This window comes from Streptomyces sp. NPDC000348 (assembly GCF_042898795.1).
Lineage (GTDB): Bacteria > Actinomycetota > Actinomycetes > Streptomycetales > Streptomycetaceae > Streptomyces.
This window is the reverse complement of record NZ_JBIAZD010000020.1, coordinates 1-56937: the sequence shown is the minus strand read 5'-3', so window position 1 is coordinate 56937 and position 56937 is coordinate 1. Positions and strand designations below refer to the sequence as shown.

Annotated in this window: 51 protein-coding genes, 1 rRNA gene and 1 pseudogene (1 of these 53 only partly in view); 17 read left to right on the top strand and 36 right to left on the bottom strand. The window is 73.3% G+C overall.

Going from position 1 to position 56937, the window contains the following annotated elements; genetic code table 11:
• Window positions 1–34 carry the end of a lytic polysaccharide monooxygenase gene (locus ACFY3N_RS30315; RefSeq protein WP_390819974.1) on the top strand. The gene continues 1013 nt to the left of window position 1, outside the view, so the window shows 34 of its 1047 coding nt (coding positions 1014–1047); its start codon lies off the left edge, out of view; its stop codon occupies window positions 32–34.
• A 244-nt stretch (window positions 35–278) separates the two neighbouring features.
• On the opposite strand, the gene ACFY3N_RS30310 is transcribed toward ACFY3N_RS30315, so the two are convergent.
• Both ACFY3N_RS30310 and ACFY3N_RS30305 read right to left on the bottom strand, forming a co-directional pair.
• Window positions 279–1184, bottom strand: coding sequence for a S1 family peptidase (locus ACFY3N_RS30310; RefSeq protein ID WP_390819973.1), 906 nt, complete (start codon window positions 1182–1184; stop codon window positions 279–281).
• 294 nt (window positions 1185–1478) lie between these two features.
• Complete coding sequence (locus ACFY3N_RS30305) at window positions 1479–2639, bottom strand: DUF5685 family protein (RefSeq protein WP_390819972.1); 1161 nt, start codon at window positions 2637–2639, stop codon at window positions 1479–1481.
• Between the two features lie 292 nt (window positions 2640–2931).
• Between ACFY3N_RS30305 and ACFY3N_RS30300 the strand changes: the two genes are divergently transcribed.
• Window positions 2932–3369, top strand: a complete 438-nt coding sequence (locus ACFY3N_RS30300) for a cell division protein SepF (RefSeq protein ID WP_390819971.1) — start codon at window positions 2932–2934, stop codon at window positions 3367–3369.
• A 36-nt stretch (window positions 3370–3405) separates the two neighbouring features.
• Here the strand turns inward: ACFY3N_RS30300 and ACFY3N_RS30295 are convergent, their stop codons facing one another.
• Both ACFY3N_RS30295 and ACFY3N_RS30290 read right to left on the bottom strand, forming a co-directional pair.
• Window positions 3406–4596 carry an acyl-CoA dehydrogenase family protein gene (locus ACFY3N_RS30295; RefSeq protein ID WP_390819970.1) on the bottom strand — a complete coding sequence of 397 codons (1191 nt, stop codon included), beginning with the start codon at window positions 4594–4596 and terminating at the stop codon, window positions 3406–3408.
• Window positions 4597–4707: 111 nt separating this feature from the next.
• On the bottom strand, window positions 4708–6312 hold the full coding sequence (locus ACFY3N_RS30290; protein ID WP_390819969.1) for an MFS transporter: 1605 nt from the start codon (window positions 6310–6312) through the stop codon (window positions 4708–4710).
• A gap of 263 nt (window positions 6313–6575) precedes the next feature.
• On the opposite strand from ACFY3N_RS30290, the gene ACFY3N_RS30285 reads away from it, so the two are divergent.
• On the top strand, window positions 6576–7904 hold the full coding sequence (locus ACFY3N_RS30285; RefSeq protein WP_390819968.1) for a glycosyltransferase family 39 protein: 1329 nt from the start codon (window positions 6576–6578) through the stop codon (window positions 7902–7904).
• Window positions 7905–8143: 239 nt separating this feature from the next.
• Window positions 8144–9142 (top strand): phosphatase PAP2 family protein, encoded by a 999-nt coding sequence (locus ACFY3N_RS30280; RefSeq protein WP_390819967.1) that lies wholly within the window; start codon window positions 8144–8146, stop codon window positions 9140–9142.
• Window positions 9143–9214: 72 nt separating this feature from the next.
• Here ACFY3N_RS30280 and ACFY3N_RS30275 read toward each other — a convergent pair whose 3' ends face one another.
• Window positions 9215–9430, bottom strand: a complete 216-nt coding sequence (locus ACFY3N_RS30275; RefSeq protein ID WP_390819966.1) for an I78 family peptidase inhibitor — start codon at window positions 9428–9430, stop codon at window positions 9215–9217.
• A gap of 426 nt (window positions 9431–9856) precedes the next feature.
• Here ACFY3N_RS30275 and ctaD point away from each other — a divergent pair.
• Window positions 9857–11542: pseudogene (ctaD, locus tag ACFY3N_RS30270) on the top strand (cytochrome c oxidase subunit I); the annotation flags it as partial.
• Here ctaD and ACFY3N_RS30265 read toward each other — a convergent pair.
• The 3 genes from ACFY3N_RS30265 to ACFY3N_RS30255 are packed head-to-tail and all read right to left on the bottom strand — an operon-like array spanning window position 11427 to window position 14360.
• A complete protein-coding gene (locus tag ACFY3N_RS30265; RefSeq protein ID WP_390819965.1) occupies window positions 11427–12467 on the bottom strand; it encodes a helix-turn-helix transcriptional regulator in 1041 nt (346 codons plus the stop codon). The pseudogene ctaD and the gene ACFY3N_RS30265 overlap by 116 nt on opposite strands.
• Before the next feature lie 53 nt (window positions 12468–12520).
• Window positions 12521–13819 (bottom strand): ABC transporter substrate-binding protein, encoded by a 1299-nt coding sequence (locus ACFY3N_RS30260; RefSeq protein WP_390819964.1) that lies wholly within the window; start codon window positions 13817–13819, stop codon window positions 12521–12523.
• Window positions 13788–14360, bottom strand: coding sequence for a hypothetical protein (locus ACFY3N_RS30255; protein WP_390820059.1), 573 nt, complete (start codon window positions 14358–14360; stop codon window positions 13788–13790). The genes ACFY3N_RS30260 and ACFY3N_RS30255 overlap by 32 nt, the downstream gene beginning before the upstream one ends.
• An 82-nt stretch (window positions 14361–14442) precedes the next feature.
• Between ACFY3N_RS30255 and ACFY3N_RS30250 the strand changes: the two genes are divergently transcribed.
• The 5 genes from ACFY3N_RS30250 to ACFY3N_RS30230 all read left to right on the top strand — a co-directional run bounded on the left by ACFY3N_RS30250 (window position 14443) and on the right by ACFY3N_RS30230 (window position 20119).
• Complete coding sequence (locus ACFY3N_RS30250; RefSeq protein WP_390819963.1) at window positions 14443–14919, top strand: hypothetical protein; 477 nt, start codon at window positions 14443–14445, stop codon at window positions 14917–14919.
• Window positions 14920–14929: 10 nt separating this feature from the next.
• Window positions 14930–17797: an ATP-binding cassette domain-containing protein gene (locus tag ACFY3N_RS30245; protein ID WP_390819962.1), complete on the top strand. Its 2868-nt coding sequence runs from the start codon at window positions 14930–14932 to the stop codon at window positions 17795–17797.
• Window positions 17794–18456, top strand: a complete 663-nt coding sequence (locus tag ACFY3N_RS30240; RefSeq protein ID WP_390819961.1) for an ABC transporter ATP-binding protein — start codon at window positions 17794–17796, stop codon at window positions 18454–18456. The genes ACFY3N_RS30245 and ACFY3N_RS30240 overlap by 4 nt, the downstream gene beginning before the upstream one ends.
• Before the next feature lie 387 nt (window positions 18457–18843).
• Complete coding sequence (locus ACFY3N_RS30235) at window positions 18844–19626, top strand: hypothetical protein (RefSeq protein WP_390819960.1); 783 nt, start codon at window positions 18844–18846, stop codon at window positions 19624–19626.
• A gap of 88 nt (window positions 19627–19714) precedes the next feature.
• The gene (locus ACFY3N_RS30230; RefSeq protein ID WP_390819959.1) at window positions 19715–20119 is read left to right on the top strand and encodes a hypothetical protein; all 405 of its coding nucleotides are present in this window, start codon (window positions 19715–19717) and stop codon (window positions 20117–20119) included.
• A 61-nt stretch (window positions 20120–20180) separates the two neighbouring features.
• Here ACFY3N_RS30230 and der read toward each other — a convergent pair whose 3' ends face one another.
• The 5 genes from der to aroH all read right to left on the bottom strand — a co-directional run bounded on the left by der (window position 20181) and on the right by aroH (window position 24677).
• On the bottom strand, window positions 20181–21671 hold the full coding sequence (gene der / locus ACFY3N_RS30225; protein ID WP_390819958.1) for a ribosome biogenesis GTPase Der: 1491 nt from the start codon (window positions 21669–21671) through the stop codon (window positions 20181–20183).
• A gap of 77 nt (window positions 21672–21748) precedes the next feature.
• Window positions 21749–22396, bottom strand: coding sequence for a lysophospholipid acyltransferase family protein (locus tag ACFY3N_RS30220; protein WP_390819957.1), 648 nt, complete (start codon window positions 22394–22396; stop codon window positions 21749–21751).
• On the bottom strand, window positions 22393–23079 hold the full coding sequence (gene cmk / locus ACFY3N_RS30215) for a (d)CMP kinase (RefSeq protein WP_390819956.1): 687 nt from the start codon (window positions 23077–23079) through the stop codon (window positions 22393–22395). Before cmk ends, ACFY3N_RS30220 begins: the two co-directional genes overlap by 4 nt.
• Window positions 23080–23232: 153 nt before the next feature.
• Window positions 23233–24318 carry a prephenate dehydrogenase gene (locus ACFY3N_RS30210; RefSeq protein ID WP_390819955.1) on the bottom strand — a complete coding sequence of 362 codons (1086 nt, stop codon included), beginning with the start codon at window positions 24316–24318 and terminating at the stop codon, window positions 23233–23235.
• On the bottom strand, window positions 24315–24677 hold the full coding sequence (aroH, locus tag ACFY3N_RS30205; RefSeq protein WP_390819954.1) for a chorismate mutase: 363 nt from the start codon (window positions 24675–24677) through the stop codon (window positions 24315–24317). Before aroH ends, ACFY3N_RS30210 begins: the two co-directional genes overlap by 4 nt.
• A 191-nt stretch (window positions 24678–24868) precedes the next feature.
• On the opposite strand from aroH, the gene ACFY3N_RS30200 reads away from it, so the two are divergent.
• Window positions 24869–25300 (top strand): Rieske (2Fe-2S) protein, encoded by a 432-nt coding sequence (locus tag ACFY3N_RS30200; protein WP_390819952.1) that lies wholly within the window; start codon window positions 24869–24871, stop codon window positions 25298–25300.
• Between the two features lie 22 nt (window positions 25301–25322).
• Complete coding sequence (locus ACFY3N_RS30195) at window positions 25323–26066, top strand: DNA polymerase beta superfamily protein (protein WP_390819951.1); 744 nt, start codon at window positions 25323–25325, stop codon at window positions 26064–26066.
• Here ACFY3N_RS30195 and ACFY3N_RS30190 read toward each other — a convergent pair.
• From ACFY3N_RS30190 to ACFY3N_RS30135, 12 genes are all read right to left on the bottom strand, one after another.
• Window positions 25992–26744 carry a DNA polymerase beta superfamily protein gene (locus ACFY3N_RS30190; protein WP_390819950.1) on the bottom strand — a complete coding sequence of 251 codons (753 nt, stop codon included), beginning with the start codon at window positions 26742–26744 and terminating at the stop codon, window positions 25992–25994. The genes ACFY3N_RS30195 and ACFY3N_RS30190 overlap by 75 nt on opposite strands.
• A gap of 3 nt (window positions 26745–26747) precedes the next feature.
• Window positions 26748–27773 (bottom strand): ADP-ribosylglycohydrolase family protein, encoded by a 1026-nt coding sequence (locus ACFY3N_RS30185; protein WP_390819949.1) that lies wholly within the window; start codon window positions 27771–27773, stop codon window positions 26748–26750.
• Window positions 27770–28489: an NUDIX domain-containing protein gene (locus ACFY3N_RS30180; RefSeq protein ID WP_390819948.1), complete on the bottom strand. Its 720-nt coding sequence runs from the start codon at window positions 28487–28489 to the stop codon at window positions 27770–27772. The genes ACFY3N_RS30185 and ACFY3N_RS30180 overlap by 4 nt, the downstream gene beginning before the upstream one ends.
• Window positions 28490–28552: 63 nt before the next feature.
• Complete coding sequence (locus ACFY3N_RS30175) at window positions 28553–29659, bottom strand: pseudouridine synthase (RefSeq protein ID WP_390819947.1); 1107 nt, start codon at window positions 29657–29659, stop codon at window positions 28553–28555.
• Window positions 29659–30312, bottom strand: a complete 654-nt coding sequence (scpB, locus tag ACFY3N_RS30170) for an SMC-Scp complex subunit ScpB (RefSeq protein ID WP_390819946.1) — start codon at window positions 30310–30312, stop codon at window positions 29659–29661. The genes ACFY3N_RS30175 and scpB overlap by 1 nt, the downstream gene beginning before the upstream one ends.
• The gene (locus ACFY3N_RS30165; protein WP_390819945.1) at window positions 30309–31652 is read right to left on the bottom strand and encodes a segregation and condensation protein A; all 1344 of its coding nucleotides are present in this window, start codon (window positions 31650–31652) and stop codon (window positions 30309–30311) included. The genes scpB and ACFY3N_RS30165 overlap by 4 nt, the downstream gene beginning before the upstream one ends.
• A gap of 18 nt (window positions 31653–31670) precedes the next feature.
• On the bottom strand, window positions 31671–32225 hold the full coding sequence (locus ACFY3N_RS30160) for a hypothetical protein (protein ID WP_390819944.1): 555 nt from the start codon (window positions 32223–32225) through the stop codon (window positions 31671–31673).
• Entirely contained in the window at window positions 32210–33346 is a 1137-nt protein-coding gene (locus tag ACFY3N_RS30155; protein ID WP_390819943.1) for a ParA family protein, read from the bottom strand. The genes ACFY3N_RS30160 and ACFY3N_RS30155 overlap by 16 nt, the downstream gene beginning before the upstream one ends.
• 412 nt (window positions 33347–33758) lie before the next feature.
• Window positions 33759–34883, bottom strand: coding sequence for an alanine dehydrogenase (ald, locus tag ACFY3N_RS30150; RefSeq protein ID WP_390819942.1), 1125 nt, complete (start codon window positions 34881–34883; stop codon window positions 33759–33761).
• Between the two features lie 135 nt (window positions 34884–35018).
• The gene (locus ACFY3N_RS30145; protein ID WP_390819941.1) at window positions 35019–37076 is read right to left on the bottom strand and encodes a tetratricopeptide repeat protein; all 2058 of its coding nucleotides are present in this window, start codon (window positions 37074–37076) and stop codon (window positions 35019–35021) included.
• Window positions 37077–37239: 163 nt separating this feature from the next.
• Complete coding sequence (locus ACFY3N_RS30140; RefSeq protein WP_390819940.1) at window positions 37240–37866, bottom strand: NUDIX domain-containing protein; 627 nt, start codon at window positions 37864–37866, stop codon at window positions 37240–37242.
• Window positions 37867–37985: 119 nt separating this feature from the next.
• Complete coding sequence (locus tag ACFY3N_RS30135; protein ID WP_390819939.1) at window positions 37986–39635, bottom strand: CTP synthase; 1650 nt, start codon at window positions 39633–39635, stop codon at window positions 37986–37988.
• Between the two features lie 464 nt (window positions 39636–40099).
• Here ACFY3N_RS30135 and ACFY3N_RS30130 point away from each other — a divergent pair, with 464 nt between their 5' ends.
• Both ACFY3N_RS30130 and ACFY3N_RS30125 read left to right on the top strand, forming a co-directional pair.
• Window positions 40100–41902, top strand: coding sequence for a glycoside hydrolase family 15 protein (locus tag ACFY3N_RS30130; RefSeq protein WP_390820058.1), 1803 nt, complete (start codon window positions 40100–40102; stop codon window positions 41900–41902).
• Window positions 41903–42147: 245 nt separating this feature from the next.
• On the top strand, window positions 42148–43779 hold the full coding sequence (locus tag ACFY3N_RS30125) for a PucR family transcriptional regulator (RefSeq protein ID WP_390819938.1): 1632 nt from the start codon (window positions 42148–42150) through the stop codon (window positions 43777–43779).
• A 15-nt stretch (window positions 43780–43794) separates the two neighbouring features.
• On the opposite strand, the gene ACFY3N_RS30120 is transcribed toward ACFY3N_RS30125, so the two are convergent.
• The 5 genes from ACFY3N_RS30120 to ACFY3N_RS30100 all read right to left on the bottom strand — a co-directional run bounded on the left by ACFY3N_RS30120 (window position 43795) and on the right by ACFY3N_RS30100 (window position 49064).
• Complete coding sequence (locus ACFY3N_RS30120) at window positions 43795–44916, bottom strand: glycosyltransferase family 4 protein (RefSeq protein ID WP_390819937.1); 1122 nt, start codon at window positions 44914–44916, stop codon at window positions 43795–43797.
• A 201-nt stretch (window positions 44917–45117) separates the two neighbouring features.
• Window positions 45118–46836, bottom strand: a complete 1719-nt coding sequence (recN, locus tag ACFY3N_RS30115; protein ID WP_390820057.1) for a DNA repair protein RecN — start codon at window positions 46834–46836, stop codon at window positions 45118–45120.
• Between the two features lie 164 nt (window positions 46837–47000).
• The gene (locus ACFY3N_RS30110; RefSeq protein WP_030825524.1) at window positions 47001–47906 is read right to left on the bottom strand and encodes an NAD kinase; all 906 of its coding nucleotides are present in this window, start codon (window positions 47904–47906) and stop codon (window positions 47001–47003) included.
• Window positions 47903–48718: a TlyA family RNA methyltransferase gene (locus ACFY3N_RS30105; RefSeq protein ID WP_390819936.1), complete on the bottom strand. Its 816-nt coding sequence runs from the start codon at window positions 48716–48718 to the stop codon at window positions 47903–47905. The genes ACFY3N_RS30110 and ACFY3N_RS30105 overlap by 4 nt, the downstream gene beginning before the upstream one ends.
• Window positions 48719–48773: 55 nt before the next feature.
• Window positions 48774–49064: a hypothetical protein gene (locus tag ACFY3N_RS30100; protein WP_390819935.1), complete on the bottom strand. Its 291-nt coding sequence runs from the start codon at window positions 49062–49064 to the stop codon at window positions 48774–48776.
• Window positions 49065–49106: 42 nt separating this feature from the next.
• On the opposite strand from ACFY3N_RS30100, the gene ACFY3N_RS30095 reads away from it, so the two are divergent.
• Entirely contained in the window at window positions 49107–49454 is a 348-nt protein-coding gene (locus tag ACFY3N_RS30095) for a sterol-binding protein (protein WP_390819934.1), read from the top strand.
• Here ACFY3N_RS30095 and ACFY3N_RS30090 read toward each other — a convergent pair.
• The 4 genes from ACFY3N_RS30090 to ACFY3N_RS30075 all read right to left on the bottom strand — a co-directional run bounded on the left by ACFY3N_RS30090 (window position 49438) and on the right by ACFY3N_RS30075 (window position 53501).
• On the bottom strand, window positions 49438–50319 hold the full coding sequence (locus tag ACFY3N_RS30090) for an ABC transporter ATP-binding protein (RefSeq protein ID WP_390819933.1): 882 nt from the start codon (window positions 50317–50319) through the stop codon (window positions 49438–49440). The two genes, ACFY3N_RS30095 and ACFY3N_RS30090, sit on opposite strands and share 17 nt — an antisense overlap.
• Entirely contained in the window at window positions 50316–51353 is a 1038-nt protein-coding gene (locus tag ACFY3N_RS30085; protein ID WP_390819932.1) for a FecCD family ABC transporter permease, read from the bottom strand. Before ACFY3N_RS30085 ends, ACFY3N_RS30090 begins: the two co-directional genes overlap by 4 nt.
• Entirely contained in the window at window positions 51350–52393 is a 1044-nt protein-coding gene (locus tag ACFY3N_RS30080; protein ID WP_390819931.1) for a FecCD family ABC transporter permease, read from the bottom strand. The genes ACFY3N_RS30085 and ACFY3N_RS30080 overlap by 4 nt, the downstream gene beginning before the upstream one ends.
• Before the next feature lie 79 nt (window positions 52394–52472).
• Window positions 52473–53501, bottom strand: a complete 1029-nt coding sequence (locus ACFY3N_RS30075) for an HAD hydrolase-like protein (RefSeq protein WP_390819930.1) — start codon at window positions 53499–53501, stop codon at window positions 52473–52475.
• Window positions 53502–53573: 72 nt separating this feature from the next.
• Here ACFY3N_RS30075 and ACFY3N_RS30070 point away from each other — a divergent pair, with 72 nt between their 5' ends.
• On the top strand, window positions 53574–54863 hold the full coding sequence (locus ACFY3N_RS30070) for a DUF1015 domain-containing protein (RefSeq protein ID WP_390819929.1): 1290 nt from the start codon (window positions 53574–53576) through the stop codon (window positions 54861–54863).
• Between the two features lie 58 nt (window positions 54864–54921).
• Here the strand turns inward: ACFY3N_RS30070 and ACFY3N_RS30065 are convergent, their stop codons facing one another.
• Window positions 54922–55644 carry a hypothetical protein gene (locus ACFY3N_RS30065; RefSeq protein WP_390820056.1) on the bottom strand — a complete coding sequence of 241 codons (723 nt, stop codon included), beginning with the start codon at window positions 55642–55644 and terminating at the stop codon, window positions 54922–54924.
• Between the two features lie 54 nt (window positions 55645–55698).
• On the opposite strand from ACFY3N_RS30065, the gene ACFY3N_RS30060 reads away from it, so the two are divergent.
• Window positions 55699–56763: a hypothetical protein gene (locus ACFY3N_RS30060; protein ID WP_390820061.1), complete on the top strand. Its 1065-nt coding sequence runs from the start codon at window positions 55699–55701 to the stop codon at window positions 56761–56763.
• A gap of 86 nt (window positions 56764–56849) precedes the next feature.
• On the opposite strand, the gene rrf is transcribed toward ACFY3N_RS30060, so the two are convergent.
• Window positions 56850–56937: ribosomal RNA gene (gene rrf, locus ACFY3N_RS30055) — 5S ribosomal RNA — on the bottom strand; the annotation flags it as partial.

The window sequence follows — 56937 nt, the reverse complement described above, 5'->3', positions numbered from 1 at the left end:
GCGGCGCGCGGCGACCGGGCGGCACGGCCGCTGAACCGCTCGGGGCCCCGTCCGGCGGCTCAGGCCGGACGGGGCCCCGGTGCGCGCACGCGCGGGGAGACGTGTCGGCGGAGGGCCCGCAGGACCAGTCGTCAACCGGAACGATCATGGTGAATCCGGGGTCGCCCCCCGACAAGGACGAGCCCCCGCACGCGGTCGCGTGCGGGGGCTCGTCGTGCTGCCGGCTGCGCGGGGGACCCGTGGGACCGGTGGTGCCGGCCGGTCCCGGCGGGCCGCTCCTAGTAGACGCTGACGCCGTAGGCGCTCAGGGCCTCGGTCACCGGCTGGAAGAAGGTCGTACCGCCCGACGTGCAGTTGCCGCTGCCGCCGGAGGTCAGGCCGTAGGCGGTGCCGTTGCTGCCGTAGAGCGCGCCACCGGAGTCGCCGGGCTCGGCGCAGACCGTGGTCTGGATGAGGCCGGAGACGATGTCGCCGCTGCCGTAGTTGACGGTGGCGTTCAGGGCGGTGACCCGGCCGCTGTGGGTGCCGGTGGTGGAACCGTCGCGGATGACGGTGGTGCCCACGCTCGGGGTGGCCGCGCGGGTGATGTCCACACCGTTGGCGGTGCCGGGCCGGCTGACGGACCCGGAGTACCGGACGATGCCGTAGTCGTTGCCCGGGAAGCTGGAGCCGGTCGTCGAGCCGATGACCGTGGTGCGCGCGGAGTTGGAGTACCAGGTGCCCGCGCCGTCGGTGCAGTGACCGGCGGTCAGGAAGTACTGGGTGCCGCTGCTGTCCTGGACGTTGAAGCCGAGGGAGCAGCGCCAGCTGCTCGCATAGATGGCGTCGCCGCCCTGGATGAGCTTGTTGAACGTGCCCGGGGTGCGCTTGACGGTGATCGCGTCGGCGTCGTCCCCGGCCTGCTGCTTGATCTTGTTGATCTCGGCCTGGGAGACGGTGCTGTCGACGGTGAGGAGCACCCGGTTGGTCTTGCTGTCGACGGCCCAGGCGGTGCCCGGGACGTCGGCCTTCAGCACCGAGCCGCTCACGCTCTTGAGCTCGGCGGAGCTGAAGGTGGTGGGGGTGTCCGACGCGTTCGCGCTGGGGACCGCGATCGCGGCGGCGGCCACGAGGCCGGTGGATACGGCGATCAGCCGAGTCCGTCTCGAGATGCCGTCGCGGGGGGTGGTGCGCTTGATCCTCACTTCTCGTTCCTCCACAAAGGAAGTAGGGGGCCCGCGTGGGGTTTGTGGGCCCGTGAGGCGCAGCCAGGGAGCCGGGTGCCCGGATTCCGAACACGTCGTGCTCCTGACAAGCGCTGTGGGAAGCGAGTATTCGACCGACCGACCGTTCGGCGCAAGGGTGTCTTTTGGCCGTCAACCTTTGAGCCGTCTAGGAGATTTGACCCGTGTACGGGATCACGCCACCAGTGGCCACGCCCGTTTCACGGCCGGTCGAACAACCGCGTGCTGTCCGGAATTCGCCCCTCCGAATAGCCGTCAGCAGTCGCAGCCGCAGTTGCAGCCGTCGCAGCAACCGCCTTCGCCGCAGCAGTTGCAGCACTCACAGCAGTTGCAGCAGTCGCCGCACCCGCTGCAGTCGGCGTTGGCGCAGGGCCCCTGCTTGTGTTCGCGGGTCCAGGGGTCCTCGTAGGTGCCGCAGCACAGCTGGCACGTGCAGGCGAGCCCCAGCCACACGGCGCAGCCGGCCAGCAGCCCGCGCCGGTCGCGGCGCGGCGGCCCGGGGGGCAGCGGACCACCGGGGGTGCCGGGAGGCGCGTAGGGACCGCTTCCGTGGGCACAGGAGACCGTACCGAAGGCACGACGGACGGAGTTGGGCAATTCATGCACGAGCAGCCGGTGCGCGAGACCGCCGTCCTCGAACTCCACCTCACGCAGGGCGAGCCGGATGCCGTGCACCGCGTCGTCGGCGAGCCGCCGGGCCTCCTCGAGCGGGGTCCCGGTGGCGGTGAGCGGGTTCCAGGCGCCCGAGGCGGCGTCGGCCTCCCGGTCCTCCACGGCGTCCAGGAGGTGCGCGAGGCGCCCGAAGAGGCGTCCGGCCTCCGCGAGCGGTGCGGCGTTGCGCGGCCGGCCGGCCAGCACCGCGGTGTGCGCGAAGGCGGCGGCCGTCGCGGTCTCGGTCGGCTCGGTGACGGTGAGGACCGGGGTGCCGGGCCCGGCGAGGGTCTCGAGGCCGGTCTGCCGGTCCACGGCGTCGACGAGGACGGAGGTGTCGAACCCGACGTCCGAACCGGTCCGCGCTCCCGCCCGGTCCCAGCTCGCCGCGACCCGGCGCGCGGCGAGCGCGACCGGCCTGCGCGCCAGCAGCCCGTCGCCGTCGGCGACGTGGTCGCGCACCTTGGCGGAGGCGAGGACGAGGGAGACGGCCGCCGCGAGCCGCGCGCCCTCACCGTGCGCGACGGACGCGGTGCGCATCCCGCGCAGCGGGCACGGCCCCGCGGTGCGCCGCCCCGCGTCCGGGCGTTCCGCCTGAGCCTCCGTCAGGACGGATATGAGGAGCCCGTCGTAATTGGTGACGATCCGCGCGAGCTGCCCGTGGTCCCCGCGCAGTGCGAGGCAGAGCCCGCACAAATGGGCCGTCCACTGGGCGGTGAGCTTTTCCCCGAGCCGGTGCCGACACGGCCTGACCATTCCGAACACGACGTCCCCCCGTGCAGTTGTACGACATTGAGCGGCGGCATCGTATCGGTCCCGTCGTTCACCCGTACGCACCCTTCCTCACCCGTACGCCGGGAAGAATCATATTTCACTCACAGTCAGCAGCCGTTTACACCAAGACCCTTGGGAAACCCGGACTCTCGACGGATCAGCTGTGCACCAGTACCGTCACAAACCCCCCGCGCGGCGTCTATCCACTTGGCGCGACGTCCGCATCATGGACGACCATAGGGATGCGGAAAGACAAGAAAGACCGCTGTGAGAGGAGGCGTCCATGGGATCGGTACGCAAGGCGAGTGCCTGGCTTGGCCTCGTCGACGACAACGAAGACGAGCGTTACTACGACGACGACTACTCCGACGGGACCGGGCCCGGCGAGGCCTGGGTCACCGATCCGCGGGTCAAGGTGGCCGCGGACGTCGCGGAGGAGAGGGGCCGCCGGATCGGCACGGTCACCCCGGACGGCTTCCGGGACGCCCGCGCCATCGGCGAGCTGTTCCGCGAGGGCGTTCCCGTCATCGTGAACCTCACGGCCATGGACGCCGGTGACGCCAAGCGCGTCGTCGACTTCGCCGCGGGCCTGATCTTCGGTCTGCGCGGTTCCATCGAGCGGGTGTCGAACCGGGTGTTCCTGCTCAGCCCGGCCGACACCGAGATCGTCAGCGGCGAGCCGGCCGCGCACCGTTCGGACGGCTTCTTCAACCAGAGCTGAGGCGGGGCCGCGCACCGGCCCCGCCTCTTCGGAGGCTCACCGGAAGGCGTCGAGCCCGGTGAGCGCCTTGCCCAGCACGAGCTGGTGCATCTCGACGGTGCCCTCGTAGGTGAGCACCGATTCCAGGTTGGTCGCGTGCCGCATCACCGGGTACTCGAGCGAGATCCCGTTGGCACCGAGGACCGTCCGCGCGGTGCGGCAGATGTCGATGGCCTCGCGGACGTTGTTGAGCTTGCCGAAGCTGACCTGCTCGGGACGCAGGCGGCCGGCGTCCATGCGCCGCCCCAGATGGTGGGCGAGCAGAATCCCCTTGTGCAGTTCGACCGCCATGTCGGCGAGCTTGGCCTGGGTCAGCTGGAAACCCCCGATGGGCCGCCCGAACTGCTCCCGCGACTTCGCGTAGTCGACCGCCGCCTCGAAGCAGCTCCGCGCGGCGCCCATCGCGCCCCAGACGATCCCGTACCGGGCGTGCGAGAGGCAGCCGAGCGGGCCCTTGAGACCGGTCACCTCGGGCAGCACGGCGTCGGCGGGCAGCCGTACGTCGTCGAGGACCAGCTCGCTGGTGACGGAGGCGCGCAGCGACCACTTGTGCGTGATCTCGGGCGCCGAGAACCCGGCGCTGTCGGTGGGCACCACGAAACCGCGGATCCCCTCGTCGGTCCGCGCCCACACCACGGCGACACCGGCCACGGACCCGTTGGTGATCCACATCTTGCGCCCGCTGAGCACCCAGTCCCCGCCGTCGCGCTTGGCGTGGGTGCGCATCGAGGCCGGGTCGGAGCCGTGGTCGGGTTCGGTGAGCCCGAAGCAGCCGATGACCTCCCCGGACGCCATCCGGGGCAGCCAGCGCTGCTTCTGCTCCTCGCTGCCGAAGCGGTGGATGGCGTACATGGCGAGCGAGCCCTGCACGGAGACCAGCGACCGGATCCCGGAATCGGCCGCCTCCAGCTCCAGACAGGCGAGCCCGTACTGGACGGCACTCGCGCCCGCGCAGCCGTAGCCGTCGAGGGACATGCCGAGCGCGCCGATCCCGCCGAGCTCCCGGGCCAGCTCCCGGATGCCGGGCAGCTCGCCCTTCTCGTACCAGTCGGCCACGTACGGGAGCACCCGGTCGGCGGCCCAGGTGCGCATGGTGTCCCGGACGGCCAGGTCCTCCGGCTCCAGCAGGTCGTCGAGACCGAGGGGGTCGGCGGGGTCGAAGGGGGGCGACTTCGCGGACGCGGACATGGGGCACCCTCCGGGGCCGGTGCGGGGGCGACCAACACTGCTGGTCGCGGCTCGGGGCGACGTTACGACGCCGGTCTCCCGCACGTCCACCCGTCCGGTGCGGGGTACGGCTCACACCTTCAGCTCGGAGACGCGGCGCTCCGTGGCCCCCCGCTGCGCGGGCACCTCCACGGCCGGCGGCTCGCACTGCATCGCGCGCGGCAGGCGCAGCGCCATCGCCGCACCGAGCAGCAGCAGACCCGCGCTCACCAGCAGGGTCACGTGCAGTCCGTGCACGAAGGAGTGGCGCGCCGCATGGCGCAGGGCGGCCCCCGCGGGTCCGCCGAGCCGGTCGGCCACCTCGTAGGCCTCCCCCAGCGAGTGCGAGGCCGCCGAGGCCGCCGTCGCGGGCACCCCGGGTATGCCGGTGAGGCCGGGTGCGTAGGCCGCGTTCATCACGCTGCCGAGGAGCGCGATCCCCATGCCGGCGCCCAGCTGGTAGGAGGTCTCGCCGATCGCGGCCGCCCCGCCGGCCCGGTCCGGCGGGGCCTCGCTGAGCATCGACTCGTAGGCCCCGAACAGCGTGGTCTCCAGGCCGAAGCCGAGCAGGACGAAGCCGGTCAGCAGCAGCGGCCAGTCGTCCCGCCCGCCCATCGCGGTCAGGAGCACCACCGCGGCGGCCGTGAGGCAGAAGCCGGAGCAGACCATGCGGCGCGGGCCGAACCGGCGCAGCATCCGCGCGCCCGCCAGGCCCGCCGCCATCGCCGCGATCGTCAGCGGCAGCAGGCGCAGCCCGGTCTCCAGCGGGGAGAGCCCGAGCACGAGCTGGAGGTACTGGGCCGCGATCAGTTCCAGGCCCACCAGGGCGAGCATCGCCAGCACGATGCAGCCCACCGACGTGCTGAACGCCGGACGGGCGAACATCCGCAGGTCGACCAGCGGATGCGCGCGGCGCCGCTGCCGGCGCACGAAGGCGGTCAGCAGCCCCGCGCCCACGAGCAGCGGCAGCACGGTCCACACGCCGACGTCGAAGGCACCGCCGAGCCGCTTCACGCCGAGGACCACCGCGAACAGTCCGGCGGCGGCCATCAGTGCGCCGGCCACGTCCCAGGGACCGCTGTCGTCGCCCTTCGACTCGGGCAGCAGGAGCCGCCCGACCGGGAGGCTGACCAGCATCAGCGGGATGTTGACCAGGAACACCGATCCCCACCAGAAGTGCTCCAGCAGGAAGCCGCCGAGCAGGGGTCCGACCGCCGCGCCCACGGCGGCGACCGCACTCCAGACGCCGATGGCGAGGGCCCGCTCGCGCCGGTCCGGGAAGACCTGGCGCAGGATCGACAGCGTCGCCGGCATGATCATCGCGCCGCCGACACCGAGCAGCGCCCGCGCCACGATCAGCACCTGGGCGTTGTCCGCGAGGGCCGCCATGCCGGAGGCGACGCCGAACAGGGCGTAGCCGAGCAGCAGGACGCGTCTGCGGCCGATCCGGTCGCCGAGGGTGCCGAAGAGGATCAGCAGCGAGGCGCAGACCAAGGGGTAGGCGTCGACGATCCAGAGCAGCTCCATCGCGCCGGGCCTGAGGTCCTCCGTGACGGCGGGGACCGCGACGTGCAGCACGGTGGCGTCGACGGCGACCAGCAGCAGGCTGACGCAGAGGACGACGAGCACCACCCAGCGGTTGGCACCGGCCCCGGCCGCCCGACGGCGCAGCGCGGCGGCCGTGGTCGTCCCGGACATGTACGTACCTCCCAGAAGTTCCCTCGCGATCGGCGGACTCACGGGGTCGGGGACTCCCCCGTGACCCGGCCGGAGGGGAGCGGTGACCTCCGGCCCGCGCAGCGAACGGCGAGTGACACGTCAGAGTACGCGAGTGGGGGCCGGGGACGAGTGACGGGCATCTCACAGCTCCCGCAGATCGATGTGGCGTGCACCACTCCCCTCACCGGGCCGCACGCACCCGCCGGGCGGGCCGGTTCCGCGCCGGGTCGATAATCGGGCGCGTGAACGATCTCGACGCGCGCGTCGTCCCGGCCCGGCCCGGAGCACTGCGCCGGGCCGCGCCGGCGCTCCTCGGGTACGCCGCCGTGCGCGCCCTGGGCCTGGTCGTGCTGGCCCTGTGGAGCGGGGCGCGCGGCAAGGACGCGTACACCCTGCTGACCGCCCGCTGGGACTCGCTCTGGTACACGAGGGTCGCCGAGTCCGGATACGGCTACGAGGTGCGGCTGCCCCACGGCGACGTGCACTCCGATCTGGCGTTCTTCCCGTTGCTCCCGTGGCTGGAGCGGCTGGTGGCGGCGGTGTCCCCGCTCTCGTACGCCGACGGGGGCTTCGTGGTGAGCCTGCTCGCCTCGCTCGCGGCGGCCTGGGGGATCTTCGCGGTGGCCGACCACGTGCACGGGCGCCGGGCCGGGGTGTGCGCGGTGCTGCTGTGGGCGGTGCTGCCGGTCGGGATCGTGCAGTCGATGGCGTACAGCGAGTCCCTGTTCACCGCGCTCGCCGCGTGGTCGCTGTACGCCGTGCTGACGGGGCGCTGGGTGACGGCGGGCGTCCTGGCGGGCCTGGCCGGGCTGACCCGCCCGGTGGGGCTGGCGGTGGTCGCGGCGGTGTGGGCGGCGGGCATCGCCTCGTCCCTGCGGGAACGCGCCTCCGCCCGGGAACACACCTCTGTGCGGGAACACGCCTCCGCCCGGGACCGTCCCCCTTTCGCGCGGGATCGCAGCGCGGTGCCGGAGGAGGGCGCGCGGGCCGGGGAACGCGCCGGCGCTCCCGCGATCGCCCGGCGCGTCCGGGCACCGGAGGGCGCCCCGCACACGACGGACCCCTCCGGCGTGCGCCTGCGCCGGGTGCTCGGCATGCTCCTCGCGCCCCTCGGAGCCGCCGGTTACGTCCTGTGGGTCGGACACCGGACCGGCGACGGGCCGCTGGGGTATCTGGACGTGCAGGCCGGATGGCGGAACGGCTTCGACGGCGGCTACGCCTTCGCCCGCTTCGTCGCCGGCAAGTTCACGTCGCTCCCGTCCGCCCCGGCGGGCCTCGGACTGGTGATCGGCGTCGGCCTGGTGGTGTGGCTGTACGCCGTCTGCGTACGGCAGCGCCAGCCGCTCCCCCTGCTGGTGTACGCCGGGGCCGTCACCGTGCTCGCCCTGTGCGCGTCGAGCTACTTCGGTTCGAAACCGCGGCTGCTGCTGCCCGCCTTCCCGCTGCTGCTGCCCCTCGCCCTCGCCCTGGCCCGGCTGCGTACGCCCAGGTCGGCGCTGGTCGTGGGGGCGGTCGCGGCGGCCTCGGCGGCGTACGGGGCCTTCTGGCTGAACGGCTCCGGTCCGCCCTGACCCGTCCGGACCCGCCGATGAGCGGCAAGGAAATTCCGCACCAGCCCCCGGTGAACGAATTCAAAAGCGAGATAAAACCCTCCCCCGGAATGATCAAAGGAATTGAAGTCCGCAGCATCCCAGGGTTTGCGGATTCACCGGCAATAAAGCTCCTCCTGAGAGGAATGCCACATCACATCGTCATCACAAAGAGGCTGATTCGACGGGGTTCCGCGCTCACTCGCTGTAACGTCGATTGGGTGCGTACCGAACGGAAGCCCACCCGTCTGGACCGGGTGTTCGCAAGGCTGGATCGTGAGCCGGAACGACCGGCTCACATCGGCGTGCCGCGAATGAGCCGGCACCGGGTGGTGCTGTTCGGCGCCGCCCTGGCCTTCTATCTGGCGATCGTGTGGGCCGTGCTGATCACCTCCTGGCTGGTCCGGCTGGACTGGCAGGTGATGTTCTTCCGCCCCTACCAGCAGTGGTCCGAGCTCCACGCCTTCGTCGACTACTACGTGGTCCTCGGCCAGCGCGGCCCGACGGCGGTGATGGTGGCGGCCTGGCTGGGCTGGCGCTCCTGGCGGCAGCACACCCTGCGTCCGCTGCTCGCCCTCGGCGTCTCCCTGCTGCTGCTCAACGTCACCGTCGGTGCCGCGAAGTACGGCATGGGACGCCTCGGACCGCACTACGCGACCGAGATCGGCTCGAACGAGATGTGGCTCGGCGGCGATATATTTCCCAGCGGCCACACCGCCAACGCCGTGGTGACCTGGGGAATCCTGGCCTATCTGGCCTCCACCCCGAGGGCGCGCCGCTGGCTGTCCGCACTGTCGGCCGTGACCTCGCTCGGTGTGGGACTGTCCACCGTCTACATCGGGACCCACTGGCTGAGCGATGTCGTCCTGGGCTGGGTCGCGGGCCTGCTGATCCTGCTGGCGCTGCCCTGGTTCGAGCCGGTGATCGCCCGCGCGGAGGCGCGTCTGTTCGGTCTGCGCACCCGCTGGCGGGCACGGGGAGGCACGGCGGAGGACGGCCCGCTCGGGCGGCCCGTCGTGCTCGAGCCGCTCACCGACCGCGCGGACACGGCTCCCGAGCCGGTTCCCGCGGGCCGCCCGGCCTCCCGGTCGCCCGTCTATCTGGCGCCCGGGCCGCACACGACCCGCGCGGAGCGCTCCCCGGTCACCCCGGCGGGCAGTCGCCGCCCCCCGCACGCGGAGCGCCACCCGCGCGGTACGACGTCGGCGACCCGTCCCTGACGGACGGCGCGGCGCACGCCGCGCACGCCACGGCCCCGGTTCCGGCGAGGGAACCGGGGCCGTCGCCGTGGGTCAGCCCTTCCAGGCGCGCGCCACCAGGCCGTCCCTCACCTCGAAGTTCAGCCGGCCCGCGCGGTACTCCATGGTGATGATCGCCCCCGGGGGCAGCGCCCGCACCGTCGACCAGCCGCGCTCGCGCGCGAGGTGCTCGGCCCGGTCCGCCGCGAGGCCGACATAGGCGTCCGGACTGTCGTGGGGTTCCGCGGAGGGTGTCGGAATGGGTGCCATGCGGCCACGCTATGCCCTGGCCCGGGAGCGGGGAAGCCGGAAGCGGGAACACCGGGCCGGATCCCCCGGCGGTCACACTTCTGTCACAGGATCACGACAGGTGTTCGCGACGGTGGCCGTCACCCGAACGGGCGGTTCGGTACACCTTCCGCAGGCATTCGAACGAAATTCCCGCGTGTCACGCCACGGTCGCGATTAACTCCGACGGAAAGTGCCGGGGGAAGCGCTCCCGAGCCCTCATTCCTTTTCCGTCGCCCCGCACGACCGCACAGGCCGGTGCGCACAGAAAACACGCGTTTCCGCCACACAATCCGCCATGTCCCCTGTCGGAGACCGGCAGGGGCGAGCATCATGGCGTGGGCCCGGGGGTACATGGGGCGCGGGCTCCCGGCGGGACCCGGCGCGCGAGAGGCGAAGGGGCGAGCGATGGGGACGCAGACCGTTCGGGCGGCGGTGCCGCCGGCGCGCCGGCGGCGGCGCGGGCGGCTGGTGATCGACTGGCTGACCACCACCGACCACAAGAGGATCGGCCACCTCTATCTGATCACGTCGTTCGTGTTCTTCCTGATCGCCGGCGTGATGGCGCTGCTGATGCGCGCCGAACTGGCCCGGCCCGGGCTGCAGCTCGTCGACAACCAGCAGTTCAACCAGATGTTCACCCTGCACGGCACGATCATGCTGCTGCTGTTCGCGACGCCCAGCTTCGCGGGGTTCGCCAACGAGCTGATGCCGCTGCAGATCGGGGCGCCCGACGTGGCCTTCCCGCGGCTGAACATGTTCTCGTACTGGCTGTTCCTCTTCGGCGGGCTGATCGTGCTCGGTTCGCTGGTGGTCACCGGGGGCCCGGCCGCCTACGGCTGGTTCGCCTACGCGCCGCTGAACAGCATGGAGTACTCGCCCGGCCTCGGCCCGGACCTGTGGATCATGGGCCTCGCGCTGTCCGGCTTCGGGACCATCCTCGGCGCGGTCAACTTCATCGCCACCATCGTCGGGATGCGCGCCCCCGGGATGACGATGTTCCGGATGCCGTTGTTCACCTGGAACACTCTGTTCACGTCGATCCTGATCCTGCTGGCGTTCCCGGTGCTCGCGGCGGCGCTGCTGGTGCTGGAGGCGGACCGGCGGTTCGGCTCGCAGGTCTTCGAGGCCTCCCACGGCGGAGCGATCCTGTGGCAGCACCTGTTCTGGTTCTTCGGCCATCCCGAGGTCTACATCATCGCGCTGCCGTTCTTCGGCATCGTCACGGAGATCATCCCGGTCTTCAGCCGCAAGCCGCTGTTCGGCTATCTGACGCTGGTGGGCGCCACCATGGCCATCACGGGCCTGTCGGTCGTGGTGTGGGCGCACCACATGTTCGCCACCGGCGCGGTGCTGCTGCCGTTCTTCTCCTTCATGAGCTTCCTGATCGCGGTGCCGACCGGCGTGAAGTTCTTCAACTGGACCGGCACCATGATCAAGGGCTCGCTCTCCTTCGAGACGCCCATGCTGTGGGCGACCGGGTTCCTGGTGTCGTTCCTGTTCGGCGGGCTGACCGGGGTGCTGCTGGCGTCGCCGCCACTGGACTTCCACGTCACGGACTCGTACTTCGTGGTCGCCCACTTCCACTACGTGGTCTTCGGCACCGTGGTCTTCGCGACCTTCGCCGGGTTCTACTTCTGGTGGCCCAAGTTCACCGGCAGGATGCTCGACGAACGGCTCGGCAGGATCCAGTTCTGGGCGCTGTTCGTCGGCTTCCACACCACGTTCCTGGTGCAGCACTGGCTGGGCGCCGAGGGCATGCCGCGCCGCTACGCCGACTATCTGGCGGCGGACGGCTTCACCGCGCTGAACACCGTCTCCACCATCGGCGCCTTCCTGCTCGGCATGTCCACGCTGCCGTTCCTCTACAACGTCTGGAAGACGGCCAGGTACGGCGAGAGGGTCGAGGTCGACGATCCCTGGGGCTTCGGGCGCTCCCTGGAGTGGGCGACCTCGTGTCCGCCGCCCCGGCACAACTTCACGACGCTGCCCCGGATCCGTTCCGAGTCACCGGCGTTCGACCTGAACCATCCGGAGTACGCGGCCGTGACGTCCCAGCCCGAGCCAGAGAGCGAGCAAGCCGGTCATGAGCCGCTCTGACCGCGTCGATCAGCCCGGCCGGCTCCAGCACCTCGAACTCGAGGCCGAGCAGCACCACGTGCACCACCATGACGTCGAGGCTCGCGGCCCCGGTCCGCAGCAGGCAGCTGTCCGGGCCCTCCGCCTCCAGCGTGCCGACGGAGGGTGAGATCCGCTCGGCGGCCTCCTCCACGGACACCAGCAGCCGGATCACGGCGTGCGCGGCGTACGCGTGCGTGGAGACGCCGCGGGAGACATAGGCGGCGAGGTCCTCCGCGGGCGGCTCGCGCGGGGCGAAGCGCGGCCCGTGCGGCGGCCTGGGGGTGATGCGGTCCGCGCGGAAGGTGCGCCAGTCCGCACGGTCGAGGTCCCAGGCGACCAGGTACCAGCGGCGTTCGGAGCACACCAGGCGGTGCGGCTCGACGGTACGGCGGCTCGGCGTGCCGTCGTGCCCCCGGTACTCGAAGCGCAGCCGCTCCGCGTCCCGGCAGAGGTGGGCCAGTTCGGTCAGCACGGCCGGGTCGACCGCGTCCGCGCGGGGACCGCGCAGCATCGGCACGGTGAAGGCGTTCAGGGCGCCCACGCGGCGGCGCAGCCGGTCCGGCAGCACCTGCTCCAGCTTGGCGAGGGCCCGTACGGAGGTCTCGCCGATGCCCTCGACGCCCTGCCCGGCGGCGGTGCGCAGCCCGACGGCGACGGCCACGGCCTCCTCGTCGTCCAGCAGCAGCGGCGGCAGTTCGGCGCCCGCGCCCAGCCGGTAGCCGCCGCCGGTGCCCGGACTGGCGTTGACGGGGTAGCCGAGTTCGCGCAGCCGGTCCACGTCCCGGCGCACGGTGCGGGCGCTGACCCCGAGCCGGTCGGCGAGATCGGCGCCGGACCACTCTCGGTGGGCCTGGAGCAGCGACAGCAGGCGCAGCAGGCGCGCCGAGGTCTCCAACATGGAGACGAGTCTGCCGGTCGTCGCGGACAGCCGCTGTCCTGGAGGGAGGGGTGTCAGGGCTTGTAGGGCAGTTGCGGCACCGTGAAGCAGGTGCGGTTCATGTCGCCCTGCGTCACCCAGCCCGCGCCGTCCCGCCAGCGGGCCACGGACAGACAGGTCCGGCCGGTGGCCGGCGGCTCGGGCGACCGCCGGAAGGAGACGGGCAGCAGCAGTCCGCCCGCGGTGTAGTCCCGGGCGCGGCCGACGCGGGCGTCGACGCAGGCGCGCGTGATGCCCGTACGGGCGCAGGACTCCGCCGCGTCGGTGAACCAGCGGGCGGCGGCCCAGCCCTCCAGCTGCCACTGGGAGTGCGTCCTCAGGTCCTCGGTGGCGTCCCGGAACGCGCGTACGGCCGGATGGCCGGTGTCCTCGAAGTTGCGGCTGGAGCCGGTGGCCCACAGGGCGTTGCGGCAGTGCGGTGCCTCCTTGTAGTCCTCGGCGACGGTGGACGTCCAGTTCTGCACGTTGGTGACCTTGGCGGTGACCCGGGCGCCGACGTCGTCCATGGCCCGGCACAGACGGGCGTTGCCGTGGCCGTCGATGGCGTCGAAGACCAGGTCGGCGCCCTGCTGCTTGAGGTCGGCGGCCACCGCGCGGAAGTTGGGCAGCGCGAAGTCGACCTGCTCGGTGACCACCTTGTAGCCCTCGGCCCTCAGGCCGCGTTCGACGAGCCGGGCGTAGGCGGCGGACGCGGACTGGTTGTAGGAGACGACGGCGGCCGTGCGGGCGCCGTGCTCGCGCTTGAAGTAGCGGTACACCTCGGTGCCGCCGTACAGCGTGCCGCCCCAGCCGGGGGTGCCGTTCCTGGGCGCCTCGCTGCCGTAGATGCCGTAGAGGTGCGGATAGGTGTCGTAGGCGGAGCCTATGGGCTGGCCGCCGATGTCGGGCACGCCCGCGCGGGAGACCCGGGGGGCGCCCGCGTAGTCCAGGGCGGTGGTGGCGACCAGGGCGACCACCTTCTCCTCGTCGATCAGCCTGTGCACGCACTCGTTGTTGCCGACGCCGCTGCCGCCGTCGTCGCACAGCCGCACCTCGACGCGCCGGCCGTCGATGCCGCCGCGCGCGTTGAGCCGGTCGAACCAGGCCCTCGCGCCGTCGCGCGGGCCGGTGAAGGCGCTGCCGCCGACCGGGCTGGTGGCACTGGCGAGGATGCCGACGCGGATCGGCTCGCCGGCGCCCCGGGTGGCCGCGGGCGGTCGGTCGCCGTGCTCGAAGTCGCTCTCCGGCAGGCGGCTGCCGCAGGCCGCGGTCAGGGCGAGGAGCACCGCCGCGGCGAGTGCCTCAGCAGCCCGGAATGTCCGGTGGCGAGCCATCGCCGCTCAGCTGCACCAGCGCGCACAGGGACTTGACGGACACCTTCCACGTGCCGTCGTCCTCGACGGCGACGCCGGAGGCGTCCGGGAGGGCGGTGGCGCCCTTGAGGGTGACCACGAACGTCACGTCCGCCTCGGTCGGCGAGGTGAACGTGACGTCGGTGACCTTCGCCTGGACCTGCCCGACGCGCTCGTCACCGCTGAACGCCTCGAGCACGGGGCCCAGCAGCTCGCCGTTCTGCAGGAGCTTCTTCTTCTCGTCCAGGGGGGTCTGGGGGTCGAAGAACTTCTCCCAGTTCTGCCGGATCTCCTGCTCGGCCGCCGCCTGGTCCGCGGGCGCGCTGCCCGGTGCGCTCGTCGTCCGCCCGGCCGACGGCGTGGAGGGCGGGCTGCCGCCGCCACCGCCGTCGTCGCCGCACGCCGCGAGTCCCGGCGCCAGGACCAGGAACAGGGCGGCGGCCAGCGCCGTGCCCCGCCCCGCCGCCCGTGGGCCGCGCCCCGTCCTCGTGTCCCCCCGCCCGGTGCCACTGCCGAGAACCATCTGGCTCACCAATCGGGTGTCGGTCCGGACCCTGCGCGCCCGGTGCTTTCAGGGTCGGCCTCCAAGGGGCATAGTGCAAACCATGCGGACAGTCCGACAGCGGATCGCGCACCCCGTCCTCCGGGCCGGCTGGGCCGCGCTCGCCGTGGGCGCGGTGCTGTGCGTCATCGGCTGGTACGGCGTCTCGGGTGAGCGTTACGCCGAACGGCAGCTGCCCTACCTGGCCTCCTGCAGCATCCCCGGAGCCGCGCTGATCGTCGCCGGGGCGGTGCTGCTCGCCCACGGCCGGGACGCGGCCGCCGCCACGCGCGTGGAGGAGCTGTACGGCCTGCTGGTCGCCGCCGAGCCGGCCGGTGCCGAGGAACCGGGGCGGCCGGCCGGCGGACCGGTGGCCGTCGGCGGGGAGATGGTGAGGGTGCCGGGCGGGACGCTGTGGCACCGCGCGGACTGCCCGCTGGTCGCGGGCAGGGCGGAGGCGGTTCCGGTGGACGGGAGGCTGGTCGCGGACGGCGCGCTGGAACCCTGCCCGATCTGCGCACCCGCCGAAGAGACCGGCTGAAGCCTCGCCGATGTCCTCGCTGACGTACGACCTCGCACTGGCCGGGCTGTCGGTCGGCGCGGCGGCGGCGCTCACCGGGATCGGCCTGATCGTGACGTACCGGGCGACCGGGGTGCTGAACTTCGCGCACGGCGCGATCGCGATGGTGTGCGCCTATGTGCTGCGCGGCCTGGTGGTCGACCGGGGCTGGCCGCTGTGGTGGGCCGCCGCGCTGACGCTGCTGGTGGTGGCGCCGGGGATCGGGGTGGTGCTGGAGCGGTTCGTGTTCCGGCCGCTGTCGGTGCGGGGCGGCGATCCGGCGCGGACGCTGGTGGCGTCCATCGGGGTGTTCGTGCTGCTGGTGGGCGGGGCGGTGCTGGTGTGGGGGCAGGGGGCGCGGGACGACGCGCCGGTGCTGGTGCCGGCGGAGCCGTGGGGACAGCTGGCGGTGGTGGCGGTGCTGGCCGCGGGGGTCGGTGCGGTGATCCGCCGGACGCGGTTCGGGCGGGAGCTGCGGGCCGTCGTGGACGACCGGCGGCTGGCCGTGCTCACCGGTGTGGACGCGGACCGGGTGGCGGCGGTGGGCTGGGCGTTCGGCTCGTTCACGGCCGGTCTGACCGGCGTGCTGCTGGCCCCGTACGTGCGGCTCGACCCGTACGGGCTACCCCTGCTCGTGATGGAGGTGGTGGCGGTCGCGGTCGCCGCGCGGATGCGCGGTCTGACGGTGGCGGTGGCCGTCGCGCTCGGCATCGGGGTGGCGCAGAGCCAGCTGACGCGGCTGCACCCGTCCGGGTGGGGCGAGCCGTTGCTGCAGGCGGTCGGCGCCAACCTCTTCGTCGTGGCGCTGCTGGCCGCCGCCCTGGTGCTGCCCGGAGCCGGCACGCGCGACGCGCTTCCGCGTCCCGCCGCCGCGCGGGTGCCCGCTCCCCCGGGCGCGTGGATCGTGACCGGTGTGCTGTTCCTGCTGCCGCTGGGCTTCGCCGGGCGCGATCTGCACACGGCGGTGCAGGTGCCGGCGCTCGGGGTGGTGCTGCTGTCGCTGGTGGTCGTCACCGGCCGGGGCGGGCAGATCTCGCTCGGGCAGGCGGCGTACGCGGGGCTGGGGGCCCTCTTCACGGCGCTGCTGGCGGCCGGCCGCTTCCCCGGCCTGCCCCGGCTGCCGGAACTGGCCGCGCTCGCGGTGGCGGTCGTCCTGGTCGCTCCGCTGGGCGTGCTGACCGGCTGGCCGGCGATCGGCCGCCGGGGGCTCGCGCCGGCGCTGGCGACGTTCGCGGTGGGCGTCGGGGTGAGCCGTTTCGTCTTCGACCAGCCGTACGCCACGTCCGGACTGTCCCTGGGCCGCCCGGCGGGGTTCGACGGCGACCGGGCGTACTACCTCCTGGAACTGGCCCTCCTGGCGTGCGCGCTTCTCGCGGCCCGGGCCCTGCGCCGGGGCCGCACGGGCCGCGCCCTGGCGGCGACGCGGGACCACGAGGCGGGGGCACGGGCGGCGGGCGTGCGCGTGCCGTCGCTGAAGCTCCTCGCGTTCGTCTCCGGTGCCGCGCTGGCCGCGCTCGGCGGCGGCATGCTCGGCATGGGGCTGCGCGCCTTCGACCCGGCCGCGTACGACCCCGTACGGGGCCTGCTGTGGTTCGCCGCGGTGGTGGTCCTGGGCGCCGACAGCACCCTGGGCGCCCTTCTCGCCGCGGCACTCCTGGTCGGCCTGGACGCGGGTACGCGCGGGGGCGTGGCGGCGGCCGTGATCGGCGTCCTGGCGGTCCTGTCCGGCCGCTTCCCGGACGGCCCCCACGCGGCCCTGCGCGACGCGGCGAACCGGCTCCGCCTCCGGCCCCGCCCGGCACCGACCCCCTTGGCCGCACGCCTCCGCGCCCGCCTGCACCCCCCGGGGCCGCCACCGGAGCCGCCCGGGGTCCCGGCGGGTGCCACGGCGGCGGGCGCCGGACCGCGACCGGCCGGTCACGGGCCGCCCGACCGTGGGGCGCGGGGCCCGGCCACCGGCCCCGCGGCTTCGGGGAGACCGTCCACCGGGCGGGCCCGGGAGCTGCCCGGCCGGGGGGAGCCGCCCGGCCCGGCGCGCCGCTCGGCGGAGCCGTACGCGCCGCACCGGCCCTCGGCGCCGGGCGCCCCCGCGCCGGCGCGTGCCGACGGGGGCGCGGCCCCGGCCGGGCGTCGCCGCGCGGGGGTCCGCGCACCGGCCCTCGGCCCTCCCGTGCTCACCGCCCGCGGTCTGCGTGTCCGCTACGGCGGGTTCACCGCGCTGGACGGGGTGGACCTGGACGTCCCGGCCGGGCGGGTGACCGCTGTCGTCGGGCCCAACGGGGCCGGGAAGAGCACGCTGTTCCACTGCCTGGCGGGGACCCTGCGCCCCGCGCGGGGGTCGGTCTCGCTCGGCGGGCGGGACATCACGCGGCTGCCCGCGCACGCCCGTACCCGGCTCGGGATCGCGCGGACGTTCCAGCAACTGGCGGTCTTCCCGACGCTGACCGTCGCCGAGAACGTGCGCGTCGGCGCCGAGCAGGGCGGGCCGCGCGATCCCGGCGCGGTGGAGCGGACGCTGCGGCTCCTCGGGCTCGACGGGCCGATGAGGGCGCGGCCCGCCGCCGGGCTGCCCACCGGGACGCTGCGCCGGGTGGAGCTCGCGCGGGCCCTCGCCGCCGCCCCGCGCGTGCTGCTGCTCGACGAACCCGCCGCCGGTCTCGACACCGCCGAGGTCACCGCGCTGGCCCGGGTCCTGGGGGCACTGGCCGCCGACGGCACGGCGCTCCTGGTGGTGGAGCACGATCTCGACCTGGTCGCCGGCCTCGCCGACGTCGTGCACGTGATGGGGGCGGGCCGGATCGTCGCCTCCGGACCGCCCGGGGACGTCCTGGACACCCTCGGGGAGGCGACCGGCCCGTGACCGTCATCGCCCTGCGCCACGCGCGCGTGCGTCACGGCCCCCTGGAGGCCCTGCACGGCGTCACCCTCGCCGCACCCGGCCCCGGCCTCACCGTGCTGCTGGGCCGCAACGGATCCGGCCGTACGACCGCCCTGCGCGCGCTGGCCGGCGACGTGCCGCTGTCCGGCGGGGCCGTGGTGTGGGACGGGCGGGACGTGACCGGCGTACCGGCGTACGAGCGGGCCCGGCGCGGGCTGTGCCTGGTGCCGGAGCGGCGGGCGGTGTTCGGTTCCCTCACCGTGCGGGAGAACCTCGCCCTCGCCGGCCCCGACCCCGCTCGCGCCCTCGACGCCTACCCGCGGCTGCGACCGCTGCTGGAGCGCCGGGCCGGCACGCTCTCCGGAGGCGAGCAGCGGATGCTGGCCCTGTGCCGGGCGTTGTCGCCACGCGCGCGCGTGGTGCTCGTCGACGAGCCCGCCCAGGGCCTGTCGCCGGCGGTCGCGGCCCGCACGTACGCGCTGCTGGGCGCGCTCGACGCGTGCGTGGTCGTCGCCGAGCAGCGGCTGCCGCCCGCCCTGCACGGCCGGCCCGCCTTCGTGTACGTACTGCGCCGGGGCGCGGTGGTGTTCGCCGGGGAGGCGGGCGAACTCGGCCGGTCCGCCTCCGCGCGGCAGCCGTAGGGGGGCGACCCGGATCCCGCGAGGCCCCTGGTGCCGGGACCGGCCAACGCCCCGTCGTGCCAGGCCAGTTGCTCCTTACCTCGGGTAGCGGTGCTTTTCGGCCACCCACTTCATTCCCCGATTTCAGGATTTTTCGACCAGCGGACAGGGTGGTCAGTGCGCCACCCCGCCTCCTCAACGGCATTACAGCAAGGTGCAGTTGACGATGACTGGCCGATTCCGCGCCGCGCGCGACCGCGTGCGCTGGTTGGTTCGATTCCGTTCGCCCCGGGGCGTGACTACCGCCACGGATCGCCCGTTGTCTTCTTCATGAGCCGGGGACCCGCCCGGACCACGGGCCGGGAGCCAACCGGCCTCGCCACGCACCGCATCCCGAGGGAGCCACCCGTGCCGCGCATGCTCGACGTCAGCGACGAGGTACGCGCCGAGATCGGCGACGAAGAAGCAGCCCGCCTGCTCGCCGGAGAGTCCGCCCCGGGCAGTTACGACTGCACCTCCTGCCGCACCCCGGGCGACCCCGAGCAGGAGCGCACCAGCACCGTCCTGTTCGTCGGGGACGAGACCGCCGTCCTCGCCTTCGCCCACGCCGGCTGCCTGCCCTCGCAGGTCGTCCAGGTCACCGAGGAACAGCTCCAGGGGGCGGTGCGGGCCATCGGCGGCGACACCGGGGAACCGGCCTCCGCGAAGGGCGCCCCCGAACAGGCCGTGCTCGGGGTGACCAGCGGACTGGTCCTGATCTCCGGGGAGTTGCACCCGGCGCTGGTCGTGGAGCCGACCGCGCCGGTCGCGCGGCCCGGTTCGCCCGGGGCCGGCGACGACTTCCTGCCGCTCCTCATCGAGCAGGGCTTCATGCCCCTGACCGAGCTGTCGGCCGTACCGCCGGCGCTGCACGGCTGGTCGGTCCTGCTCGCCGCGGGGCAGCTGCACGCCGTGCTCCAGCCGAACCCGGGCGGCGGCCGTCCGGTGGCCTGGTGGCAGGCGCACCGGCCGCTCCAGGTCACCGACGGCTGGCGGTCGGCCGCCAACAAGCACCGGCAGGTGCTGATGTTCGCGGCCCCGGTCGGCTCGATCGGCCGCCAGCCGCGCGAGGACCTGCTGCGCGACGCGCTGGACAAGGCGGCGGCGAACGGCAAGCTCGTCGCCGCCGCGCTGCCCCTCGCCGGCCTCTGACCGACCCCGCCGGCACCCGGCCGGAGCGCCGTCGGCGAATGCCGCAAAAGGGCCGCATCCCATACGGCACGGGGTCGTTTGGACATACGTGCACGCATACGACGTTCCCCGCCGCCAGTCCCTCGCCTCGGTCCCCGCACCCGTGCGCCCGGCGCAGGTCTCCCGGAGCGGCCTCTCGGCCACGCCGATCTACGACGCCCTCTACACCGAGTACGTCAAGTCCTTCCGTTCGCTGCCGGGTGACCGCAGCGGCGAGGAGGAACTGGGCTTCACCGCCTTCGGGAACATCCCGCACAGTACGGGCTCGTACGGCGGCCACAGCCCGAGCACGTTCGGCGCCTCCCCCGTGGACGGCGCCCCCGGCGCGGGGGCGGGCGGCGGACGCCAGGGCGCCGGACCGCAGTGGCAGCGGGTCGGCGCGGTCGGCCGGACCGCCTCCGGGATGCACCACGTGCCGGCCGGACTGCCGCCGGCCCCGCGCCGGGGCGCCTGACCCGGGGCACGGCGAAGGGGCGGCCCCGGTGGGGCCGCCCCTTCGCCGTGCCTGCCGTCGGCTACTTCTTCTTCCCGCGCTTCTCGCGCACCCGCACGGAGATGTGGATCGGCGTCCCCTCGAAGCCGAACTCCTCCCGCAGCCGACGCTCGATGAACCGCCGGTAGCCGGCCTCGATGAAGCCGGAGGCGAACAGCACGAACCGCGGCGGCTTGGTACCCGCCTGGGTGCCGAACAGGATGCGCGGCTGCTTGCCGCCCCGCACGGGGTGCGGGTGAGCGGCGACCAGCTCGCCGAGGAAGGCGTTCAGCCTGCCCGTCGGGACCCGGGTCTCCCAGCCCTCCAGGGCCGTCTCGATGGCGGGGACCAGCTTCTCCATGTGCCGGCCGGTGCGCGCCGAGACGTTGACCCGCGGCGCCCACGCCACCTGGCCGAGCTCGGTCTCGATCTCCCGCTCCAGGTAGTAGCGGCGCTCCTCGTCGAGGGTGTCCCACTTGTTGTACGCGAGGACGAGGGCGCGGCCCGCCTCCACGGCCATGGTGACGATCCGCTGGTCCTGCACCGAGATGGAGTCGGCGGCGTCGATGAGGACGACGGCCACCTCCGCCTTCTCGACGGCGGCGGCGGTGCGCAGCGAGGCGTAGTAGTCGGCGCCCTGCTGGAGGTGGACGCGCTTGCGGATGCCCGCCGTGTCGACGAACTTCCAGGTCTTGCCGCCGAGTTCGATCATCTCGTCGACCGGGTCACGGGTGGTGCCGGCGAGTTCGTTGACCACGACCCGGTCCTCGCCCGCGACCTTGTTCAGCAGCGAGGACTTGCCGACGTTGGGCCTGCCGATCAGGGCGACCCGGCGCGGGCCGCCGACGGCGGTGCCGAAGGTCTGCGCCGGGGCCTGGGGCAGCACCTCCAGGACCTGGTCCAGCATGTCGCCGGTGCCGCGGCCGTGCAGGGCGGAGACCGGGTACGGCTCCCCCAGGCCCAGGGACCACAGGTACGCGGCGTCGGCCTCGCCGCTCGGGCCGTCCACCTTGTTGGCGCACAGCACGACCGGCTTGCCGGCCTTGCGCAGCAGCCGGACGACGGCCTCGTCGGTGTCGGTCGCGCCGACCTTGGCGTCCACGACGAAGACGACCGCGTCGGCGGCCTCGATGGCGTACTCGGCCTGGGCGGCCACGGAGGCGTCGATGCCGAGGACGTCCTGCTCCCAGCCGCCGGTGTCGACGACCTTGAAGCGGCGGCCCGCCCACTCGGCCTCGTAGGTGACGCGGTCGCGGGTGACGCCCGGCTTGTCCTCGACGACCGCCTCGCGGCGGCCGATGATGCGGTTCACGAGGGTCGACTTGCCGACGTTGGGACGGCCGACGACGGCGAGCACGGGCAGCGGACCGTGGCCCGCCGCCTCGATGGCGCCCTCGATGTCCTCGAGGTCGAAGCCCTCCTCCGCGGCGAGCTCCATGAACTCCGCGAACTCGGCATCGCCCAGCGCCCCGTGGTCGTGCTCGTGCGCACCCTCGTACGCGTCCGAGCCGTCGGGCTGGATGTGGTCGTTCATGAAGTCGGTACCTCGTCGTTCATCGTGGTGATCGGTGGACCACCGCAGTCGGCGGTGGTCCACTACTCAAGTGTTGCTCAGCGCCCGGTGAGGCGCCTGGCGTTTTCCAGGTGCGCGGTGAGCTGCTTCTGGATGCGTTCGGTCGCCTCGTCCAGCGCCGTGCGCGTACGTCTGCCGCTTCCGTCGCCGGCGTCGAAGGGGTCGCCGAAGACGACGTCGACGCGGGAGCGCAGCGGGGGCAGCGCCTTTATCAACCGTCCGGACCGCCCGGAACTTCCCAGGACGGCCACCGGCACGATCGGCGCGCCGCTGCGGACCGCGAAGTACGCGAGTCCCGCGCGGAGCGCGGCGAAGTCGCCCTCGCCCCGCGTGCCCTCGGGGAAGATGCCGAGGACGCCGCCCTGCTCCAGCACGCCCAGCGCCCGGGAGATCGCCGTACGGTCGGTGCTGTGCCGGTCCACCTTCAGCTGGCCGATGCCGGTCAGGAACGGGTCGAGCGGGCCGACGAACGCCTCCTTCTTGATCAGGAAGTGCGTCGGCCGGGGTGCCACGCCCATGACCATGGGGCCGTCGATGTTGTGCGAGTGGTTCACGGCGAAGATCACCGGGCCGGCCGCGGGCACCCGCCAGGCGCCCAGCACGCGCGGCCTGAACAGCCCGTACATCAGACCGACGCCGATGCGCCGGCCGACCTCGGCGCTCCGCACCGATGGGACGTCGGTCACTTCCCGGCCCGCTTCTCCTCGACGAGGGTGACGACACACTCGATGACCTGCTGGAGCGTGAGGTCGGTGGTGTCCACCTCGACGGCGTCGCCGGCCTTGGCCAGCGGGGAGGTCTTGCGGCCGGCGTCGGCCGCGTCCCGCTTGATCAGGGCCTCGCGGGTGGTGTTCAGGTCGGCGCCCTTGAGCTCGCCACTGCGGCGGGCGGCACGGGCCTCCGCGCTGGCGGTGAGGAAGATCTTCAGGTCGGCGTCGGGCAGCACGGTGGTGCCGATGTCGCGGCCTTCGACGACGATGCCGGTGACGGCGGAGGCGGCGATGGACCGCTGCAGCTCGGTGATCCGGGTCCGTACCTCGGGGACCGCGGAGACCGCGCTGACCTTGGAGGTGACGTCCTGTCCGCGGATCGGGCCGGCCACGTCGACGCCGTCGACGGTGATCGTCGGGTCCTGGGGGTCCGTACCGGAGACGATCTCGGGCTTCCCGGCGACGGCGGCGATCGCGGACGGGTCGTCTATGTCGATGCCGTTGGTCACCATCCACCAGGTGATCGCCCGGTACTGGGCGCCGGTGTCCAGGTAGCTCAGGCCGAGCTGCGCCGCCACGGCTTTCGACGTGCTCGACTTGCCCGTGCCGGAGGGGCCGTCGATGGCGACAATCACGGGCTGGGCGGCGCCGTTTTCCACGGGGGAACACCTTCCTGGTGCGGTGGAGTGGTGTGTGCGGGGCGCGGACACGCCCCGCACCAGGTTACCGGCCCCCCGGAACCCTTCCGACAAGCGGACGATCAGGCCCTGCGGGGGAAGAGCAGCCCCCGGGCCCTCCCCCGCTCCGGACCGTCACTGCCGGATCGCCCAGCCCCGCTCCCGCAGTCCCGCGGTGAGGACCGGGGCCGCCTTGGGCTCCACCAGGAGCTGGACCAGGCCGGCCTGCTGTCCGGTGGCGTGCTCGATGCGGACGTCCTCGATGTTGACGCCGGCGCGCTCGGCGTCCGCGAAGATGCGGGCCAGCTGGCCGGGCTGGTCGTCGATGAGCACCGTCACGGTCTCGTAGACGCGCGGCGCGGAGCCGTGCTTGCCCGGGACGCGGACCTGGCCGGCGTTGCCGCGGCGCAGCACGTCCTCGATGCCGGTGCTGCCCTCGCGGCGCTTGTCCTCGTCGGAGGACTGCAGCGCGCGCAGGGCGCGCACGGTCTCCTCCAGGTCGGCGGCGACGTCCGTGAGCAGGTCGGCGACCGGCCCGGGGTTCGCGGAGAGGATGTCGATCCACATCCGGGGGTCGGAGGCGGCGATCCGGGTCACGTCCCGGATACCCTGCCCGCACAGTCGTACGGCGGCCTCCTCGGCGTGCTCCAGGCGCGCGGCGACCATGCTGGACACCAGGTGCGGCATGTGGGAGACGAGGGCCACGGCCCGGTCGTGGGCGTCGGCGTCCATGACGACGGGCACGGCCCTGCAGTACGAGACCAGCTCCAGGGCGAGGTTCAGCACCTCGGTGTCGGTGTCCCGGGTCGGGGTCAGCACCCAGGGACGCCCTTCGAAGAGGTCCCCGGTGGCGGCCAGCGGACCGGACCGCTCGCGGCCGGACATCGGGTGGGTGCCCATGTACGGGGACAGGTCGAGCCCGCGCTCCTGCAGCTCGCGGCGCGGTCCGCCCTTGACGCTGGCCACGTCGATGTAGCCGCGTGCCGCACCGCGCCGCATCGCGTCGGCGAGCACGTCGGCCACGTGGGCGGGCGGGGCGGCGACGATCGCCAGGTCGACCGGCCCGTCGGGCGTCCCGTCCGTGCCGGCGCCCAGTGCGGCGGCCGTACGGGCCTGCTCCGGGTCGTGGTCGGTGAGGTGCACGACGACGCCCCGCCGGGACAGGGCGAGCGCGGCGGACGTGCCGATCAGTCCGGTGCCGATGACGAGTGCGGTCCTCACTGGGCGATGTCCTTGCGCAGGGCGGCCGCCGCGCCGAGGTAGACGTGCGCGACGTCGGCGCGGGGCTTGTCGCACTCGACGTGCGCGAGGACCCGGACCACGCGGGGCATGGCGCCCTCGATGTCCAGTTCCTGGGCGCAGATCAGGGGGACGTCGACGATGCCGAGACTGCGGGCGGCGACGGCCGGGAAGTCGCTGTGCAGGTCGGGCGTGGCCGTGAACCAGAGGCTGATGAGGTCGTCGGTGTGCAGGCCGTTGCGCTCCAGGATCGCGGTGAGCAGCGCGCCGACCCGCTCCCCCATGTGACCGGCCTCGTCCCGCTCCAACTGGACGGCCCCCCGGACCGCGCGTACCGCCACGACGATGCTCCTTGCTGACGTGCGTGTGTGCTGTTCGGTCATCCAGCGTAGTCAGCCCGCGCCGGGGCGGCGCCGGGCGCTCGCCCGCTGAGACGGGTGATATGAGCGTTTGAAACGCTTTGTCGTGAGTTGCTTCCTGTTCGGCGCATTCGGTGTCAGGATGCGGGAACCGCGACCCCGGGAGTGATGACATGGCCCTTCGTGCGACGCGCCGCACGGTCCTTCTGGCGACAGGTGGGGCGGCACTGGCCGCGGGCTGCGGCCCGGACGGCGGGGACGGCGGCGCGAACGGCAGCGGGGGCGGCGGCACGGACGGAGCCTCGCCGGACACCGCCGGGCAGGAACTGGCCTCGACCGCCGGCGTACCGGTGGGCGGGGGCACGGTCATCCCGGACGAGAAGATCGTGATCACCCAGCCGGAGGAGGGCGGTTTCAAGGCCTTCTCGGCGATCTGCACCCACCAGGGCTGTGTCGTGGCCGACGTCGCGGACGGCACCGTCAACTGCGCCTGTCACGGCAGCCGCTTCAGGATCACCGACGGCTCGGTGGCACAGGGCCCCGCGACCCGGCCCCTGCCCGAGGAGCCGATCACGGTGGAGGGAAATTCGATCCGCCGGGCGTGATCCACCGCGTACGCTCCCGGGCATGCGCCCCGAGACCCTGGTCGGCGACCACACGATCTACGCCTGCGTCATGGGCTCGCGCGCCTTCGGTCTGGCCACGGAGTCCAGCGACACCGACCGCCGGGGCGTCTTCCTCGCGCCCACTCCCCTGTTCTGGCGCTTCGAGAAGCCGCCGACGCATGTCGAGGGCCCGGCCGAGGAGCAGTTCAGCTGGGAGCTGGAACGCTTCTGCGAGCTGGCTCTGAGCGCCAACCCCAACATCCTGGAGTGCCTGCACTCCCCGCTCGTGGAGCACGCCGACGCCACCGGCCGCGAGCTGTTGTCCCTGCGGGAGGCGTTCCTCTCCCGCAGGGTCCACGAGACGTTCACGCGGTACGCCCACGGCCAGCGCCGCAGACTGGAGGCCGACGTCCGCGCCCACGGCGTCCCGCGCTGGAAGCACGCGATGCACCTGCTCCGCCTGCTGATCAGCGCCCGCGACCTGCTCCGTACCGGCACCCTCACGGTCGACGTGGGCGAGGAGCGCGAGCCGCTGCTCGCGGTGAAGCGGGGCGAGGTCCCCTGGCCGGAGTTCGAGGCGCGGATGGCCCGCCTGGCGCAGGAGGCCGAGCGGGCCGCCCACCGCAGCCCGCTCCCCGCCGAGCCGGACCGCCGCCGGGTGGAGGACTTCCTCGTCCGCACCCGCCGCGCCTCAGCCCTCCAGGCGGATCCGTACGACGAGGTCGTGCAGGGCGTCGTACGCGGTGGGGGCGTCGGGCAGGGCTGACGCCGCCTGCGCCTCGTCCAGCACGCCGTGCAGCCGCTCCACGTCGGCCCGCGCGCGTGCGCGGTCGACGGGGGCGTCCCCGTGCTCGCGCTCCGCCTTGGCGGCGATCAGCTCCGGCAGGTGGTCCGGGGCGGCCGCGACCTCCCCGGCGAGGGTGGGCAGATGGGGCTGCACCTCGCCGGAGCGCATCAGGTGGATGCCGGTGAGCAGCACCCGGAAGGTGTAGAGCAGCGGTTTGAGTTCGCCGGTCCTCTCGAACAGCCGCCACTGGGTCCGCGCGAAGCCCCGGTAGTGGTGGGCGTGGTGGCGGGTGAGGACACCCGGGGCGAGCGCGACCAGTTCCCGGTGCGCGTCGGTGGTGTGCACGACCAGCGGGGACAGCAGCTGCTCCAGGACGTAGCCGTTGCGCCGCAGCATCAGGCGGACGAACTTGCGCAGGTCGTGCGTGACCAGGTCCATCTCGACGCCGTCCCGGACCCACATCCGGGACCGGGTCCCGTCCGGCTCGCGCAGCCCGACGAGGTCGGCGGCGGGCAGCAGGTGCACGCCCCGCAGGTCCACGTCGGAGTCGCGGGACGGGAAGCCGTACAGGTGCGCGCCGGAGACGGTGGCGAACAGCACCGGGTCGGGCTGTTCGGCGATCACCGGGCTCAGGTCGAGGTCCAGGGCGTCGGTCATCGGTCAAGCGTCCCAGAGCGTTCCCAGCGCCAGCAGGTCGGCCCGGTACTCGATGCGGTCCGCCCACTCGGCGGGCCAGGCGTCCGCGCCCAGGTACGCACCGGCGAAGGCGCCCGTCAGGCAGGCGATGGAGTCGGAGTCGCCGGCCGTGCAGGCGGCGCGGCGCAGGGCGGTGAGGGGTTCGTCGACGAAGAGGAGGAAGCAGAGCAGGCCGGTCGCCAGGGCCTCCTCGGCGATCCAGCCCTCGCCCGTGGCCAGGCAGGGGTCGGTCTCGGGCGAGACGGTGCGCGCGGCGTCCCGGAGGCGTTCCAGGGCGCCCAGGCACTCGTCCCAGCCGCGCGCGATGAAGTGCTCGGGGGTGGGGTCCTGGGCGCGGGTCCACAGGTCGCCGAGCCAGAACTCGTGGTAGCGGGTGCGGTTCTCGTAGGCGTAGGAGCGCAGCAGCCCGATCAGGCCGGTCGGCTCGGCGCCCTCGGCGAGCAGCCGTACGGCGTGCGCGGTGAGGTCGGAGGCGGCGAGCGCGGTGGGGTGCCCGTGGGTGAGGGCCGACTGCAACTGGGCGGCGCCGGCGCGCTGTTCGTCGGTCAGTCCGGGGGCCAGGCCCACGGGCGCGACGCGCATATTGGCGCCGCAGCCCTTGGAGCCGATCTGGCTGGCGTCCTGCCAGGGCCGGCCCTCGCGGGCCAGCAGGTGGCACGCCTTGAGGCAGGTGCTGCCCGGCGCGCGGTTGTTCTCGGGCGACCGCCACCACTCCACGAACTCCTCGCGCACCGGCCGCTCCAGCCGCTTCGGGGCGAGCGGTCCCCGGTCCATGGCCGTGCGCAGCCCCCGCCCCAGCGCGAGGGTCATCTGGGTGTCGTCGGTGACGATCGCCGGCCTGGGCAGGTCCATCCCCCGCCAGGGGCCGAACGTGGCGAGGATGGACGGGACGTCGTTGAACTCGGTCGGGAACCCCAGCGCGTCCCCCAGGGCGAGCCCGGTGAGCGCGCCTGTCGCGGCGCGCTTGGTGACGGTGGTCGTCGTGGTCATGCGGGGCGTCCTTCCGGGGTCGGCCGGAGCAGGGGCGGATGGAGGGCGGTGGCGGTGCCCGCGCGGTAGAGCGCGGCGGGTTTGCCCCGGCCGCCGGTGAGGCGCGCGGCGCCCGGGACGGCTTCGACGAAGCCCGGGGTGGCGAGCACCTTCCGCCGGAAGTTGGGCCGGTCCAGGGCGGTGCCCCAGACGGTCTCGTAGACCTGTTGCAGCTCGCCGAGGGTGAATTCGGGCGGGCAGAAGGCGGTGGCCAGGCAGGTGTACTCGAGCTTGGCGCCGACGCGTTCCCGCGCGTCGGCCAGGATGCGGTCGTGGTCGAAGGCGAGCTCCCGCGCGGAGTCGTACGGCGTCCAGCGGGCCTGTGCCGCGTCGCTGCCGCCGTGCGCCTCGGGGGCGTCGGGCAGGAGGGCGGCGAAGGCGACGGAGACGACCCGCATCCGGGGGTCGCGGCCAGGTTCGCTGTAGGTCCGCAACTGCTCCAGGTGCAGCCCGGAGACGTCCGTCAGCCCGGTCTCCTCGCCCAGTTCGCGCCGTGCGGCGCGCTCCGCGGACTCGTCCGGCCGGACGAAGCCGCCGGGCAGCGCCCACCGTCCGGCGTACGGCTCCTGGCCGCGCTCGACGAGCAGCACGTGCAGCGCGCCCGCGCGGAGGGTGAACACGGCGAGGTCGACGGTGACGGCGAAGGGCTCGAAGGCGTGTTTGTCGTAACCGTCCATGACCCGCACCCCCTTTTATAGTCACAACGACTATAAAAGGGGGTGCGGGTCGGTGACAAGCCTTTAGAGGTCGACCTCCTGCATCAGCATCCCGACCTCGGTGTTGGACAGCCGCCGCAGCCAGCCCGACTTCTGGTCGCCCAGGGTGATCGGTCCGAAGGCGGTGCGCACCAGCTTGTCGACCGGGAAGCCGGCCTCGGCGAGCATCCGGCGCACGATGTGCTTGCGGCCCTCGTGCAGGGTCACCTCGACGAGGTAGTTCTTGCCGGTCTGCTCCACGACCCGGAAGTGGTCCGCGCGCGCGTAACCGTCCTCCAGCTGGATGCCGTCCTTGAGCCTCTTGCCCAGGTCGCGCGGGATCGGGCCCACGATGGCCGCCAGGTACGTCTTCTTCACGCCGTACTTGGGGTGGGTCAGGCGGTGCGCCAGCTCTCCGTGGTTGGTGAGCAGGATGACGCCCTCGGTCTCGGTGTCGAGCCGGCCGACGTGGAAGAGCCGGGTCTCGCGGTTGGTGACGTAGTCACCGAGGCACTGCCGGCCCTCCGGGTCCTCCATCGTGGAGACGACACCGGCGGGCTTGTTCAGCGAGAAGAACTGGTACGACTGGGTCGCGACGGTCAGGCCGTCGACCTTGACCTCGTCCTTCTCCGGGTCGACCCGCCTGCCCTGCTCGAGGACGATCTCGCCGTTGACCTCCACCCGCGCCTGCTCGATCAGCTCCTCGCAGGCACGCCGGGAGCCGTAGCCCGCGCGGGCGAGCACCTTCTGCAGCCGCTCCCCCTCCTGCTCGGCGCCGGGGAAGGTCTTGGGCAGCTTGATCTCCTTCTTGCCCGCGTACCGCTCCCGGTTGCGCTCCTCGGCCCGCGTCTCGTACTCACGGGACGTGGCCGGGGCGCTGCGCCCCCGCTGCTGGGGCCGCTTCGGACCGCCCTTGGCGCCGCCGCGGGCCGAGGGGCCGCGGCCCGACTTCGGACCGTCCTGGGTGGCGCCGGGTCCCACGTCGTAGCGCCGCTCCTCCGGGCGCGGCTTCTTCGGACGGCCGCCCTGTTGGTTGTCGCGGTTGCCACCGGCGCCGCGGTGGCCACCGCCGCTCCCGCCGCGGCCGCCGCTGTTGCCACCACGGCTCCCGCCGTTGTTTCCGCTGCTGTTCCTGCCGCTGCTGCTTCGCATCAAAGTTCCGTCTTGTCGTCTGCGTCCTCGGAATCCGGGGCGTCCGGATCGAACGACGGGACCGCTTCCAGCGTCTCGGCCTCGATCGCCTCCGCCTCCGGGAGGAAGGGCGCGAGCTCCGGGAGCTCGTCCAGACCGCGCAGGCCCATCCGCTCCAGGAAGTAGTTCGTCGTCGTGTACAGGATCGCACCTGTTTCGGGTTCCGTGCCCGCCTCCTGGATCAGACCGCGCTGCAGGAGGGTGCGCATCACGCCGTCGCAGTTGACCCCGCGCACGGCGGAGACGCGGCTGCGGCCGACCGGCTGCCGGTAGGCGACGACCGCGAGGGTCTCCAGGGCGGCCTGGGTGAGCCGGGCATGCTGGCCGTCCAGGACGAAGCCCTCGACGGCGGCGGCGTACTCGGGGCGGGTGTAGAAGCGCCAGCCGCCCGCGACGAGACGCAGCTCGAAGCCGCGGCCCTGGGCGGCGTACTCGTCGGCCAGCTCGCGCAGCGCGTCCGCGACCTGGCGCTTGGGGCGCTCCAGGATCCTCGCCAGGTGTTCCTCGGTCGCGGGCTCGTCCACGACCATGAGGACCGCCTCGAGGGCGGGCCTGAGATCGAGCTCCGCGACGGTGCGCGGCCCGGCGGGGGGCCCGGTCGTCTCCTCGCTCACGGCTTCCTCTCTTCCTCGGGCTGCTCCGGCGGCCGGTCGAACTCGTCGGTGACCGTCGGCGTGACGTCCGTGTCCCCGCCGGTCCAGCGCACGGTCAGCTCGCCGAGCGCGGCCTCCTGGTCGAGGGCGACGGCCTTCTCGCGGTACAGCTCCAGCAGGGCGAGGAACCGGGCCACGACGGTCAGGGTGTCGTCCGTGTCCTCGACCAGGGCCCGGAAGTTCGCCTCACCGAGTTCCCTGAGCCGGGCGACGACGATCCCGGCCTGCTCCTGCACGCTGACCAGCGGGGCGTGGATGTGGTCGACGTAAACCTGCGGCCTGGGCCTGGGCTGCATCGCCTTGACCGCGAGCCCGGCGAAGCCCTCGGGGCCGATGCCGATGACGACCTCGGGCAGCAGCTCGGCGTACCGCGGCTCCAGCCCGACGGTACGGGGGTGGCGGCGGGCCTCGTCGTCGAGGCGCCGGCTGAAGATGCCGGCGATCTGTTTGTACGCGCGGTACTGCAGCAGCCGCGCGAACAGCAGGTCCCGGGCCTCGAGGAGGGCGAGGTCGGCCTCGTCCTCCACCTCTGCGGCGGGCAGCAGCCGGGCCGCCTTGAGGTCCAGCAGCGTGGCCGCCACGACCAGGAACTCGGTCGTCTCGTCCAGGTCCCAGTCGGACCCCATGGCCCGGATGTACGCCATGAACTCGTCGGTCACCCCGGACAGCGCGACCTCGGTGACGTCCAGCTTGTGCTTCGCGATCAACTGCAGCAGCAGGTCGAACGGCCCCTCGAAGTTCGCCAGCCGGACCGTGAACCGCCCGTCGTCGTCCTCACCGGCGCCCGCCCCCGAAGCACCCTGTGCGGAATCCGCCCCGGCCGCCTCCGCCGGCGCGGGTTCCGGTGCGCCGGCGGCCGGACCGTCCGGTCCTGCCGCCGTCCCCGACGCACGCACGACGCTCTCCGCGGCCGCGTCCTGCGCCAGGGGCGCCACCGGCCCGGCCGGTGGCGGCCCCCCGGGAAACATCCCGTCGCCCGCCCGCTCCACGGTCGCCGGCCCCGTCTCCCCGGGCACGGCGGCCCCGCCCTCCGGAAGGATCACCGGCTGGCCCGACTCCGCGGGCGACGCGAGCGGCCCGTCCTCCGGCGGGGTTTCCGCGGTCTCCTCGCCGGTCGCGGCCGGCTCCGCGGCCGTGGTCTCCGGTGCCGCCGCCGGTGAAGGTCCCGGAGGAGTCCCCGCGCCCTCCTCGGGCGTCCCACGCCCGGCGGGCGGGCCGTCCGACGTCGTGCCCGGTCCCCTGCCCAGGGTGCGCCGGCGGGGCGGCCGGGCGCCGGAGGCGGGTGCGTCGTTCGAGGTCATGGCCTCCGCAGGCTACCGCTACCGTCCCCGGAGACGTCGTACGAGGATGCTGGCGTCCCCACGGCTCTCCAGGTCGGCGAGGACCACGGCGACCGCCTCACGGACGATGCGGCCCCGGTCCACCGCCAGCCCGTGCTCGCCGCGCAGCACCAGCCGCGCGTGTTCGAGGTCCATCAACTCCTCGGCGGAGACGTACACGGTGATCTTCTCGTCGTGCCGCTCACGGCCGCTGGGCCGCCGTGACGCCGCCCGCCCCCGCTTGCGCTGGGCCGCACCGTCCTGCGCCGCCTGACGCCGCCCGGCGCCCGCCGCGTCGCGGCTGCGGGACTCCCCGGCCCCGTCCGGCTCCGCGTCCGCCGCGACGTGCTCCGCGCCCTCCCCGTCGCCGCCCTGCGCGGGCACCGACTGCGGCGCGTCCTCCACGGCGGCCGCCGCCGCGTCGCCCTCCCCCGCGGGTGCGGGGACACGGGCGTCGCCGTTGGCCTGGCGCCTGGGGGTCGACGCCTGGAGCGCCATCCCCCCTGTCGTACGGAAGAGTTCGTCGGCCCCCGGCAGACTCACTCGGCGTGACACCGGGCGAGCACCTCCCTGGCGAGCTGGCGGTAGGCGGCGGCACCGACGGAGTTGGACGCGTACGTGGTGATCGGCTCACCGGCGACCGTGGTCTCCGGGAAGCGGACCGTGCGCCCGATGACCGTGTGGTAGACGTGGTCGTCGAACGCCTCGACCACGCGCGCGAGCACCTCACGGCTGTGCACCGTGCGCGAGTCGTACATCGTGGCGAGGATCCCGTCGAGCTCCAGGTCGGGGTTGAGCCGCTCCTGGACCTTCTCGATGGTCTCGGTCAGCAGCGCCACACCGCGCAGCGCGAAGAACTCGCACTCCAGCGGCACGATCACCTTGTGCGCGGCGGTCAGCGCGTTGACCGTGAGCAGGCCGAGCGAGGGCTGGCAGTCGATCACGATGTAGTCGTAGTCGTCCATCAGCGGCTTCAGCGCCCGCTGCAGCGTGGACTCGCGCGCGACCTCGCTCACCAGCTGCACCTCGGCCGCCGACAGGTCGATGTTGCTGGGCAGCAGGTCCATGTTGGGGACCGCGGTCTTCAGCAGCACCTCGTCGGCCGCCATGCCCCGCTCCATGAGCAGGTTGTAGACGGTGAGGTCGAGTTCCATCGGGTTGACGCCGAGACCGACCGACAGCGCGCCCTGCGGGTCGAAGTCGACGAGCAGCACCCGGCGTCCGTACTCCGCGAGCGCGGCACCCAGGTTGATGGTCGACGTGGTCTTGCCGACGCCGCCCTTCTGGTTGCACATCGCGATGATCTTCGCGGGACCGTGATCGGTCAGCGGACCCGGGATCGGGAAGTACGGCAGCGGGCGCCCGGTCGGACCGACGCGCTCACGGCGCTGGCGCGCCGCGTCGGGCGCGAGCGTGGCCGCGTACTCGGGATCGGGCTCGTACTCGGCGTCGGGGTCGTAGAAGTGCCCCTCGGGCAGTTCGTCGTAGTCGGCGAAATGGTTGTGGGGCGCGCCACTTCCGTCGCCGGCCATGGCGTTCACGTGATGGCCATCCATGCTCTGGTGTGCTGGGTGAGTCACCCCTGGAGTCCGGTGACTCCGGTGGGCTGCGAAGGTGCGCACAGCGACGGAGCCGACAGCAGCGAATCCCGCGGGCTCCTGGTCCGGCGCAGGCATTCCTGGTTGACCACCCCCGGGAGTAAATGTCGACTCATTCACAAGTCGTCTTACCTCCTTGGTGACCAGGAAACTTCTGGACAGGTCAGCGTGGCACCATGCCGACGATTGGCGACTCTATGGCGTGTCGGCCGTCCGCAGCAACACAATCCGCCGGACCCGGCCCGATGTGTCGGCAATGAAACATCCCTCTGTCAAGGGCGTACGGCCGTCGCACGGCAGGTTTCACAGGTGTGCGAATCGGTAGAAGGGTTACGTTCGAGGCGAGTCGCCCCGGAATCAGGAAGTGACCATACACACATCGGGCCGGACCTCGCGGGGCAAGGTCCGGCCCGACACCTGACGTTGACGACGGATGTTGACCTGTCGCCTTTGCCGGTGGGCGACTTGGTCGACTTACCGTCCTCGCGACTCAGCCGAGCAGCGAGGCGAGTTCCACGTGCTCCAGGCCGTGGGCCTCGGCGACCTCCTTGTAAACCACCTTGCCGTCATGCGTGTTGAGACCCTTGGCGAGCGCGGGGTCACGGCGCAGCGCCTCCACCCAGCCGCGGTCGGCGAGTTCGACGATGTACGGCAGCGTGGCGTTGGTGAGCGCGTAGGTGGAGGTGTTGGGCACCGCGCCGGGCATGTTGGCGACGCAGTAGAACACCGACTCGTGGACCTTGAAGGCCGGCTCGGCGTGCGTGGTCGGGTGGGAGTCCTCGAAGCAGCCGCCCTGGTCGATCGCGATGTCGACAAGGACACTTCCCGCCTTCATCCGCGAGACCAGCTCGTTGGTGACCAGCTTCGGGGCCTTGGCGCCGGGGATGAGGACCGCGCCGATCACGAGGTCGGCCTCCAGGCACGCCTTCTCCAGCTCGAAGGCGTTGGAGACGACGGTCTGGATCTTCGTGCCGAAGATCCTGTCCGCCTCGCGCAGCTTGTTGATGTCCTTGTCGAGCAGGGTCACGTGGAAGCCCATGCCGATGGCGATCTGCGCGGCGTTCCAGCCGGAGACGCCGCCGCCGATGACCACGGCCTTGCCGGCCAGCACGCCCGGGACGCCGCCGGGCAGCACGCCGCGGCCGCCGTTGGCGCGCATCAGGTGGTAGGCGCCGACCTGCGGGGCGAGCCGGCCCGCGACCTCGGACATCGGGGCGAGCAGCGGCAGGGCGCGGCCCGGCAGCTCGACGGTCTCGTAGGCGATCGCGGTGGTGCCGGACTCCAGGAGGGCGTCCGTGCACTCCCTGGACGCGGCCAGGTGCAGGTAGGTGAAGAGGGTCTGGTCCTTGCGCAGGCGGTGGTACTCCTCCGCGATGGGCTCCTTGACCTTCAGCAGCAGGTCGGCGGCGGCCCAGACCTCGTCGGCGGTGTCCAGGATCTGCCCGCCGGCGGCGACGTACTCGCCGTCCGGGATCGAGGAGCCGACGCCGGCGCCGCGCTCGATGACGACCTGGTGGCCGTGGCGCACCAGCTCGTGCACGCCGGCGGGGGTGATGGCCACCCGGAACTCGTTGTTCTTGACCTCGCGGGGGATGCCGACCTTCACGTCGATCACGGTCCTTGGCTCAGAGGGTATGGGGTATCGCTACGCATACCCGGGCGCACACGGGCACACCGGGAGAGACCGCAGGAGATGGTGCGGCAGAGCCAGTTTAATGAAGGTGTTCCCGCTGTCTAGCCTTTCATTGCTTCAATCTTCGGCGGATGAGCTACGGATTTCGTAGGCGTTAGCTCCATGTTCCGGCTCGGAGTCGTCCTCCAGGGCCTCCTCTGCCAGCATGCGCTCGGCCGTGTCCCGGTGCAGCGCGGCCGACGCGGGGTCGCCGAGGTGCTCGTAGGAGTCGGCGAGCCGCAGGTGCAGCGCGGCCTGCAAGCGGGTGTCCTCGGCCCTGCCCGCCCACTCCACGGCCTCCCGGCAGGTGCGCAGCGACTCGTCGAGCCGCCCCGCGTACTCCTGCACCCGGGCCAGTTCGCTCAGCGCCCGTGCCTGTGCGGCCACGTCCCCCTGCCTGCGGTGTCCGGCGACGGCCGCACGCCAGTTGCGCAGCGCCTCGCCGTAGCGGCCGGCGTAGGTGTGGGCGGCGCCGATACGGCCGTAGAGGCGGGCGGCGTCCTCGCGCTCGCCGCGGGCCAGCCGTTCGACCAGGGCGCGGCCGAACCAGTCGGCGGCCCGGTCGTAGTCCCCGAGTTCCAGGTGGGCGCCGCCCACGGATTCCATCGCGCGGCCGGTCGCGTACGGGTCGTTCGCCTCGCGGCCGGCGTCCAGCGCGTCCCGGTAGCGCCCCAGGGCGTCGGCGGTGCGGCCGGTGCGGGCGTCGAGGTCGCCGAGGTTCAGCAGGGCCGCCGCCCGCTCACGGGGCAGGTTCCGGCGCTCGGCGACGTCGAGGACCAGGCCGTGGAGGTCGTACAGGTCGCTCGCGGCGGCCTGGGTGCCGAAGTGGGCCACCATGGCCCGCACCAGCTGGGACATCAGGCGCCGGGCGAGGGTGTCCAGTTCCCCGTCGGCGACCGCGAGCCGCGCGGAGGCCAGCAGGGCGGGACGGCGCACGCGCAGCCAGTCGGCGGCGGCCCGCGGGCCGGGGAAGCGCAGGGCGCGCGGCATGCCGAGGAGCTTCTCGCGTGCCTGGAGGCTGTCGGTCTCGGTGATCGCCCTGCACGACTGGAGCAGCCGTACGGTCCGTTCCAGCATCCGGGCGCGGGCCAGCTGCAGCTCGGCGGGCCGTTCGTGGTCCTCGGCGAGGGCGCGCAGCAGGGGCTGCAGACAGCAGGGCACCTCGTACTGCGGCAGCGACGAGCCCACCGCGCGCAGCAGCCCGTGGGCGACGAAGTCGTCCAGGGTGGCGCGGGCGGACTCCACCGAGCAGCCGGCGAGGGCGGCGGCGGTGTGCGGGTCGGCCAGACCGGCCGGGGCGAGGCTGAGCAGCCGCAGTGTGCGGGCGGCCGGCGCGGGCAGCGAGGCGTGCACGAACCTCAGGACGCGGCTGACGACGGTGTCCTGGCCGGGGTCCGTGTGCAGTTGCCTGGCGAGGTCGGCGACGGCGGCCTTGGGCCGGGCGGCGAGCCAGCCCCCGGCCAGCACCAGGGCGGCCGGCTGGCCCTGGCACTGCTCGGCGAGCCGCTCGGCGGCCCGGGGGTCGACCGTGATGCGCACCGATCCGGTGAACCGGGAGAGCACTTCCACCGCGGACTTGGTGTCGAGGCCGCCGAGGGTGCAGGGGCGGACGTCCGCGATGCCGGTCAGCGGCCCCGAGGAGACGGCGACGGCCAGGCAGTCGGGGTTGTCCGGCAGCAGCGCGTCGACCTGCCCGGCGTCGGCCGCGTCGTCCAGCAGGAGCAGCACCCGGCGGTCGGCCAGCGCGGTGCGCAGCGCCTCGCTCAGTTCGTCCTCGCCCGCCCCGGCCGGGGCGGGCGCCTCCAGCGCGTCGAGCAGTTCCCGCGCGGCGCGCTCGACGGGCACGCGGGTGCCGTCGGGTTCGCTCAGCCGGGCGCGCAGCACGCCGTCGGGGTAGCGGTCGGCGACCTGGCGTACGAGTTCCCCGGCGAGGGCACTGCGGCCGGAACCGGGCCGGCCGGCGATGAGCAGCACGCGCGCGCGGGGCGCCTTGCGGCCGGAGAGGGTGTCCAGTCCCGCGCGCTCGATGTCGGCGCGCAACTCCTTCAGCTCCCTCGTACGGCCCAGGAATCGACCCTCGCCGGCAGTGTCCCGAAGGAACCGCACACCGTCTGGGTCCACCGCCTGATCCGTCACGGGCCTCACTCCCGTCCCACCGCGCGCGCAAGCCCGCCGGGGCTCCGGATCGGGCGTTTTCCAGAGCCTAGTTCACGCTCTGCGACGTTCCCGGTGGAGCGCGGCGGACACATCCCCCGATCGGATCAGCCGATGGTCATATCACCATGCGCGCGGGGCGGGATCATGCCTCGAACGGACGCGCCGGCCACGGCGCCTGAGCCGGGCGCAGCGCGTCCAGGCCGTCACCGGCCCGTGCGGCGACCAGCGAGAGGACGCCCACCACCAGGCAGTTGTTGTGCAGCTCGCCGGCCAGCACGCCGCGCACCAGCTCCTCGACCGGGACCCGGGCCAGCTCCATGTCGGCCTCCTCGTGCTCGACCACGAAACGCTCGCCCTCGGCCTCGGACAGCCCCCGGGCCAGGAAGATCCGTACGGCCTCGTCGCAGCCGCCGGGCGTGGTGTAGACGTCGGTCAGCACCCGCCAGTCCTCCGCCTTGACGTGCGCCTCCTCGTACAGCTCGCGCTGGGCGGCGCGCAGCGGGTTCTCGCCGGGGACGTCGAGCAGGCCGGCCGGGATCTCCCACAGCCTGTGGCGCACGGGATGCCGGTACTGGCGCAGCACCAGGACCCGGTCGGCGTCGTCGAGGGCGAGGACGGCCACGGACCCCGGGTGGACCTGGTAGTCGCGGTGCACCACGGTCCCGTCGGGCATGACCACGTCGTCGGTGCGGACGGAGGTCTTGTTGCCCGTGAACGGGGTCTCGGTCCCGCGGACCTCCCACTCCTCCGGGGTGTCCTTGATCGTCATGGCTGTCCTTCCCGACGTACGGCGGTCGCGCGCGTGCCGTGCGTGAACATGTGCGAAAAAGTGGCCGGGACGCGCCCCTGGTGGAGGTCCGCGTCCCGGCCACCGTACAACCGGGTGTGCTACTTCGAGATCTTCCGCTCGACCGAGGCCTTCACCAGGCCCGCGAAGAGCGGGTGCGGACGGGTCGGACGGGAGCGCAGCTCCGGGTGCGCCTGGGTCGCGACCAGGTACGGGTGGACCTCACGCGGGTACTCGACGTACTCGACGAGCTTGCCGTCCGGGGAGGTGCCGGAGAAGACGATGCCCGCCTTCTTCTCCAGCTCCGCGCGGTAGGTGTTGTTCACCTCGTAGCGGTGCCGGTGCCGCTCCTCCACGTACTCCTTGCCGTCGTACACCTCGCGCACGATGGAGCCCTCGGCCAGCTTGGCCGGGTACATGCCGAGCCGCATGGTGCCGCCCATGTCGCCCTCACCGGCGACGATGTCGAGCTGCTCGGCCATGGTGGAGATCACAGGGTGGGCGGTGCCCGGGTCGAACTCGGTGGAGTTGGCGTCGGAGATGTCCGCGAGGTGGCGCGCGGCCTCGATCACGATGCACTGCAGACCGAGGCAGAGGCCCAGCAGCGGGATCCGGTTCTCACGGGCGTACTTGATCGCGCCGACCTTGCCGAGCACACCGCGGTCGCCGAAGCCGCCCGGGATGCAGATGCCGTCGACGTCGCCGAGCTGCGCCTGGGCGCCGGCCGGGGTCTTGCAGTCGTCGGAGGTGACCCACTTGATCTTCACGCGGGCCCGGTGGGCGAAGCCGCCCGCGCGCAGCGCCTCGGTGACCGAGAGATAGGCGTCGGGCAGGTCGATGTACTTGCCGACCAGGGCGAGGGTGATCTCGTGGTCGGGGTTGTGGACACGGTCGAGCAGGTCGTCCCAGGTCGTCCAGTCCACGTCCCGGAACGGCAGGTCCAGCTTGCGGACCACATAGGCGTCCAGGCCCTCGCCGTGCACGGTCTTCGGGATGTCGTAGATCGAGCGGGCGTCGGGGCAGGCGACCACGGCGGTCTCGTCGACGTCGCACATCAGCGAGATCTTCCGCTTGATCGCGGTGGGCACCTCGCGGTCGCAGCGCAGCACGATCGCGTCCGGCTGGATACCGATGTTGCGCAGCGCCGCGACCGAGTGCTGGGTCGGCTTCGTCTTCAGCTCGCCCGAGGGGCCGATGTACGGCAGGAGCGAGATGTGCACCACGAACACGTTGTCGCGGCCGACCTCGTGCCGGACCTGGCGGACGGTCTCCAGGAACGGCAGCGACTCGATGTCGCCGACCGTGCCGCCGACCTCCGTGATCACGACGTCCACCTCGTCGGTGGCCATGCGGCGGATGCGGTGCTTGATCTCGTTGGTGATGTGCGGGATGACCTGCACGGTGTCGCCCAGGTACTCGCCGCGCCGCTCCTTGGCGATCACCGTCGAGTACACCTGACCGGTGGTGACGTTGGCGGAACCGTCCAGGTCGCGGTCGAGGAACCGCTCGTAGTGGCCGATGTCCAGGTCGGTCTCGGCGCCGTCGTTGGTGACGAACACCTCACCGTGCTGGAAGGGGTTCATCGTCCCCGGGTCGACGTTCAGGTACGGGTCGAGCTTCTGCATCACGACGCGCAGGCCCCGGGCCTTGAGCAACATGCCCAGGCTGGAGGCGGTGAGCCCCTTGCCGAGCGAGGAGGCGACACCCCCGGTGACGAAGATGTGCTTGGTCGTCGAAGATTTGGGCGGCATGGCCAAGAGGGGGCTCCCGTGGTCGCGGCTTGTGGGTGCGGTTCCGGGGCTTTCTGGCCCACCGGTCCACGGGCTACCAGCGTATCAGCGCCGCGGGGCGATGGCTCCCGGCCACGCTCCGCACACGCGCCGGCACGGGGCGGGCACCGCACACCGGCCCCTCACCCCTTGGTCACTCGTTCGGCGGGGCCGGGTTGTCCGGAGCGGCACACAGATCATCTACGTGCGTCGTATCCTGCTCGGACACTCACTGCCGAGCCCGTCCGGCCGAACGGCACCACCCCCGCCCGTGACTTCCGGAACAACGTGGGCTCGTCAGTTCGTTGAGCAGAGATTGGCGCTTTTGCCTTCACGGCCGAGCGACTGCTTTGCTTCACAGCTCAACGACGTATTTCAAAACCCCTTGACCGCACTAGCGACAGCCCCCTCGCAGGGGTGACGTGGCCGTTCGACTGGAGTTGCACGTGGCCGGGCGCATCGAAGACTACGCACTCATCGGAGACATGCAGACCGCTGCCCTGGTCTGCCGGGACGGCACGGTGGACTGGCTGTGCCTGCCCCGTTTCGACTCCCACGCCATCTTCGCCGGCCTGCTGGGCACCGAGGAGCACGGCTTCTGGCGGCTGGGTCCCGCGCACGCCGACGAGGCCGAGCCGCCCAGGGCGACCCGGCGCGGCTACCGCGGCGACTCTCTGATCCTGGAATCGGAGTGGGACACCCCGCGCGGCACGGTCCGGGTGACGGACTTCATGCCCCCGCGCGACGGCGCCCCGCAGCTGATCCGGATCGTGGAGGGCGTCTCGGGCCGGGTGCCCATGCGCTCGGCGCTGCGGATGCGGTTCTCCTACGGCAGGATCGTCCCGTGGGTGCACCGGCACGAGGGACGCACGGTCGCCGTCGCGGGCCCGGACTCCGTGTGGTTCGACACCTCCGCGCAGACCTACGGCGAGTCGCTGACCACGTACGCGGACTTCACCGTCGCGCCGGGCGAGCGGATCGCGTTCACCGTCTCCTGGGAGCCCTCGCACAAGCAGCCTCCGCCGCTGCCGGAGCCCGAGCAGTCGCTGGAGGCGACCGAGGAGTTCTGGCGCGAGTGGGTGGAGCACTGTACGTACCACGGCCCCTACCGCGAGGCCGTGATCCGCTCCCTGATCACGCTCAAGGCGCTGACGTACGCCCCGACCGGCGGCATCGTGGCCGCGCCCACCACCTCCCTGCCGGAGGACATCGGCGGCGTCCGCAACTGGGACTACCGCTACACCTGGCTGCGGGACGCGGCGATCACCCTGTCCTCGCTGCTGCGCACGGGCTACCGCGAGGAGGCCCGCGCCTGGCGCGAGTGGCTGCTGCGCGCGGTGGCGGGCGACCCGGAGAACCTGCAGATCATGTACGGAATCGCCGGTGAGCGCGAGCTCGGCGAGGCGGAGCTGGACTGGCTGCCCGGCTACGAGAACTCCGCCCCGGTCCGGGTGGGCAACGGCGCCGCGCACCAGCTCCAGCTGGACGTGTACGGCGAGGTCACCGAGGCCCTGCACCTGGCGCACATGACCGGTCTGGCCCGCAACGACTACGCCTCGGTGCTCCAGCTGAAGCTGATCCGCTACCTGGAGGACCACTGGCAGGAGCCGGACGAGGGCATCTGGGAGGTGCGCGGCCCGCGCCGCCACTTCGTGCACTCCAAGGTGATGGCCTGGGTCGCCGTCGACCGCACCATCAAGCTGATCGAGTCAGGCGACGCCGACGGCCCGCTGGAGCGCTGGCGGCAGCTGCGCGACGACATCCACCGGGACGTGTGCGAGAAGGGCTACGACAAGGAGCGCAACACCTTCACGCAGTCCTACGGCTCCAAGGAGCTGGACGCCTCCCTGCTGCTGATCCCGCAGGTGGGCTTCCTGCCGCCGGACGACAAGCGGGTGATCGGCACCGTCGAGGCGATCCAGCGCGAGCTGTCCACGTCCGACGGGTTCATCCTGCGCTACCCGACGGAGGGGCAGCACGAGGGCGTCGACGGCCTGCCGGGCGACGAGGGCGCGTTCCTCGCCTGCTCGTTCTGGATGGCGGACGACCTGGCGATGATCGGCCGCGTGGACGAGGCGCGGAAGCTCTTCGAGAAGCTGCTCGCCCTGCGCAACGACCTCGGCCTGCTGGCGGAGGAGTGGGACCCGCACCTGAAGCGCCAGGTCGGCAACTTCCCGCAGGCCTTCAGCCACGTGCCGCTCATCGACACGGCCCTGCGGCTGACGGCCTCGGGGGCGTACGGGGGCTGAGGCCCGCCACCCGGGCGCGAGCGCCATCAGGGGTGCGCTCGCCGCCGGGGTCGCCCGCCGTGGCCGGGACCGGGGCGATCTCGTCCGGGCCGGCCGCCGCGCAGGCGTCCGTGCGGGCCCGCACGGTGCCGGCGTCGCCGATCAGGCCGACCGTGGCCGCCGCCTCGGCCGGCAGAGCCCGTGACAGCGCGTCGGCCCCGGGCCCGCGGATGTACCCGTGACATCCGCGCAGGTAGCGTCCGGGTATGGACAGCGGATACGACACCCGGGGCGCCGGGATCACCGTGCGGCGGGCGCTGGAGCTGCCCGGGCTGCGCAGTGGGCTGCCGGAGGTCGTGGCGGGCGCCGACCGGCTGCGGCGCACGGTGCGCTGGGTGCACGCCGGTGAGGTGCCCCACATCGCCTCGCTGCTCAAGGGCGGCGAGCTGCTGCTGACCACCGGCTACGGGCTCGGCACCCGCCCGGCCGACCAGCGGGCGTTCGTGCGCACGCTGGCCGACCGGGGCATCGCGGCCCTCGTCGTCGAGCTCGGCCCGCGCTTCACCCGGCTGCCCGCCGCCCTCGTCGAATCGGCCCGGGCGGCGGGGCTGCCGCTGGTCCAGCTGCACCGCGAGGTGCCGTTCGTGGCGGTCACCGAGGAGATCCACACCGAGATCGTCAACGGGCACTACGCGCTGCTGCAACGCGCGGAGGAGGTGCACCGCCGCTGCACCGAGGCGCTGCTGGGCGGCGGCGGGGTCCCCCGGGTCCTGGAGATCCTCGCCGGGTTCACCGGCAACCCGGCGTTCCTGGAGACGACCGACGGCCGGCTGCTGTACGCGGCCGGTGAGGGACCCGAGGGCGCGGATCCGCTCCAGGTCTGGGAAGGGCTGCGCGACCGGCACCAGGACGACCCGCCGGCCGGTTCGGCGCTCGTGGACGTGCCCGGCGGCGGCCCCGGCAGCGGCGGCGTACGGGCGCGTCTGGTGCTGCTTCCGGTGCGCAGCGCGCCGGAGCCGGTGCACCGTATGGCGGCCGAGCGGGCGGCCGGCCTGCTCGCCGTGGTGCTGATGCAGGCGCGTCAGGAGGAGGAGCTGGCCGCGCGGGGGCGCGGGGACTTCCTCACCGACCTCGCCGAGGGCCGCGTCGACGCGGCGGACGCGCCCGCGCAGGCGCGCGTGCTGGGCTTCAAGCCGGGCTCCGGACCGCTGCTGCCGGTGGTGATGCGGCTCGGCGACGCGCTGTCCCCGCAGGGCGGCGGCTGGGCGGTGCTGGCCCGCGCGGTGGGCGAGGAACTGGCCTCGCTCGGGGTGCCCGTCCTGCTGGGGGTGCGGCCGGTGGAGGGGCGGGTGCCGCTGCTGCTGGGGCTCCGCGCGGAGGCCGACCGGCCGGCGGTCGCGGACCGGGTGGCGGCGGCGCTGCGGGCCGGCGTGGAACGTGCGGGGATGCTGCGGCCCGGGGGCCGGCCGCCCGCCGTGGTGGTCGGGCCGGCCGGCGGCTGGGCGGCGGCGTCCACGGGCCTGCGGCACGCGGCGGAGACGGCGACGGCGGCCCAGGGCCTGCCGGACCGCCCCTGGTACGACGCCCGGCGGCTGGACATCGACCTGCTGCTGTGGCGGCTGCGCGACCACCCGGACCTGGCGGACTTCGTGGACCGCGCGATCGGTCCGGTGCTGGACCACGACCGCCGTTCCAAGCCGCCCCTGCTGCCCACCCTGGAGAGCTATCTGGCGCACGCCGGACGCAAGGCGGAGACGGCGCGCGACCTCCATCTGAACCGGCAGACGCTCTACAACAGGCTCGCCCGCATCGGCGAGCTGCTGGCCACCGACCTCGACGACCCGCACACGGTCCTGGCGCTGGGCCTGGCCCTGCGCGCCCGACGGCACGTGCCCTGACCGCGAGGGCCGGCGTCAGATCAGGGGCCGGTGCCGGGTCAACTCGTCGTACACGCTGAGCACCTGGGCGACCGTCTCGTCCTCGGTCGGCCAGGTGGCGGCCTGCCGCACGCCCCGCTCCCTGAGCAGCTCCCGGCGGCCGGGATCGTCCAGCAGCCCCGCGACGGCGTCCGCGAGCGCCCGCGCGTTGCCGTACGGGACGAGTTCGGCGGCGTCGCCGACGAGTTCGGGGATGCCGCCGACGGCGGTCGCGACGAGCGGCACGCGCGCGTGGAGGGCTTCCTGGGCGAGCGGGGAGCGCGCCTCCCACCGGCTCGGCAGCAGCGCGACGTCGGCGGCGGCCAGCAGATCGGTGATGTCGTCGCGCCGTCCGACGAGCCGGACCGGCAGCTCCTCGTCCTCGATCCTGCGCTGGAGTTCGCCGCGCAGCGGCCCCTCCCCGGCGAGCACCACCAGCGGTACGGGGTCGAGGCGCCGCCACGCGTGGGTGGCGTCCAGCAGGACGTCGTAGCCCCGGTGCCGTTCGAGGGAGCCGACGGCGATCAGCAACGGGCGCCCGGTGGCGCCGAGTTCGGCCCGGATCTTGGGCCGCAGCAGGTCGGGGTCGTCCGGCACCGGGGAGGTGCGGGGCCCGGGGAGGGACACGGCGGCCAGCCGGGCGTCCCGCGCGCCCGTGCGGCGCGCCCGGTCGACGAGGGCGGAGGTCGTCCCGAGCACCACGGCGGCCGCCTTGACGACCCGCCGCTCCAGCACGCGCAGGAAGTGGGCGCGCGGGCCGTCGGCGCGCGCCCGGTCGTGCCAGGTGACGACGAGCGGGGTGTGCCGTCCGCTGAGGGCGAGCACGGTGCGGAAGGAGGCGTGCAGCCCGTGCGCGTGGACCAGGTCGGCGCCCGTGCAGGCGGCCCGGAGCGCGGCCACCGACGCCGGGTCGCTGCTGCGCGGCACGGGCACGTGGTCGGCGCCGGCGCCGGTGAAGTCGTAGGCGCGATCCGCCTCGACGGGGGCGCACACCGTGACCCGCACGCCCCTCGCGACGAGCCCCGCGGCCAGCGAGCGCACATGGGCGCTGCTGGCGGCGTTGCCACCACCCAGCACCTGCACGGTGCGCAGCGGTGAGTGGCTGCTCACGGGGGTCACGTGGTCGGGCTCCTGGTTCGGTTCGTGCGGTCCCGAAGAACGTACGGAAGGACCGGGCGAGTTCCTCGCCGTACTCCGTCAAGGATGCCAGGCCGTACGGCCGTTCCGACCACGCCGGCGTCCCGGGCCCGGGCCCGCACCGGACCACATGTCACCCACACGAGTGACGGAATCTCATCCCTCGTCCGGTGCGGCCCCCGGCTACCCGTCCGCCCGTGCCGTCGCCAGCAGCTCCTCCGCGTGGGCGCGGGCCGTCTCGGAGTCCTCCTGGCCGGCGAGCATGCGGGAGAGTTCGCGGATGCGGTCCTCGCCCTCGAGCACCTTCACGCCGGACCGGGTGACCGAACCGTCGCTGGTCTTCTCCACCAGCAGCTGCCGGTCGGCGAACGCGGCCACCTGGGGCAGGTGCGTGACGACCACGACCTGGGCCGTCTTCGCCAGCCGCGCGAGCCGCCGGCCGATCTCGACCGCCGCCTTGCCGCCGACACCGGCGTCGACCTCGTCGAAGAGGTACGTCGGCACGGGGTCCGTGCCCGCGAACACCACCTCCACGGCCAGCATCACGCGCGACAGCTCACCGCCCGACGCGCCCTTGGCGATGGGCCGGGGCGGCGCCCCGGGGTGCGGGGCGAGCAGCAGTTCGACCTCGTCCACGCCCGACGGACCGTAGGCGACCGTGCGCCCGCCCACCTCGACGCCCTCGGGGTCATCGGTCTGCCGGATGTCGAACGACACGCGTGCGTGCGGCATGGCGAGCGAGGCCAGCTCGGCGGTCACGGCCGCCGCGAACCGCTCCGCCGCCTCCGCCCGCGCGTCCGTCAGCTCCTGGGCCAGCGCGCCCAGTTCGGTGCGCAGCGCGTCCCGCTCGGCGGTGAGCTCCGCGATCCGCTCGTCGTCGCCGTCCAGTTCGGTCAGCCGCGCGGCGCCCCGCTCGGCCCACTCCAGCACCGACGCGATGTCCTCGCCGTACTTCCGGGTCAGCCCGGTGAGCGCGGCCCGCCGCTCCTCCACCGCCGCCAGCCGCAGCGGATCGGCGTCCAGGTCGTCGGCGTACCCCGCCAGGTCCCCGGCCACGTCGCGCAGCAGGATGCCGACCTCCCCGATCCGCTCGGAGAGCGCGGCCAGCGCCGGATCGTGCGCCCGTACGGCCTCCAGGGCCCGCTGCGCGCCCATGACGAGCGTCCCGGCGTCCACTCCCTCGGGATCCTCCGGATTGCCCGCGAGCGCGGCGTGCGCGACCGCCGCGGCGGACGCCAGCGCCTCGGCGTGCCCGAGCCGCTCGGCCTCCTCCGCCAGCTCCACGTCCTCACCCGCGCGGGGCTCCACGGCGGCGATCTCCTCGAGCCCGAATCGCAGCAGATCGGCCTCCTGGGCCCGCTCACGCGCGCGCGTGGTGATCTGTTCCAGCTCCGTGGTGACGGCCCGCAGCCGCTTGTACGCCTCGCCGTACTTGCCGAGCGGCACGGCGACCGCGTACCCGGCGTACCGGTCCAGCGCCTGCCGCTGCCGGGACAGCTTCAGCAGCCCCTGCTGGTCGGTCTGCCCGTGCACGGCCACCAGGTCGTCGGCGAGCTCGGCGAGCAGCCCCACGGGCACGCTCCGCCCGCCCAGGTGCGCCCGGGACCGCCCCTCGGCGGAGACGGTCCGGCTGACCAGCAGGGTCCCGTCGTCGAGCTCGGCCCCTGCGTCCTCGGCGCGCACGACGGCCGCCGAGCCCTCGGGCACGGCGATCCGTCCCTCGACCACCGCGTTCCGCGCGCCGATCCGCACCAGGGCCGCATCCGCCCGTCCACCCAGCAGCAGGCCCAGGCTGGTGACCACCATGGTCTTGCCCGCACCCGTCTCACCGGTGACGGCGGTGAAGCCGGGCGACAGCTCGACGACAGCGTCGTCGATCACTCCGAGCGACCGTATCCGCATCTCCTCCAACACGCACCCGACCTTACGAGGTCGAGGCCCGGGAGTGCGACCGGCCCACCCTTGTCACCCACGCGGGAGCAGGTGCCCAGGGGCGCGGGGAGCTGCGCGAACGGCCACGACCGGCCCGCGGCCGCCGACACTCCGGAACCACCCCATCGAGAACGCTAGTGCGGCGCCCCGCGCCATCCGGACACGGGCAACGCGAACTTCGCGACCAGCCGGTCGGTGAACGAGGCGTGGTGCAACCGGGCCAGGCGCACCGGCACGGCTCCCCGCCGCACCTCCACCCGGGCCCCGGCCGGCAGCTCCACCGTCCGCCGTCCGTCGCACCACAGCACCCCCGGCGGGATGTGCGGCAGCACCTCCACCGCCAGCACCGAGTCCGGCGAGGTCACCAGCGGCTTGGCGAACAGCGCGTGCGCCGAGATCGGCACCATCAGCAGCGCCTCGACCTCCGGCCACACCACGGGCCCGCCCGCGGAGAACGCGTACGCGGTGGACCCGGTCGGGGTCGCGCACACGATCCCGTCGCAGCCGAACCCGGTGACCGGCCGCCCGTCGATCTCCAGGACGACCTCCAGCATCCGCTCGGCGGACACCTTCTGCACGGCCGCCTCGTTCAGCGCCCAGTCCGTGTGCACGATGTCGCCGTTGCGGTGCACGACGACGTCGACGGTCATCCGCTCCTCGACCTCGTACGCCCGGCTCACCACCCGGTCGACCACCTTGTCCAGGTCGTCCCGCTCGGCCTCGGCGAGGAACCCGACCCGTCCGAGGTTGACGCCCAGCATGGGCACCCCGGAGGCGCGGGCGAACTCCGCGCCGCGCAGCAGTGTGCCGTCACCGCCCAGCACGATCAGCAGCTCGCAGTCGTCCAGGCACTGCGGGGTGGCCTCCTTGACGGTCTGCACGTCGTCCGGCAGCGGCAGGTCGCGGGCCTCGTCCTCCAGGACCCGCACCCCGAGACCGGAGCGCAGCAGCCCCTTGACCACGAGTTCGGCGCTGCGGATGGCCGCGGGCCGCCCGGTGTGGGCCAGCAGGAAAACAGTACGAGCTCGGTTCTGTGTCAACGCGGCCCCTCCGCCACAGCACGGTCGATGTCGGCCGGGTCCAGTTCCGGAGCCCCGGCCCGCAGCCACAGAAAGTATTCGACATTCCCGGAGGGTCCGGGCAGCGGACTCGCCGTGACGCCCTTCGCGCCGAGCCCCAGCTCCCAGGCCCTGTCGGCCACCCCGCGCACGGCCTCGGCGCGCAGCTGCGGGCTGCGGACGACCCCGCCGCTGCCCAGCCGCTCCTTGCCCACCTCGAACTGCGGTTTCACCATCATCACCAGATCGGCGTCCGGCGTCACGCACCGCTTCAGGGCGGGCAGCACCAGTCCGAGCGGGATGAAGGACAGATCCCCCACGACAAGATCCACAGGCTCCCCATCGATGACCTCGAGCGTCAACTCCCGCACGTTCGTACGGTCCTTGACGGTGACGCGTTCATCGTTGCGCAGGGTCCAGGCGAGTTGTCCGTATCCGACGTCCACGGCGACCACGTGGGCGGCGCCGGCCCGCAGCAGGACGTCGGTGAAGCCACCGGTGGAGGCGCCGGCGTCGAGCGCCCGCCGCCCCTCGACGACCAGCCCCCGCGGCACGAACGCGCCCAGGGCGCCGGCCAGCTTGTGGCCGCCGCGCGAGACGTAGTCCGGGTCGCCCGCGTCCTCGGCGACGACGATCGCGGCGGCGGTCTCCACCTGCGTGGCGGGCTTGGTCGCGACCGTCCTGCCGACGCTGACCCGCCCGGCGGCGATCAGCTGGCTGGCGTGCTCGCGCGAGCGCGCGAGCTTACGGCGGACCAGCTCCGCGTCGAGACGGCGGCGTACGACTCCTGCCACGTTCGGTTCAGCTCCTGTGTTCGTGAGGCGGATCGGGCTCGGGGCCCGGAGGGCCTCATTGCGGGGTGGTGGTCGGGTGACGGGCGGGAGCCCGGGGTCCCGGGTGGGCGTCGAGCGCGGTGAGCGCGTCGCGCAGCCCCCGGTGCACATCCTCGTACACCTCGAGGTGGCCGTCCGTGGTGAGGTGGTCGGCGTCGGCCAGCCGCTCCAGGCGGGCGTCCACCTCCAGGTGGCCGGTGGGGGTGCGCGGCACGTCCAGGGGTGCGGGGGCGGCGGGTCCGTCCTCGGGCGGCGGCTGCACGGTGCCCGGGTCCGTGCCCTCCGCCTCCGGCACTGCGTCGTTCATGCCCCGACGCTACCGCGAACGGCTGCGGTACCGTCGTCCGCGATGGCCACGATCGAGGAGTGCCGTACCGCACTCGACAAGCTTTCGGACAGCATGCAGGACGCCGAGGGGGACGTGCGGGCGGCCGCGGCGATGGACCGCTCGGTCAGCTGCCACGTCACCGACCTGGACGTGACCTTCGCCGGCCGGCTCACCGGCGGCCGGATCGAGGTGCACGAGACGTTCCCCGGCCCGCCGCGCGAGAGGGCGCAGATACGGCTCGCGATGGCGGGCGACGACCTGGTGGCCCTGGTCGACGGCGAACTGCACTTCGCCAGGGCCTGGGGATCGGGCCGGGTGCGGCTCGAGGCGGGGCTGCGCGACCTGTTCCGGCTCAGGAGGCTTCTGTGACGCCCACCTTCTCGGCCGTGCCCTTCGCCCGTGCCCTGCGGGCCGCCGGCACCACCAGCGGGGTGCCCGTCTCGGGATCGTCGATGACCTGGCAGCGCAGTCCGAAGACCTCCTCGACCAGCCCGGCGGTGACGATGTCCTTCGGGGCGCCCTGGGCGATGACCTCGCCCCCGCGCAGGGCGATGAGGTGGGTGGCGTACCGGGCGGCGTGGTTGAGGTCGTGGAGCACGGCGACGAGGGTGCGTCCCTGCTCCTCGTGGAGGTCCGCGCACAGGTCGAGCACGTCGATCTGGTGCTGGATGTCGAGGAAGGTGGTCGGCTCGTCGAGGAGCAGCAACGGCGTCTGCTGGGCCAGCGCCATGGCGATCCACACGCGCTGGCGCTGACCGCCGGAGAGCTCGTCGACGTAGCGTTCCGCCAGCTCGGCGACGCCGGTGCGGGCCATCGACTCCCGGACCACGCGCTCGTCCTCGGCGGACCACTGGCGCAGCAGGCCCTGGTGCGGGTAGCGGCCGCGGCCCACCAGGTCGCCGACGGTGATGCCGTCGGGCGCGATGGACGACTGGGGCAGCAGGCCGAGGGTGCGGGCGACCTTCCTGGCCGGCATCGACTGGATGGCCTGCCCGTCGAGCAGGACGCGCCCCCGGCTCGGCTTGAGCATCCGCGACAGCGCCCGCAGCAGCGTCGACTTGCCGCAGGCGTTGGGGCCGACGATCACGGTGAAGGAGTTGTCCGGTATCTCCACCGACAGCTGTTCGGCGATGACCCGCTGGTCGTAGGCCAGGGTGACGTTCTCGGCGGACAGTCGGTTCACGGTGCTCCTTCGGTGGTTCGTCCTGCTGCCGGTGGCGCTGCCGGCGCTCATATCCGGCCCGCTCTGCGCTCGGTGACCAGCAGCCACAGCAGGTAGACGCCGCCGAGCACGCCGGTGACCACGCCCACGGGCAGCTGCTCGGCGCCGAACGCCCGCTGCGACGTCCAGTCGGCGGTGATCAGGAGGGCGGCGCCCATGCACAGCGACGCGGCCAGGTTCGGGCCCGGCGAACGGGTCAGCCGCCGGGCGAGCTGCGGCGCGGTGAGCGCGACGAAGCTGACCGGTCCGGCGGCGGCGGTCGCGGACGCGGTGAGCAGCACGGCCGACAGCATCACCAGCAGCCGTACGCGCTCCACGCGCACCCCGAGGGCGTACGACACGTCGTCGCCCATCTCCATCATCCGCAGGCCGCGCGAGTTGGCCAGGACCAGCGGTACGAGGACGGCGCACAGGGCGAGCAGCGGCCAGACCTGGTCCCAGTCCCGGCCGTCGAGGGATCCGGTCATCCAGACGACCGCGCGGGCGGCGTCGACGATGTCGGACTTGGTGAGCAGATAGCCGTTGACCGCCGTGACGACCGCCGAGACACCGATGCCGACCAGGACCAGACGGTATCCGTGCACGCCCCGCTTCCAGGCGAGCGCGTAGATGGCGAACCCTGTCACCAGTCCGCCGGCGAGCGCGCCGAGGGCGACCTGGCCGGCGGTCCCGGAGAACAGCACGATCATCGTGAGGGCGCCGGCCGTCGCCCCCTGTCCGAGGCCGAGCACGTCCGGGCTGCCCAGCGGGTTGCGGGAGACGGACTGGAACAGCGCGCCGCCGAGCCCGAGGGAGGCGCCGACGAGCAGTCCGACCAGGACCCGGGGCAGCCTCAGTTCGGTGACGATGAACTCCTGGCCGGGGTCGCCCTCTCCGACGAGGGTCCTCAGGACGTCGCCGGCGGGGATCGGGAAGTCGCCGGTGCCGATCAGCACCACGCTCGCGGTGAGCGCCGCGAGCAGGAGCAGGACGACGACGGTGAGGGCGCGCACGTCCAGCCGGACCGAGAGGCCGCCGGGGGTCCGCACCGCGCGGTTGGTCTTCACAGCTGGGCCGTCCTCCGCCGTCGTACGAGAAAGATGAAGACCGGGCCGCCGAGGATCGCGGTGACGATGCCGACCTGGAGTTCGGCGGGCCGGGCCACGATCCGGCCGATCACGTCGGCGCCGAGCAGCAGCACGGGCGAGAGGATCGCGGCGTACGGCAGGATCCAGCGCAGGTCGGGTCCGGTGAAGGAGCGCACGATGTGCGGCACCATCAGGCCGACGAAGACGATCGGCCCGCAGGCGGCGGTCGCGGCCCCGCACAGCACCGTCGCGGCGAGCATGGACAGCGCGCGGGTGCGGCTGAGGTTGGCGCCGAGGGCCTTGGCGGTGTCGTCGCCCATGGCCATGGCGTTGAGCGGCCGGGCGAGCGCCAGCGCCAGGAGGGAGCCGGCGAGCAGGAACGGCAGCACCTGGGTGACGGTCGAGTCGGTCCCCGAGGCCAGCGAACCCACCGTCCAGAAACGCATCCTGCCGAGCGCCGCGTCGTCGAGGATCATGATGGCCTGGAGATAGCCGTACAGCGCCGCGCTGATGGCCGTACCGGCGAGCACCAGCCGCACCGGCGTCGCGCCCCGGCTGCCGCCGAGGAACCACACCAGCGCGCCGACGGCCGCCGCGCCGAAGAAGGCGAACCACACGTATCCGGACAGCGAGGTGACGCCGAAGAAGGTGATGGCGGTGACGACGGCGGCGGACGCGCCCGCGTTGATGCCGAGCAGTCCGGGATCGGCCAGCGGGTTGCGGGTGAGCGCCTGCAGGACCGATCCCGCCAGACCGAGCGCGGCCCCCGCGAGCACTCCGAGGACGGTCCGTGACAGCCTGTCGGCCACGACGACGTCGCCATAGGTGCCCGAGTCCTGGAACAGGCCGTGCCAGACCTGCTCCAGGGACAGCTCCTTCGCCCCGATCGCGATGCTCGCCAGCGCCACGAGCGCCAGGACCACCACGGAGACGAGCAGTCCGAGGACACGTATCGCCCGGCGGTTCGGGGGCGCGGGGGCGGTCTCCGCGCGCTGTTCGGGGGGACTCTCGACCAACACGCAGTTAGGTTAGCCTACCCTCGCAATCGATCACGATTCCCAGGTCGGGCTTCCCCGGCGGCGCGGGAGGCGCGGGTCCTCACAGTCCCAGCCGTGCCAGCGCCTTCCCGCCGTCCAGTTCGCACCCGCCGTCCCCGGCCGCCGTCCACGCCGCCGCGCACAGCGCCCGCAGCCCGTCCAGCGCGCCGCCGTCGCCCTCCAGTTCCAGCTCCCCGGCCCCGGCCGTCGCCGTCCAGCCACCGCACCGGAACCCGTCGCCCGCCACGACGACCTCCGGCTGCCCGGTGAGCATCCCGCGCAGATCGGCGTCGACATACGTCGGCCGGTGCTGCGGCGGCGCCGCGAGCAGCCGCGCGCCGTCCGTCACGCCGGTCAGCACCAGCAGCGAGTCGACCCCGCCGTGGAACGCGCCCTCGATGTCCGTGTCCAGCCGGTCCCCCACCACCAACGGCCGCTCGGCGCCCGTCCGCAGGATCGTCTCCCGGTGCATCGGCGGCAGCGGCTTGCCCGCGACCTGCGGCTCGGCGCCCGTGGCGATCCGTACGACCTCCACCGCAGCACCGTTGCCCGGGGCGATGCCCCGGCCGCTGGGAATCGTCAGGTCGGTGTTGGACGCGAACCACGGCAACCCGCGCGCCACGGCGTACGACGCCTCCGCGAACCTCCCCCACGGCAACTCGGGCCCGCCGTACCCCTGGACGACCGCCACCGGGTCGTCGTCCGCCGACTCCACCGGCACGAGCCCGCGCTCGCGCAGCGCCACCCGCAGCCCCTCACCGCCGATCACCAGCACCCGGGCGCCCTGCGGCACCTGTTCACCGACCAGTCGCGCGACCGCCTGCGCGGAGGTGACGACGTCGCCGGCCTCCGCCGGTATCCCCAGCTCGGTCAGATGGGCGGCCACGGCGTCCGGGGTGCGCAGGGCGTTGTTGGTCACGTAGGCGAGACGCATACCGCCCCCGCGGGCCGCGGCCAGCGACTCGACCGCGTGGGCGATCGCGCTCCCGCCCGCGTACACCACGCCGTCGAGGTCGAGCAGCGCCGTGTCGTACGCCTCGCTCAGGGCCTGCCCACTGCCCTCGGGCCTCGTCCTGACGCTCCGGCTCATTCCGCATCGCTCCTCGTTCGACGGCTTTCCCCCGATCATCCCCCATGCCACCGACAGCCGTACGATGCCGGGATGAACACTGCAGGTCACTCGACGGCAAAGGCGCCCCGGGGCCTGGAACTCACCCCGTTCCGAGGCCTTCGTTACGACCCCGACCGGGTCGGCAGCCTGGCCGCCGTGACATCCCCGCCGTACGACGTCGTCGTCCGCCCCGACGGCCTGCACCACCTCCAGTCCGCCGACCCGTACAACATCGTCCGGCTGATCCTGCCCGAGGCCGGCACGCCCGAGGCGCGCAACGCCCAGGCCGCCGACACGCTGCGCCGCTGGCGCGCGGAGGGGGTCCTGACCGCCGACCCGGAACCCTGCCTGTACGTCTACGAGCAGCGCGACGGCGGCGGCGTGGTGCAGCGCGGCATCATCGGCGCGCTGCGCGTCTCCGACCCCGACGAGCGACTGGTCCTGCCGCACGAGGACGTCATGCCGCACATCGTCGCCGACCGCGCGGACCTGATGCGGGCCACCTCCGCCAACCTCGAACCGCTGCTGCTCACCTACCGGGGCGACGGCCCGGCGACCGCCACGGCCGGTCTGATCGAGCGCACGGCCGGGCACCCGCCCCTGCTGGCGACCACCACGGAGGACGGTTTCCGCCACCGCCTGTGGTCCGTCACCGACCCCGCCGACCTGGCCGCGGTCCAGCGGGAACTCACCGGTCACCAGGCCCTCATCGCCGACGGCCACCACCGCTGGGCGACCTACCGGCGCCTGCGCGCGGAGCACCCCTCCCCCGGCCCCTGGGACCACGGCCTGGTCCTCCTCGTGGACACGGCCCGCTATCCCCTGCGCGTCCGCGCCATCCACCGTCTGCTGCACGGCCTGCCGGTCGCGGACGCCGTGGCCGCACTCGACGGCCTGTTCCGCGTGCGCCGCCTGGACGCGCAGCCGGCCGAGGCGATGAACGCCCTCGCCGAGGCGGCCTCGGCGGGCAACGCCTTCCTCCTCGCCGGGGACGGTGCCTTCCACCTCGTCGACCGCCCGGACCCGGAGCTGCTGGCCCGCACGATCCCGGCGGACCGTCCGGTGGCCTGGCGCACCCTCGACGCGACGGTCCTGCACGCCACGCTCCTCGACCACGTCTGGCGCGTCCCCGACTCCCCCGCCCGCATCGCCTACATCCACGACACGGCGGCCACGGTCGAGAAGGCGGAACGCGACGGCGGAACGGCCGTCCTGATGCACCCGGTGCGCGAGGACGTCGTCCGCGACCTCGCCCGTCAGGGCGTCACGATGCCGCGCAAGTCGACGTCCTTCGGCCCGAAGCCGGCGTCGGGCCTGGTCCTGCGCGCGCTCGACCTGTGACGAAGGGGCGGGCCTCCGCGGAGGCCCGCCCCTTCATGTCCGTCCCGCGTCCCGGACGTCAGTCCTTGTCGTCCTCGTCCGCGGTGTCGTCGGCCTCGTCCTCGCCGAGGGCGTCCACGAACTCCACGCCGTCCAGCTCGGCCAGCCGGTCGGAGGCGTCCGTGCTGCCGTCCCGGTCGGCCTCCACGGCCTTGGCGAACCACTCCCGTGCCTCACCGCTCCGGCCGGCGGCGTGCAGCGCGTCGGCGTAGGCGTAGCGCAGTCGCGCGGTCCACGGCTGGACCGAGTTGGACGCCAGCTCGGAGCTCTGCAGCGTCACGATCGCCGCGTCCAGCTGGCCCATGTCACGCCGGGCGCCGGCCGCGACGAGCCGCATCTCGACCTGTCCGGCCTTGTCCAGCTTCTGCACCTCGGGCGCCCCGGCCATGTCCAGCGCCTTCTCCGGCCGGCCGAGCCCACGCTCGCAATCGGCCATGAGGGGCCACAGCTCCACGGTCCCGGTCATCCGCCGCGCGGCCCGGAACTCGGCGAGCGCCTCGGCGTACTTCTGGTTCGCGTACGCGGCGAAGCCGGCGGCCTCCCGCACGGCGGCGACACGCGACGCCAGCCGCAGGGCCACCCTGGAGTAGCCGTACGCGCCCTCGGGGTCCTCGTCGATCAGCCGGGCGACCATCACCAGGTTCTTGGCGACGTCCTCCGCGAGCGTCTTGGGCAGACTCTGCAGTTCCTGCCGTACGTCCTTGTCGATCTCCTCGCCCGTGACGTCCTCGGGGATCGGCAGCCGCTTGATCGGCTCACGGTCGCGGTCCCGGTCCTCACGGAACCGCCCGCCACCGTGCCGGTCGTCCCGCCCACGGAACCCACCGGGCCGCCCACCACGGTCGTCCCGCCGAGGCCCACGCCCGCGGTCGTCCCGCCCGCGGAAGCCACCACGCTCCCCGCTGCGGCTCTCCTCGCGGCGGAAGCCACCACGGTCACCGCTGCGGGTGTCTTCACGGCGGAAGCCACCACGTTCACTGTCACGGCTGTCTTCGCGGCGGAAGCCGCTGCGCTCGCCGCCCCGGTCGTCACGGCCGCGGAAGCCACCACGATCGTCGCCGCGTCGGTCATCACGACGGCCGTACCCTCGGTCGTCGTCGCGACGGAAGCCAGGACGCTCGCCACCACGACTGTCGTCACGGCGGAAGCCACCACGCTCACCGCCGCGATCGTCACGGCCGCGGAAGCCACCACGGTCACCACCACGGCTGTCTTCGCGACGGAAGCCACCACGATCGTCGCCGCGTCGGTCATCACGACGGCCGTACCCCCGGTCGTCGTCGCGACGGAAGCCAGGACGCTCGCCACCACGGCTGTCGTCACGGCGGAAGGCACCACGCTCGCCGCCCCGGTCGTCACGGCCGCGGAAGCCACCACGATCGTCGCCGCGTCGGTCATCACGACGGCCATATCCCCGGTCGTCGTCGCGACGGAAGCCAGGACGCTCGCCACCACGGCTGTCGTCACGGCGGAAGGCACCACGCTCGCCGCCGCGGTCGTCACGGCCGCGGAAGCCACCGCGGTCACCACCACGGCTGTCTTCGCGACGGAAGCCACCACGATCATCGCCTCGTCGGTCATCACGACGGCCGTACCCCCGGTCGTCGTCGCGACGGAAGCCAGAACGCTCGCGATCATCGCCGCGTCGGTCGTCCCTGCGGTCATCCCGACCGCGGAAGCCACCACGCTCCGGCCGGCCACCGGTCCGGTCGTCCCGCCGGAAGCCACGGTCGCGGTCATCGCCTCGACGCGGGCCACCGCGCTGGCCACTACGGTCGGAGCGTTCAGGACGGTCACCACTGTCCCGTCGCCGCTGGTCGCGCTCCGGACGGTCGTCGGGAGAGTTGGTGGACATCGGTGACTCCTGTCTTCGGTACTGCAAGCGTAAATAAAAAAGGACCCCTGGTCCCAGCTGAACGCTGGTGACCAGGGGTCCTTCCAAAGATTGTTCGGCGGCGTCCTACTCTCCCACAGGGTCCCCCCTGCAGTACCATCGGCGCTGTAAGGCTTAGCTTCCGGGTTCGGAATGTAACCG

Bases quoted from the DNA above. Each gene is read 5' to 3' on its own strand.
- ACFY3N_RS30200 (WP_390819952.1), top strand. From the start codon at position 24,869: ATGGCCCTTCGTGCGACGCGCCGCACGGTCCTTCTGGCGACAGGTGGG.
- ACFY3N_RS30135 (WP_390819939.1), bottom strand. From the start codon at position 39,635: ATGCCGCCCAAATCTTCGACGACCAAGCACATCTTCGTCACCGGGGGT.
- ACFY3N_RS30300 (WP_390819971.1), top strand. From the start codon at position 2,932: ATGGGATCGGTACGCAAGGCGAGTGCCTGGCTTGGCCTCGTCGACGAC.
- ACFY3N_RS30075 (WP_390819930.1), bottom strand. From the start codon at position 53,501: ATGAGCCGGAGCGTCAGGACGAGGCCCGAGGGCAGTGGGCAGGCCCTG.
- ACFY3N_RS30125 (WP_390819938.1), top strand. From the start codon at position 42,148: ATGGACAGCGGATACGACACCCGGGGCGCCGGGATCACCGTGCGGCGG.
- ACFY3N_RS30195 (WP_390819951.1), top strand. From the start codon at position 25,323: ATGCGCCCCGAGACCCTGGTCGGCGACCACACGATCTACGCCTGCGTC.
- ACFY3N_RS30165 (WP_390819945.1), bottom strand. From the start codon at position 31,652: ATGACCTCGAACGACGCACCCGCCTCCGGCGCCCGGCCGCCCCGCCGG.
- ACFY3N_RS30095 (WP_390819934.1), top strand. From the start codon at position 49,107: ATGGCCACGATCGAGGAGTGCCGTACCGCACTCGACAAGCTTTCGGAC.
- ACFY3N_RS30155 (WP_390819943.1), bottom strand. From the start codon at position 33,346: ATGCCTGCGCCGGACCAGGAGCCCGCGGGATTCGCTGCTGTCGGCTCC.
- ACFY3N_RS30140 (WP_390819940.1), bottom strand. From the start codon at position 37,866: ATGACGATCAAGGACACCCCGGAGGAGTGGGAGGTCCGCGGGACCGAG.
- ACFY3N_RS30290 (WP_390819969.1), bottom strand. From the start codon at position 6,312: ATGTCCGGGACGACCACGGCCGCCGCGCTGCGCCGTCGGGCGGCCGGG.
- ACFY3N_RS30245 (WP_390819962.1), top strand. From the start codon at position 14,930: ATGTCCTCGCTGACGTACGACCTCGCACTGGCCGGGCTGTCGGTCGGC.
- recN (WP_390820057.1), bottom strand. From the start codon at position 46,836: ATGCGGATACGGTCGCTCGGAGTGATCGACGACGCTGTCGTCGAGCTG.
- ACFY3N_RS30275 (WP_390819966.1), bottom strand. From the start codon at position 9,430: ATGGCACCCATTCCGACACCCTCCGCGGAACCCCACGACAGTCCGGAC.
- ACFY3N_RS30185 (WP_390819949.1), bottom strand. From the start codon at position 27,773: ATGACCACGACGACCACCGTCACCAAGCGCGCCGCGACAGGCGCGCTC.
- ACFY3N_RS30250 (WP_390819963.1), top strand. From the start codon at position 14,443: ATGCGGACAGTCCGACAGCGGATCGCGCACCCCGTCCTCCGGGCCGGC.
- ACFY3N_RS30295 (WP_390819970.1), bottom strand. From the start codon at position 4,596: ATGTCCGCGTCCGCGAAGTCGCCCCCCTTCGACCCCGCCGACCCCCTC.
- ACFY3N_RS30090 (WP_390819933.1), bottom strand. From the start codon at position 50,319: ATGAGCGCCGGCAGCGCCACCGGCAGCAGGACGAACCACCGAAGGAGC.
- ACFY3N_RS30180 (WP_390819948.1), bottom strand. From the start codon at position 28,489: ATGGACGGTTACGACAAACACGCCTTCGAGCCCTTCGCCGTCACCGTC.
- ACFY3N_RS30100 (WP_390819935.1), bottom strand. From the start codon at position 49,064: ATGAACGACGCAGTGCCGGAGGCGGAGGGCACGGACCCGGGCACCGTG.
- der (WP_390819958.1), bottom strand. From the start codon at position 21,671: ATGAACGACCACATCCAGCCCGACGGCTCGGACGCGTACGAGGGTGCG.
- ACFY3N_RS30190 (WP_390819950.1), bottom strand. From the start codon at position 26,744: ATGACCGACGCCCTGGACCTCGACCTGAGCCCGGTGATCGCCGAACAG.
- ACFY3N_RS30260 (WP_390819964.1), bottom strand. From the start codon at position 13,819: ATGGCTCGCCACCGGACATTCCGGGCTGCTGAGGCACTCGCCGCGGCG.
- ACFY3N_RS30070 (WP_390819929.1), top strand. From the start codon at position 53,574: ATGAACACTGCAGGTCACTCGACGGCAAAGGCGCCCCGGGGCCTGGAA.
- ACFY3N_RS30255 (WP_390820059.1), bottom strand. From the start codon at position 14,360: ATGGTTCTCGGCAGTGGCACCGGGCGGGGGGACACGAGGACGGGGCGC.
- ACFY3N_RS30175 (WP_390819947.1), bottom strand. From the start codon at position 29,659: ATGCGAAGCAGCAGCGGCAGGAACAGCAGCGGAAACAACGGCGGGAGC.
- ACFY3N_RS30265 (WP_390819965.1), bottom strand. From the start codon at position 12,467: ATGTTGGAGACCTCGGCGCGCCTGCTGCGCCTGCTGTCGCTGCTCCAG.